49 protein-coding genes and 1 pseudogene (2 of these 50 only partly in view) are annotated in these 57,671 nt (G+C 64.2%); 20 read left to right on the forward strand and 30 right to left on the reverse strand.

All coding sequences use genetic code 11. The features are described 5' to 3' along the window. Nucleotides 1-135, reverse strand: the 5' portion of a protein-coding gene (locus ELS24_RS18635; RefSeq protein WP_127184998.1) for a metal-dependent hydrolase. The gene continues 906 nt to the left of window position 1, outside the view; the window shows 135 of its 1,041 coding nt (coding positions 1-135); it begins with the start codon at nt 133-135; its stop codon lies beyond the left edge, outside the window. A 119-nt stretch (nt 136-254) separates the two neighbouring features. Between ELS24_RS18635 and ELS24_RS18640 the strand changes: the two genes are divergently transcribed. The 3 genes from ELS24_RS18640 to ELS24_RS18650 all read left to right on the forward strand — a co-directional run bounded on the left by ELS24_RS18640 (nt 255) and on the right by ELS24_RS18650 (nt 2,184). Beyond that, nucleotides 255-905, forward strand: a complete 651-nt coding sequence (locus ELS24_RS18640) for a DedA family protein (RefSeq protein ID WP_050445236.1) — start codon at nt 255-257, stop codon at nt 903-905. 12 nt (nt 906-917) lie between these two features. Beyond that, nucleotides 918-1,439 (forward strand): hypothetical protein, encoded by a 522-nt coding sequence (locus ELS24_RS18645; protein ID WP_127184999.1) that lies wholly within the window; start codon nt 918-920, stop codon nt 1,437-1,439. Nucleotides 1,440-1,533: 94 nt separating this feature from the next. After that, a complete protein-coding gene (locus tag ELS24_RS18650) occupies nt 1,534-2,184 on the forward strand; it encodes a dUTPase (RefSeq protein ID WP_127186390.1) in 651 nt (216 codons plus the stop codon). A gap of 77 nt (nt 2,185-2,261) precedes the next feature. Here ELS24_RS18650 and ELS24_RS18655 read toward each other — a convergent pair whose 3' ends face one another. From ELS24_RS18655 to ELS24_RS18680, 6 genes are all read right to left on the reverse strand, one after another. Then, nucleotides 2,262-3,374, reverse strand: coding sequence for an NADH:flavin oxidoreductase/NADH oxidase (locus tag ELS24_RS18655; protein WP_050445231.1), 1,113 nt, complete (start codon nt 3,372-3,374; stop codon nt 2,262-2,264). 91 nt (nt 3,375-3,465) lie between these two features. Next, nucleotides 3,466-4,236, reverse strand: a complete 771-nt coding sequence (ehuA, locus tag ELS24_RS18660) for an ectoine/hydroxyectoine ABC transporter ATP-binding protein EhuA (RefSeq protein ID WP_127185000.1) — start codon at nt 4,234-4,236, stop codon at nt 3,466-3,468. Then, nucleotides 4,233-4,904 (reverse strand): ectoine/hydroxyectoine ABC transporter permease subunit EhuD, encoded by a 672-nt coding sequence (ehuD, locus tag ELS24_RS18665; protein ID WP_127185001.1) that lies wholly within the window; start codon nt 4,902-4,904, stop codon nt 4,233-4,235. The genes ehuA and ehuD overlap by 4 nt, the downstream gene beginning before the upstream one ends. Continuing rightward, complete coding sequence (ehuC, locus tag ELS24_RS18670; protein WP_127185002.1) at nt 4,901-5,554, reverse strand: ectoine/hydroxyectoine ABC transporter permease subunit EhuC; 654 nt, start codon at nt 5,552-5,554, stop codon at nt 4,901-4,903. The genes ehuD and ehuC overlap by 4 nt, the downstream gene beginning before the upstream one ends. Nucleotides 5,555-5,563: 9 nt before the next feature. Then, nucleotides 5,564-6,478, reverse strand: a complete 915-nt coding sequence (gene ehuB / locus ELS24_RS18675; RefSeq protein WP_127185003.1) for an ectoine/hydroxyectoine ABC transporter substrate-binding protein EhuB — start codon at nt 6,476-6,478, stop codon at nt 5,564-5,566. 177 nt (nt 6,479-6,655) lie between these two features. Then, entirely contained in the window at nt 6,656-7,810 is a 1,155-nt protein-coding gene (locus ELS24_RS18680) for an ABC transporter substrate-binding protein (protein WP_127185004.1), read from the reverse strand. A 260-nt stretch (nt 7,811-8,070) separates the two neighbouring features. Between ELS24_RS18680 and ELS24_RS18685 the strand changes: the two genes are divergently transcribed. Together ELS24_RS18685 and ELS24_RS18690 are read left to right on the forward strand one after the other, a co-directional pair. Further along, the gene (locus ELS24_RS18685; RefSeq protein WP_050445224.1) at nt 8,071-8,496 is read left to right on the forward strand and encodes an OsmC family protein; all 426 of its coding nucleotides are present in this window, start codon (nt 8,071-8,073) and stop codon (nt 8,494-8,496) included. Nucleotides 8,497-8,675: 179 nt separating this feature from the next. Continuing rightward, nucleotides 8,676-9,965 carry an Nramp family divalent metal transporter gene (locus tag ELS24_RS18690; protein WP_127185005.1) on the forward strand — a complete coding sequence of 430 codons (1,290 nt, stop codon included), beginning with the start codon at nt 8,676-8,678 and terminating at the stop codon, nt 9,963-9,965. Between the two features lie 82 nt (nt 9,966-10,047). Here the strand turns inward: ELS24_RS18690 and ELS24_RS18695 are convergent, their stop codons facing one another. Continuing rightward, the gene (locus ELS24_RS18695; protein WP_127185006.1) at nt 10,048-10,269 is read right to left on the reverse strand and encodes an XRE family transcriptional regulator; all 222 of its coding nucleotides are present in this window, start codon (nt 10,267-10,269) and stop codon (nt 10,048-10,050) included. Between ELS24_RS18695 and ELS24_RS30955 the strand changes: the two genes are divergently transcribed. Beyond that, the gene (locus ELS24_RS30955) at nt 10,268-10,420 is read left to right on the forward strand and encodes a hypothetical protein (RefSeq protein ID WP_164741270.1); all 153 of its coding nucleotides are present in this window, start codon (nt 10,268-10,270) and stop codon (nt 10,418-10,420) included. The two genes, ELS24_RS18695 and ELS24_RS30955, sit on opposite strands and share 2 nt — an antisense overlap. 32 nt (nt 10,421-10,452) lie before the next feature. Here ELS24_RS30955 and ELS24_RS18700 read toward each other — a convergent pair whose 3' ends face one another. Beyond that, nucleotides 10,453-11,106, reverse strand: coding sequence for a TetR/AcrR family transcriptional regulator (locus ELS24_RS18700; RefSeq protein WP_428839649.1), 654 nt, complete (start codon nt 11,104-11,106; stop codon nt 10,453-10,455). 116 nt (nt 11,107-11,222) lie between these two features. Between ELS24_RS18700 and ELS24_RS18705 the strand changes: the two genes are divergently transcribed. Beyond that, nucleotides 11,223-12,506, forward strand: coding sequence for an MFS transporter (locus tag ELS24_RS18705; RefSeq protein ID WP_050445220.1), 1,284 nt, complete (start codon nt 11,223-11,225; stop codon nt 12,504-12,506). A 121-nt stretch (nt 12,507-12,627) separates the two neighbouring features. Here ELS24_RS18705 and ELS24_RS18710 read toward each other — a convergent pair whose 3' ends face one another. The 13 genes and pseudogenes from ELS24_RS18710 to clpS form a co-directional block, all read right to left on the reverse strand. Beyond that, a complete protein-coding gene (locus tag ELS24_RS18710; protein WP_127185007.1) occupies nt 12,628-13,368 on the reverse strand; it encodes an ABC transporter ATP-binding protein in 741 nt (246 codons plus the stop codon). Continuing rightward, a complete protein-coding gene (locus ELS24_RS18715; RefSeq protein WP_050445217.1) occupies nt 13,365-14,168 on the reverse strand; it encodes an ABC transporter ATP-binding protein in 804 nt (267 codons plus the stop codon). Before ELS24_RS18715 ends, ELS24_RS18710 begins: the two co-directional genes overlap by 4 nt. Then, nucleotides 14,165-15,253, reverse strand: a complete 1,089-nt coding sequence (locus ELS24_RS18720) for an ABC transporter permease subunit (RefSeq protein WP_127185008.1) — start codon at nt 15,251-15,253, stop codon at nt 14,165-14,167. Before ELS24_RS18720 ends, ELS24_RS18715 begins: the two co-directional genes overlap by 4 nt. Continuing rightward, the gene (locus ELS24_RS18725) at nt 15,250-16,179 is read right to left on the reverse strand and encodes a branched-chain amino acid ABC transporter permease (RefSeq protein WP_050445214.1); all 930 of its coding nucleotides are present in this window, start codon (nt 16,177-16,179) and stop codon (nt 15,250-15,252) included. The genes ELS24_RS18720 and ELS24_RS18725 overlap by 4 nt, the downstream gene beginning before the upstream one ends. Nucleotides 16,180-16,335: 156 nt before the next feature. Continuing rightward, complete coding sequence (locus ELS24_RS18730; RefSeq protein WP_050445212.1) at nt 16,336-17,481, reverse strand: branched-chain amino acid ABC transporter substrate-binding protein; 1,146 nt, start codon at nt 17,479-17,481, stop codon at nt 16,336-16,338. Nucleotides 17,482-17,755: 274 nt separating this feature from the next. Beyond that, on the reverse strand, nt 17,756-21,577 hold the full coding sequence (gene putA / locus ELS24_RS18735; RefSeq protein ID WP_050445210.1) for a trifunctional transcriptional regulator/proline dehydrogenase/L-glutamate gamma-semialdehyde dehydrogenase: 3,822 nt from the start codon (nt 21,575-21,577) through the stop codon (nt 17,756-17,758). 143 nt (nt 21,578-21,720) lie between these two features. Continuing rightward, complete coding sequence (locus ELS24_RS18740; RefSeq protein WP_127185009.1) at nt 21,721-22,368, reverse strand: PqiC family protein; 648 nt, start codon at nt 22,366-22,368, stop codon at nt 21,721-21,723. Between the two features lie 6 nt (nt 22,369-22,374). Further along, nucleotides 22,375-24,039 carry an intermembrane transport protein PqiB gene (locus ELS24_RS18745; RefSeq protein ID WP_050445207.1) on the reverse strand — a complete coding sequence of 555 codons (1,665 nt, stop codon included), beginning with the start codon at nt 24,037-24,039 and terminating at the stop codon, nt 22,375-22,377. Between the two features lie 42 nt (nt 24,040-24,081). Further along, nucleotides 24,082-25,428: a paraquat-inducible protein A gene (locus ELS24_RS18750; RefSeq protein ID WP_127185010.1), complete on the reverse strand. Its 1,347-nt coding sequence runs from the start codon at nt 25,426-25,428 to the stop codon at nt 24,082-24,084. Beyond that, nucleotides 25,428-27,740 (reverse strand): ATP-dependent Clp protease ATP-binding subunit ClpA, encoded by a 2,313-nt coding sequence (clpA, locus tag ELS24_RS18755; protein WP_050445390.1) that lies wholly within the window; start codon nt 27,738-27,740, stop codon nt 25,428-25,430. The genes ELS24_RS18750 and clpA overlap by 1 nt, the downstream gene beginning before the upstream one ends. A 55-nt stretch (nt 27,741-27,795) precedes the next feature. Further along, nucleotides 27,796-29,981 (reverse strand): annotated as a pseudogene (pbpC, locus tag ELS24_RS18760) (penicillin-binding protein 1C). Nucleotides 29,982-30,010: 29 nt separating this feature from the next. Beyond that, entirely contained in the window at nt 30,011-35,245 is a 5,235-nt protein-coding gene (locus ELS24_RS18765) for an MG2 domain-containing protein (protein ID WP_164741271.1), read from the reverse strand. A gap of 145 nt (nt 35,246-35,390) precedes the next feature. Then, complete coding sequence (clpS, locus tag ELS24_RS18770) at nt 35,391-35,705, reverse strand: ATP-dependent Clp protease adapter ClpS (protein ID WP_006220276.1); 315 nt, start codon at nt 35,703-35,705, stop codon at nt 35,391-35,393. Nucleotides 35,706-35,931: 226 nt separating this feature from the next. Between clpS and ELS24_RS18775 the strand changes: the two genes are divergently transcribed. After that, on the forward strand, nt 35,932-36,177 hold the full coding sequence (locus ELS24_RS18775) for a cold-shock protein (RefSeq protein ID WP_006220277.1): 246 nt from the start codon (nt 35,932-35,934) through the stop codon (nt 36,175-36,177). 91 nt (nt 36,178-36,268) lie between these two features. Next, a complete protein-coding gene (locus ELS24_RS18780) occupies nt 36,269-36,781 on the forward strand; it encodes a DUF192 domain-containing protein (RefSeq protein WP_127185011.1) in 513 nt (170 codons plus the stop codon). 111 nt (nt 36,782-36,892) lie between these two features. Here ELS24_RS18780 and pcaF read toward each other — a convergent pair whose 3' ends face one another. The 5 genes from pcaF to xseA form a co-directional block, all read right to left on the reverse strand. Next, a complete protein-coding gene (gene pcaF, locus ELS24_RS18785; RefSeq protein ID WP_127185012.1) occupies nt 36,893-38,098 on the reverse strand; it encodes a 3-oxoadipyl-CoA thiolase in 1,206 nt (401 codons plus the stop codon). Between the two features lie 160 nt (nt 38,099-38,258). Further along, nucleotides 38,259-39,683: a chloride channel protein gene (locus tag ELS24_RS18790; RefSeq protein WP_127185013.1), complete on the reverse strand. Its 1,425-nt coding sequence runs from the start codon at nt 39,681-39,683 to the stop codon at nt 38,259-38,261. A 78-nt stretch (nt 39,684-39,761) separates the two neighbouring features. After that, entirely contained in the window at nt 39,762-41,396 is a 1,635-nt protein-coding gene (locus tag ELS24_RS18795; RefSeq protein ID WP_230695232.1) for a methyl-accepting chemotaxis protein, read from the reverse strand. 286 nt (nt 41,397-41,682) lie between these two features. After that, nucleotides 41,683-42,261, reverse strand: a complete 579-nt coding sequence (gene sodB, locus ELS24_RS18800) for a superoxide dismutase [Fe] (RefSeq protein WP_050445200.1) — start codon at nt 42,259-42,261, stop codon at nt 41,683-41,685. Between the two features lie 109 nt (nt 42,262-42,370). Further along, nucleotides 42,371-43,738 (reverse strand): exodeoxyribonuclease VII large subunit, encoded by a 1,368-nt coding sequence (gene xseA, locus ELS24_RS18805; RefSeq protein ID WP_127185014.1) that lies wholly within the window; start codon nt 43,736-43,738, stop codon nt 42,371-42,373. A 350-nt stretch (nt 43,739-44,088) separates the two neighbouring features. Between xseA and ELS24_RS18810 the strand changes: the two genes are divergently transcribed. From ELS24_RS18810 to lpxK, 3 genes are read left to right on the forward strand one after another with little or no spacing between them, the layout of a single operon-like run. Then, a complete protein-coding gene (locus tag ELS24_RS18810) occupies nt 44,089-44,712 on the forward strand; it encodes a MotA/TolQ/ExbB proton channel family protein (RefSeq protein WP_127185015.1) in 624 nt (207 codons plus the stop codon). After that, nucleotides 44,709-45,122, forward strand: a complete 414-nt coding sequence (locus ELS24_RS18815) for an ExbD/TolR family protein (protein ID WP_127185016.1) — start codon at nt 44,709-44,711, stop codon at nt 45,120-45,122. Before ELS24_RS18810 ends, ELS24_RS18815 begins: the two co-directional genes overlap by 4 nt. Beyond that, nucleotides 45,119-46,162: a tetraacyldisaccharide 4'-kinase gene (gene lpxK / locus ELS24_RS18820; protein ID WP_127185017.1), complete on the forward strand. Its 1,044-nt coding sequence runs from the start codon at nt 45,119-45,121 to the stop codon at nt 46,160-46,162. Before ELS24_RS18815 ends, lpxK begins: the two co-directional genes overlap by 4 nt. Here the strand turns inward: lpxK and ELS24_RS18825 are convergent. Continuing rightward, nucleotides 46,159-48,402 carry an IgaA/UmoB family intracellular growth attenuator gene (locus ELS24_RS18825; RefSeq protein WP_127185018.1) on the reverse strand — a complete coding sequence of 748 codons (2,244 nt, stop codon included), beginning with the start codon at nt 48,400-48,402 and terminating at the stop codon, nt 46,159-46,161. The two genes, lpxK and ELS24_RS18825, sit on opposite strands and share 4 nt — an antisense overlap. A gap of 190 nt (nt 48,403-48,592) precedes the next feature. Here ELS24_RS18825 and ELS24_RS18830 point away from each other — a divergent pair, with 190 nt between their 5' ends. The 7 genes from ELS24_RS18830 (at nt 48,593) to rpsT (ending at nt 54,573) form a co-directional block, all read left to right on the forward strand. Further along, complete coding sequence (locus ELS24_RS18830; RefSeq protein WP_050445385.1) at nt 48,593-48,772, forward strand: Trm112 family protein; 180 nt, start codon at nt 48,593-48,595, stop codon at nt 48,770-48,772. Between the two features lie 10 nt (nt 48,773-48,782). Continuing rightward, nucleotides 48,783-49,547: a 3-deoxy-manno-octulosonate cytidylyltransferase gene (gene kdsB / locus ELS24_RS18835; RefSeq protein ID WP_050445195.1), complete on the forward strand. Its 765-nt coding sequence runs from the start codon at nt 48,783-48,785 to the stop codon at nt 49,545-49,547. A 90-nt stretch (nt 49,548-49,637) separates the two neighbouring features. Continuing rightward, the gene (gene adk / locus ELS24_RS18840; protein ID WP_050445194.1) at nt 49,638-50,294 is read left to right on the forward strand and encodes an adenylate kinase; all 657 of its coding nucleotides are present in this window, start codon (nt 49,638-49,640) and stop codon (nt 50,292-50,294) included. Between the two features lie 135 nt (nt 50,295-50,429). Further along, nucleotides 50,430-51,188, forward strand: a complete 759-nt coding sequence (locus ELS24_RS18845; protein WP_050445193.1) for a 3-hydroxyacyl-CoA dehydrogenase — start codon at nt 50,430-50,432, stop codon at nt 51,186-51,188. 109 nt (nt 51,189-51,297) lie between these two features. Next, nucleotides 51,298-52,857 (forward strand): murein biosynthesis integral membrane protein MurJ, encoded by a 1,560-nt coding sequence (gene murJ, locus ELS24_RS18850; protein ID WP_050445191.1) that lies wholly within the window; start codon nt 51,298-51,300, stop codon nt 52,855-52,857. Between the two features lie 191 nt (nt 52,858-53,048). Then, complete coding sequence (locus ELS24_RS18855; RefSeq protein WP_050445190.1) at nt 53,049-54,020, forward strand: FecR family protein; 972 nt, start codon at nt 53,049-53,051, stop codon at nt 54,018-54,020. A gap of 289 nt (nt 54,021-54,309) precedes the next feature. Then, nucleotides 54,310-54,573 (forward strand): 30S ribosomal protein S20, encoded by a 264-nt coding sequence (gene rpsT / locus ELS24_RS18860; protein WP_025135824.1) that lies wholly within the window; start codon nt 54,310-54,312, stop codon nt 54,571-54,573. A 103-nt stretch (nt 54,574-54,676) separates the two neighbouring features. Here the strand turns inward: rpsT and ELS24_RS18865 are convergent, their stop codons facing one another. Further along, nucleotides 54,677-55,600: a LysR family transcriptional regulator gene (locus ELS24_RS18865; RefSeq protein ID WP_050445188.1), complete on the reverse strand. Its 924-nt coding sequence runs from the start codon at nt 55,598-55,600 to the stop codon at nt 54,677-54,679. Nucleotides 55,601-55,714: 114 nt separating this feature from the next. On the opposite strand from ELS24_RS18865, the gene lysA reads away from it, so the two are divergent. Further along, nucleotides 55,715-56,947: a diaminopimelate decarboxylase gene (lysA, locus tag ELS24_RS18870; RefSeq protein ID WP_127185019.1), complete on the forward strand. Its 1,233-nt coding sequence runs from the start codon at nt 55,715-55,717 to the stop codon at nt 56,945-56,947. Between the two features lie 79 nt (nt 56,948-57,026). Here the strand turns inward: lysA and garL are convergent, their stop codons facing one another. Then, on the reverse strand, nt 57,027-57,671 hold the 3' portion of the coding sequence (gene garL / locus ELS24_RS18875) for a 2-dehydro-3-deoxyglucarate aldolase (RefSeq protein WP_127185020.1). It continues 123 nt past the right edge of the window; only the last 645 of its 768 coding nucleotides appear in the window; its start codon lies beyond the right edge, outside the window; it ends in the stop codon at nt 57,027-57,029.

A 57,671-nucleotide genomic window follows, 5' to 3' on the forward strand; every position in this document is an offset into this window, starting at 1 on the left:
GTACCGCACCAATACGTCCAGATCGGGCAGCGTCCCCAGCACCGCGCCGTAAATCAGCGCCCGACGCCCTTGGAAGCGTCCCAGCAAGGCGCCTTGTATGCCCGCGCCCAGCACGGCTTGTGTTACCGAATCCATAGTTTCCCAGTCGAACCTTCCATCAACCGCATCAATCAGACAGCCTAGATAACATTTGGCCATCAAGCCAGGCGTTAAGATACCCGATTGCTTTCAGCTAATTTTCAGACTTCGCCTTCATGGATCAATATATCGACAAGATCGGCCTCTTCATCGAGGCCAACCAGGTGTGGGCAGGCCCCATCACGTTCCTGCTTACCATGGGGGAATCGATGGTGCTGTTGGGCCTGTTCATTCCCGCGACGGCGCTGATGCTGCTGACGGGTGGCTTGATCGGCGCGGGCACGCTGGACCCCTGGGGCGTGGTCGCCTGGGGTATTGCCGGCGCCATTGTGGGCGACGCGCTGTCGTACTGGCTGGGCCGCTGGGCCGGCCCCGGCGTGTTGCGCCGCTGGCCGCTCAAGCAACAACGCACCGGCGTGGCGCGCGCGCGGCTGTTCTTTTACCGCTATGGCTTTGCCTCGGTGCTGATCGGCCGCTTCCTGGGGCCGATCCGCTCAACCATTCCCACCGTCGCCGGCGTGATGGGCATGGCGCACCACCGCTTCCAACTGGCCAATGTCATGTCGGCGCTGCTGTGGATGCCCTTGATGTTGGCGCCGGGCTACATCACGGCGCGCAGCCTGGGAACGGCGGAAAACGCGCAGCAAATCGCCATGATGATCGGCGCGGGCCTCTCAGTGCTGCTAGGATGCGGGCTTCTGCTGGCCATGGTGCGCAAGCGCCGTCAACCTGCTCGGCAACGGGCGGGGCAAAGCCGCGGCAACTGATCGGAGAATGGCATGGCGATTGACCTGGAGCCAAAAGACGGCGATTTCGCGCGCTACATCGAAAACCTGTCGCGCGCGGGCGGCATCACGCCCGGCAAGGTGCCCGAAAAGGGCCGTGCGTCGCGCCAGGCCAGCGTCGCCGTGCCGGTGCCCGTACCCGCCCCCGCGTCGGGTGACTCCTTGTCCACCGCTCCTTGGGGCAACACGGCTCCGCCCTCGCGCAGCACCGGCTCCCCCGGCTCCACTGCCCCCTCCGACGCGGCCGAAATCTCAATGGCCCAGCGCGCGCGCCAGCGCAAATTCGGCGTCATCCTGACCGTGGGCGGCGTGCTGGCGGGCTGGGCGGCCGCCAATATTGCATTCCGCGTGCTGCGCACTCCCCATTTTGAACTGGACGAGTTGATGCCCGCGGTATTCCTGGGGTTCTTTGCGGTCATGCTGCTGAAGGCCGCCGGCAACGCGCGCAAGGCGCGCGGCACGCCGCTGGGCAAACTGCCGCCACTGAAAACGTCGTCCTACCGCAAAGACAACTGACGCCGCTGGGCCTCTCGGCATTGGTGCTAACATTTCCGCCGCCGTCGCAAAGACCCTCAAGAATTACGGAGTAAAAGTGAATAACGTTGTCGGATTGAACCAGGCCCAAGCGGCCACGATGCTGAAGCTGCAAGACCACTTGAACAGCATGATCAATCCCGACTGGGTCAATGGCGGATCGCGTTTCCTGCGCGCCGCTTTTGTTGAGTCCGCCGAAGCGCTTGAGCACTACGGCTGGAAATGGTGGAAGAAGCAAACCATCGACCTGCCACAGGTGCAGATGGAACTGGTGGACATCCTGCACTTCTACCTGTCGCACACCATCGTCCAAGCCAGCGGCCAACAAGCCGATGCCGCGCGCGCGCTGATGGCCGACCTGGCCACCCCCGCCTCGGTCACACTGGACGGCAAGACCTATTCGCTGGGCGCCCTGCCCGTGCCCGAGCTGCTGGAACTGATCGGCGGCCTGGCCGTCTGCGGCCGCGCCAGCTACAAGGTGCTGGAACAGACCATGACGGCGTGCGAGATGAGCTGGAACGACGCCTACACGCAGTACGTATCGAAGAACGTGCTGAACATCTTCCGCCAGCAGCACGGCTACAAGGAAGGCACCTACATCAAGATCTGGAACGGCGAAGAAGACAACGTCGTGCTGGCTCGCCTGCTGACACAGCTGGACCCCGCCAGCGCGGATTTCGCCGACGCGATGGCGCGCGAACTGGAACAGGCCTACGCCCGCCTGTAAGACCACGGCAAACCCGTCCGTCTAAAAAAATCGCCGCTTCAAGCGGCGATTTTCATTGCAGGCCCTGCTGTTCAGATTCAACGCTGACCGAAGCGCGTCTCGCCAAACAGTTCCTTCAGTTCGCGCGGTTGCGAGCGCCAGTATTGGTGGGGCGCAGCCACTTGCCCGCCCAATTGCGCCGCCGCGTGCCAGGGCCAGCGCGGGTCGTACAGCATGCCGCGCGCCAGCGCGACCATATCCGCCTGGCCTTCGGCCAGGATGTCCTCGGCCTGCTGCGCCTCGGTGATCAGGCCCACCGTGATGGTCGGCATGCCCACCTGGCGCTTGATTTCGGCCGCGAACGGCACCTGGTAGTTCGGCCCCACCGGAATTTTCTGCTGCGATGAAACGCCGCCGCTGGACACGTCAATGAACTCGCAGCCGCGATCCTTCAACTGCTGCGCGAAGACCAGCGTCTGCTCAAGATCCCAGCCGCCCTCCACCCAATCCGTGGCCGACACGCGCACACCCAGCGCAACCGAAGCCGGCGTGGCTTCACGCAGCGCCTGGAACACTTCAAGCGGAAAGCGCATGCGGTTCTCAAGCGAGCCGCCATAGGCATCCGTGCGCTGGTTCGCCACGGGCGACAAGAACTGATGCAGCAGGTAGCCGTGCGCGGCATGCAGCTCGATGGCGTCAAAGCCCAAGCGGATGGCGCGGCGCGCGCTGTCCACGAAGGCATCGCGCACGCGCGCCAGGCCGGCTTCATCCAGCGCCAGCGGCGGCGGTTCGGAGGCTTTGTGCGCAATGGGCGACGGCGCCCAGCCTTGCCAGCCGCCCTCGGACGGCGGCACCAGTTGGCCACCGTTCCAGGGCGCGTCGCTGGACGCCTTGCGCCCGGCATGGCCCAACTGGATACCCAGCTTGATGGGCGAATAGCGCCGCACCGCGGCCACCACGCGGCCCAACGCCGCTTCGGTTTCGTCGGACCACAGCCCCAGGTCTCCCGGCGAAATCCGGCCATCGGGCTCCACCGAGGTCGCTTCGGTAAAGAGCAGCGCCGCGCCGGACAAAGCCAGATGGCCCAGATGGATCATGTGCCAATCGGTGGCACAGCCGTTTTCGGCCGAGTATTCGCACATGGGTGCGATGACGATGCGGTTGGCCAGCGGGACGTTGCCGACCGACGTGGGACTGAACAGGTGACTCATGGGCGCCTCCGGGCATGGGATGCGAAAGCATAGCGCCCGCGCTTGACGCCAAGCGCAATCCCATCGCCCCCGTCAGGGTTAAACGCCCCGGTTATTGGCCTTCAATCACCGAATCCAGAAACTGCCGCGTGCGCGCTTCTTTCGGCTGGCTGAACAGCACGGAAGATTCCGCGTCCTCGACGATATTGCCCTGATCGAAGAACAGCGTGCGGTCAGAGCTGCGTTCGGCGAATTTCATCTGGTGGGTCACGATGATCATCGTCATGCTGCGGCGGGCCGACAGCTTGCGCAGAATTTCCAGAATGCCGCCGACCAACTCCGGGTCAAGCGCCGACGTCACTTCATCGAACAGCATGATTTCCGGGCACATGGCCAGCGCGCGCGCAATGCCCACGCGCTGCTTCTGGCCGCCGGACAACTGCGCCGGGTAGACATCCAGCTTGTCGCCCAGCCCGACCATGTCCAGGTATTCCACGGCGCGCTCGCGCGCCTGGTCCTTGGACATGCCCAGCACGTGCACCGGCGCCTCCATCGTGTTGCCCAGCGCGGTCATGTGCGGGAACAGATTGAAGTGCTGGAACACCATGCCGATCTTGCCGCGCACCCGGCGCAGGTATTCGGAATTGACGCCCACCGGTCGACCCTGCTCGTCCGTCCACATCGGTTGACCATCGATTTCAATGTCGCCACTGGTAGGCTGGTCCAGCGTCATCAGCACACGCAGCAAGGTGGACTTGCCCGAACCGGACGGGCCGATCACGGCCACCGTCTGGCCCGCCGGAATTTCCAGGTTGATGCCGCGCAGCACCTCCAGCTCTCCGTAACGCTTGTGCAGATTCTTGATGGTCAAGCTGGCGCTCATCGCTTTCCTCCATATCGTTGCAGGCGGGCCTCCAGGCCGCGCACACCCCACGCCGCCACCAGGCTCAAGGCCAGGAACAGCACGCCCACGAGCGTCAGGGGTTCGGTGTACCGGAACGTTGCGGATCCGATCATCTTGCTTTGCTGCAGCAGTTCAACCACCGTAATGGCCGACAGCAGCGGCGTGTCCTTGAACATCGCCACCAGATAGTTGCCCAGCGCGGGCACCACCGGCGGAATCGCCTGCGGCAGCACCACACCCACCGCCGTGCGCCAGCGCGACATGTTCAACGCCGTGGCGGCTTCCCACTGCCCGCGCGGCACTGCTTCAATGCCGGCGCGATAGACCTCGGCGCAATACGTGGCGTAATGCACGCCCAGCGCGACGATGCCGGTCGCCAACGGCGACATCTGTACGCCCGTCAGAGGCAGCACGTAGAACAGGAAATACATCTGCACCAGAAGCGGCGTGCTGCGGATGAACTCGATCACGAACGCCGTGGGCAGCGACACAATATGCAAGCGCGAGCGCCGCAGCATGGCAAGGACCAGGCCCAGCGTAATAGCCACCAGCATGCCCAGCACCGTCGCCTGAATCGTGATGACCAGCGCCGAGCCCAGCGTGGGCAAGATTTCCAGCGCGAAAGACCAATCGAATATCGGTGTCATCGGACGCGGACCCTCCGCTCAAGCAGGCGTACGCAGGCAGTAATGACCAAGGCCACCGCGAAGTACATCAACAGCATCAAAGTGAAAATCTCGGTGGTGCGCAAGGTTTCGCTGCGCAGCAGTTGGCCACGGAAGGTCAGGTCGGTGATGGTGATCAGCGACACCAGCGCCGTGTTCTTCATCAGTTCGATAAGCAGGTTGCCGGCGGGCGGCAGCATGGCCGGTATCGCTTGGGGCACCACGATTCGCCGCATGATCTGCGTACGCGTCAGGTTCAGGGCGATACCCGCCTCGCGCTGGCCGGGCGGCACGGCCCGGATCGCGCCGCGCACCACTTCGGCGCCGTAAGCGCCGGCATTCAGGGCCAGCACCACGATACCCACCAGCATGGCCGGCAACTGGACGCCGAACAACGGCAGCACGAAGTAGAACCAAAACAGTTGCACCAGGGCCGACGTACCCCGGAAGACTTCGACGTAGACCGATGACAGCCAACGCACTGGCCGCAAAGGCGACAGGCGGCCGATACCCGAGGCCAGCGCCAGCGGCACCGCCAGAACGACGGATCCCGCCATGATCTGGAGAGTGACGCCCAAGCCCTCAAGCAGGGGCGGCACGAGCGCCGCGATATGTTCCGAGATAAGTTGCATCGGCGCTCCTTACTGGGCGGCGCAGAGCTTGGCGGCTGTCATACCCTGGGGCAGTTCGTCGTCCGTGAAGCCAAAGGGCGCCACCAGCTTCTTGTGCTCGTCCGTACCGACGAACTTCGTCAGTTCGGCGTTGAACGCGTCGGCGAAGTCCTTGTCTTCCGTGCGGAAGGCATAGGCGCCGTAACCGCGCACATCCTTGCCATCAATCACGGGGTCGGTAAACGGGTCCGCCTTTTCAAGATCGCTGCCCGCCTGTGTCTTGCCCATCAGGTCGTTGACCGTCAAGCCCGTGGCGGCGTAGGCGTCGGCACGGCCCGCCTGCACGCCCGACAAGGCGCTGACGGCGTCCGGGAATACCACGACCTGGTCCGACGGGATTTTCACTTTTTCGGCGTACTCGCCCTCGATGGCGCCCACCACCACGCCCAGCTTGGCGTCGGGGTTCTTTGCCACGTTTTCATAGCTGTGCAGGTTCTTGGGGTTGCCCTGCTTCACCAGGAATGCCTGGCCCACGCCATAGGTCGGGTCCGAGAACGCCACCTGCTTGCAGCGTTCGGGCGTGACATACATGCCGGCGGCGATGATGTCGAAGCGCTTGGCGGCCAAGCCCGGAATCAGCGAGCCGAATTCCGTCAGCACCCCTTCCACTTCGTTGATGCCCATGCGCTTGAGCACTACGCGGGCAATTTCCACGGATTCGCCCGTGACCTTGGCTTCCTTGCTGTCCATGTACGCGAACGGCGCCTCGTTGGCGTAGCCGATGCGGATTTTGCCCGCCGCCTTGGCGGCTTCCAGCGTACTGGTAGCGGAAGTGGACGCCCCCTCGCCGGCGGCCTGGGGCTTGTCGCCGCCCGAGTCGGAACACGCGGCCAACACGCCCAGGCCCAGGGCCAACAGCACGCGTTTGGATTGAAGCAAGGTCATGGATTCTTTCTCCTAAATTTATTTCTAGGTACATGGCTTCGCTAAAAATAATACGCTATTAAATGATTTCTACACTAATCATGTAGACGTAAAAAAGCAGGCCTAAGCCTGCTTTTGGATGCCGATGCCCTATGGAGCGTCAGCAAATGTTACAAAACGTAGAAAAACATGGCCACGCTATTGCGCGTACGAAAAGCGGCCGTTTTTGACCACGCCCATCACCCGAGCACGCTCGTCAAACCCTTGATGGTTGTCCTTCGAAATATTCAGCACGCCGTTGGGGACGATCAGGTCGCGCGTGCTTTCCAAGGCATCGCGCAGCGCGCTGCGAAACTCGGGAGTACCGGGTTTGGCGCCTGTTTTCAGCGCCCGCCCTACCGCTGAATCCAGCAGCATCCAGGCGCCATAGGCGTCACCCGCAAACTGCGTCAGCGTATTGGCGCCGTATTGGCCTTCGTACTTATCGGCAAACGCCACGGCCACCTTCTTCACCGGGTTGCTGTCAGGCAGCTCGCGCGCCACCACGCCCGGGCCGGTCGGGAACAGCGTGCCTTCCACATCCCGGCCGCCGACCTGCAGGAATTCCAGGGTGCCGATGCCGTGGGTTTGATAGATGGCGCCGGTGTAGCCGCGTTCCAGCAAGGTCTTTTGCGGCAGGGCCGAGGGCGTGCCCGCACCGGCAATAAGCACGGCGTCCGGCTTGGCCGAGATCACCTTCAGCACCTGGCCCACCACCGACGCATCGGTACGCTGGAAGCGTTCCTGCGCCAAGATCTTCAGGTCGTTGCCGGCCGCGGCGGTGAACTCCTTCCACCAACTGTCGCCATAGGAATCCGCGAACCCGATGAAGGCCACGTTCTTCAGGCCCTTCTTCTTCATGTCCTCGACCAGCACGGCGGCCATCAGCGAATCGTTCTGCGGCATCTTGAACGCCCAGGCCCGCTTGGGGTCGGACAGAGGTTCCACAATGACGCTGGAGGCCGCCAGCGCAATCATGGGCGTCTTGGTTTCGGCCAGCACGTCCAGCGCGGCCAGGGCGGCCGCCGTGGTGTTGGGGCCGACAATGGCGTCGACCTTGTCTTCGGACGTCAGCTTGCGCAGGTTCTTCACCGCGCGGCTGACGTCGGTGCCATCGTCCAGCACCACATAGCGCGCCGGCTCGCCGCCCAGCGTGTCGGGCCACAGGCGGATCGCGTTGTTGGTCTGGATGCCAATGGAGGCGGCGGGGCCGGTGGTGGACACGTCCACACCGATCACGATTTCGGCTTGGGACGTCAAGGTGGGCAGCACCAGCGCGACGGCGCAGGCATAGCGAAGAAAATTGCGAGGCATGACAGCAGCTCTTGGGGTGGTTTGAACAGATGCCGCTATTTTGCCTGATGGGCCGCGTCGTACCGTGGACGATCGGCCCAAGATAGTCGATGCCGTTACATCGGCTTGCCGTTGCGCACCGGTGGATTCCGCGCCCGCCCCCCGGCCTCGTCTTATCATCGTTCATGCCTTGCACGGCAAGGCACGCCGCCTTGCCGGCGGTCGTCTTTTTGCACCGGGCGCGCCCGCGACGCACGCGCCCATCCCTTAAAGGAGTCACTATGAAGAAAACCGCATCCGCCGCCTGGTCGGGCGATCTCAAGACTGGCAAGGGCACGATCTCCACCCAAAGCGGCGCGCTCAAGGCCCAACCATATGGGTTCAACACGCGCTTTGGCGACACCCCGGGCACGAACCCCGAGGAATTGTTGGGCGCCGCGCACGCCGGCTGCTTCACGATGGCGCTATCGAACATCCTGTCCGAATCCGGCATGGTCGCCACCAGCCTGGATACCAAGGCCGAAGTCACGCTCGACAAGGTGGACGATGGCTTTTCCATTACCGCCGTCCACTTGAGCGTGGAAGCCGTCATTCCGGGCGCCACCGCCCAGGCCTTCGAAGAGGCCGCGCGCAAGGCCGAAACCGGCTGCCCGGTTTCCAAGGTGCTGAACGCCAAGATCACCATGGAAGCAAAGCTCAAGTCCTAAGCACGAGACCGGCTGATGGGGCTGGCCCAGGCCGGCGCCATTGGCCTCTGCGATGGGCTCCCCAATAGCCCCCCGCAGATTGCCACCCGATTGGCCCGCCCTATCCCAAGCTTTTCCAAAATCAATTTGACGGCGGATAGGCGCTTCTAGAAAATGAGAACCATTCTCAGGAGCGCCGCATGACCGGTTTCATCTACGCGATTTCAGGGGGCAAAGCCGCCCTGGCCCAAGACGCCCAGGTTTCAGCGAACCTGCGTCGCATGGTGGGCTCCGGCATTCTGGTGGCCGTGGGCTACATCGACCCGGGCAACTGGGCGACCGACATCGCGGGCGGCAGCGGCTTCGGCTACGGCCTGTTGATGGTCGTCATCACCTCAGCCTTCCTGGCGCTGGGTTTCCAGATATTGGTGTCGCGCCTGGCGCTGGCTACCGGACAAGACCTGGCCACGCTGACTGCCCGCCATCTGCCCGCGCGCTGGTCCAAGGCCGCCTGGCTGGCGGGTGAAGCCGCCATTCTGGCCACGGCCCTGGCTGAACTGATCGGTGGCGCCATCGCGTTGCGGCTGTTGTTCGACCTGCCCCTGATCGCGGGCGTGGCCGTTACCGGGGTGGGCACGTTTGCCGTGCTGGCCTTGACGCGCGGCAACGCCGACCGCCATGAACGGGTCATTGCCGTGCTGCTGGGCGTGGTGGCCGCGTCGTTCGTGTTCCTGCTGTTCAAAGCGAATCCCGCCTGGACGGCCGTGGCGCATGGCGTGACGGAAACGGGCCAGGCCTTGCGCAATCCCCAGGGTTTTCTGATCGCGCTGGGCATCCTGGGCGCCACCTTGATGCCGCACAACCTGTACCTGCATTCCGGTTCGCTGGCCGAGCGCGCGCAGGCGCTGCCCTCGTCCGCGCGCGGGATGGCGATGCGGGTGGCCCGCAACGACACCATCGTGTCGCTGGGCGTGGCCATGCTGATCAACTCGGCAATCATGATCGTGGCGGCGGCATCGCTGTCGGGCTCGGGCCTGATCGTGTCCAGCCTGGATGACGCGCACGCCGTCATCGGCCACAACCTGGGAGTCGGCGCCGCGGTCGTCTTCGCGGTGGCGCTGTATGCCGCCGGACAAAGCTCCACGATCACGGGCGTGCTGGCCGGACGCATCCTGTCCAAGGGGTTTCAGATCCGCAGCAACTGGTCGGATCGGCGCCGCGCGCTGGCCACCCGCTTGATTGCGGGCGCTGCGGCTGTCGGCCTGCTGATCTTCACGGGCGGCAAGGATCCCGACGAATTGCTCGTCCTGAGCCAGGTCATCCTGAGCCTGGCCCTGCCCTTCGCGCTGGGCCCGCTGGTGGTGTTGGCCTGCCGCAAGGGGGTGATGGGCCAGTACGCGCTGCGTGGCGCCTGGGCCTGGGCTGCGGTCAGCGCCACCGTGGGCATCGTGATTCTGGACGGCTACCTGCTGGTGGACATGGTGGTCTAGGCCAAAAAAAACGTCAGCGCGTGCTGACGTTTTTTTGGCTTGCCGGTTATGCCCGCGCCCAAGACGGCGGCGCGCTGGCGCCTTAGTGGTAGGCGGAGACGACCGGATGCTGCTTGCGGCCCACGTCCATGTCGTGCAGGACTTCGCCCACCGCGCCGCCAAACGAGGACACGCGCAGCTTCAGGCGCAACCACATGCCACGGTTGAAGGGACTGGACAGGGTTTCCGCTTTGACGGCCTCGCGGATCAAGGACCGCTCCAGCGCATCCGACATACGGGCATTTTTCAACGCGGTATCGCTCATGATTCTCTCCTTGAGAAAGCGCGATGTGGAACAACACGACTTCATGTTAGATCCGCGTTTGTTGCGCCGCAATAAAAACTTCAAGCATTTTTTTAACCGTTGCGCAATGGGGACAAACACCACCAAAGCGGTGCAGGCGGCACCACGTTAAGCACTAGTCTTGTGCAGCGCCGCCCCCCCCGTTCAGCCCGGGCGATGCGACTGAAGATGCGCCTGAATCAGCTTATCGGCCATGTCCGCCACGCGTCCGGCCGGGCCACCCTCGCCAAATAGCTGACTGGACACAAAGGCGCCTTCAATCAACAGCAGCAAGCCGTCGGCCAGAGCCTCGGGGTCGTGCGCGCCCATGCCCGCCGCCATCTCGTTCAAGCGGCGCCGCAGCTCCAGCTTGTGCTCTACGGCAACCGCACGGGCCGGATGCTGAGGCTCAGGGTATTCGACCGCGGCGTTGGTCAGCCCGCAACCGCGATAGCCGTTCACCACCGCGCGCTTGCCCAGGCCCGACAGGTAATCAAGCAATTGCGCACGCGGGTCGCCTGGATGCGCGTCGCAGGCGGCGTTGAAGCGCGCCCAGAATTCGGCGTCATAGTCGCGCAGATAGGCCGCCGCCAATTCGTCCTTGGACGAAAAACTGCGGTAAAGGCTGGGCTTGGTCACGCCGGCCTGGTTGACGATGGCGTCCACGCCCACGGCGCGGATGCCGTCGCGGTAGAACATTTCGCGCGCCGTCTTGCGTATGCGGTCGGCCGCAAGCAGCGGCTTGGAAGCGGGTTGCGCCGCGGTATCGGGCGCGATGTCGGGCGCGATGTCGAACCCCGGATTGGGCTTGGTGGCCATGCTGGACTCCTGAAAACTGCGCGAAAAACACATGCGTCAAAAAGCGCTTGACGATGTTACTGACCGGTACGTACCATTCAAAAACTTGCAAATTCAGATACGTACCGGTAAGTAACATGAGTATAGCCCGCCCCCCAATCCCCTTCCGCCACATCGGGCAAAACTACGCTTTTGTCGTGGTGGCGGTGATATTCCTGGCCTTGCTCGTGTCTGCCGGCCTGCGCTCCACGCCCAGCGTACTGCTGGTACCGCTGGAAGATGCCTTCGGCTGGAGCCGCAGTTCGATTTCATTCGCCGCCGCCGCGGGCATCTTCCTTTATGGGCTGGTCGGCCCCTTCGCCGCCGCCGCGATGGAACGCTTTGGCTTGCGCCGCGTGCTGATCACCGCGCTGGTCCTGATGTCCGCCTCCAGCGCCGTCAGCGCCTACATGACGGAGCCCTGGCACCTGCTGATGAGTTGGGGCGTGTTCTCCGGCTTGAGCTCCGGCGCCGTCGCGTCCGTGCTGGGCGCCACGATCGTTAACCGCTGGTTCACCAAGCATCGCGGCCTGATGATGGGCCTGCTGACCGCCAGCACCGCCAGCGGCACCCTGGTCTTCCTGCCCATTCTTGCCACCTTGGCGTCTTCCGGGGACTGGACGCGCGTGGTCTGGACGGTGGCGGCGGCCGCCGCCGCGATGGTGCCGCTGGCTTGGTGGCTGGTGCCCGACCGCCCGGCCAACGTCGGGCTGGTGCCGTTCGGCAGCGACCCACACGCCCCGCCCGCCCCCGTCGCGCCGCGCACCGGCATGTTGGCCGCCACCTTCGGCGCCCTGGCACGCGCGTCCAAGACCCCCACCTTCTGGTTCCTGTTCGCCACGTTCTTCATTTGCGGCTTCACCACCAATGGCCTGGTCGGCACGCACCTGATCGCGCTGTGTGGCGACCACGGCATGCTGGAAGTGCAAGCCGCGGGGCTGCTGGCGTTGATGGGTATTTTTGACCTGGTCGGCACCACGGCATCCGGCTGGCTGACCGACCGCTACGACCCGCGCAAGCTGCTCTTCGTCTACTACGCCTTGCGCGGCCTGTCGCTGATCTACCTGCCCTACTCCGATTTCTCGTTCTACAGCCTGTCGATCTTCGCCATCTTCTTCGGGCTGGACTGGATCGCCACCGTGCCGCCCACCCTGCGCCTGACCACCGAAGCCTTTGGCGAACGCGACGCCGGCATCGTGTTCGGCTGGATCGTCGCGGGCCACCAGTTGGGCGCCGCCAGCGCCGCCTGGATGGCGGGCGCCATCCGCGAAGCGCAAGGCAGCTACCTGATGGCTTTTGTGATCTCCGGCGTCACGGGGCTGATCGCCGCGTTCATCGCCTTGCGGATCGGCAAAAAGCGCGTGGTGCCGCAGCCCGCTTGAACGCTATCCTTGCGCGCATGAAAATGCCCGGCATCTGATCTGGATGCCGGGCATTTTCAACTGCTAGCTTTTCAGGCGCACATTGTCAGACGCACGCCCATTTCTCGCGCAGACAAGGTGACTACGCCGAGGCTTCCTCGACTTCGCCCAGATACGCCGCCCGAACCTTCGGGTCATGCAGCATCTGCTTGGCGGGGCCGGACAGAATGATCTCGCCCGACTCCATCACGTAGCCCCGATGGCTGTTTTCCAGCGCCAGGCGCGCGTTCTGTTCGATCAGCAAAATCGTCACGCCCTCGCTGGCAATAGTGCGCACCACCTCGAACACCTTTTCGACCATCAGCGGCGCCAAGCCCATCGAGGGCTCATCAAGCAAGAGCAGCTTGGGGCGCGCGATCATGGCTCGGCCCATCGCCACCATCTGCTGCTCGCCGCCCGACAAGGTGCCGGCCGCCTGTTTGCGGCGTTCGGCAAGCCGGGGAAACAGCGTGAATACCCGGTCGGTATCCTGCCGAATCTGCGCCGCGTCTCGGCGGATGTACGCACCCATCGCCAGGTTCTCTTCGATGGTCAGTTGGCCAAAAATGCCCCGGCCTTCAGGCACCATGACCAGGCCACGGCGAACCAGTTCATGCGATTTCGTGCCACCGATCGACTGCCCGCCGTAGACGATTTCACCGCCCGCCAGCGGCACCAGGCCGCAAATGGCGCGTAGCGTCGTGCTCTTGCCCGCGCCGTTGGCGCCGATCAGGCACACGAGTTCACCCGAGTCCACGCGCAGGTCGATGCCGCGCACGGCACGGATGCCGCCATACGCCACTTGCAGGCCGCGCAATTCCAATAAGGGTTGGGATGCCGTCATGATGCCGGGCTCTCCTTGTGAATCAGCGGGTCTTGCGCCGCGCCGGCGCCCAGATACGCTTCGATAACCTTCGGGTCGCGCTGCACCTGGGCGGGCTTGCCCATGGCCAGCACCTTGCCGTATTCCAGCACCAGCACCCGGTCGCACAGGCCCATCACCAGCTTCATGTCGTGCTCGATCAGCAGCACCGTGACGCCATCGTCGCGGATCTTTTCGACCAGCTTGCGCAGCACCACCGTTTCTGATGCATTCATGCCGGCGGCGGGCTCGTCCAAGGCCAGCAGCTTCGGGTCCGTGGCCAGGGCGCGTGCAATTTCCAGGCGGCGCTGATCACCGTAAGGCAAGGAGCGCGCCACGTCATTGGCGCGATGGCCGATGCCCACGTAGTCCAGCAGTTCCTGCGCCCGCGCCTCGATGGCCGCTTCTTCCGCCCGCGTGGCGCGCGTGCGCAGCACCGCGCCCAAGACGCCAGCCTTGGTGCGCAGATGGCGCCCGATCATCACGTTTTCGATGGCGGACAAATTGGCGAACAGGCGAATGTTCTGGAACGTGCGCGCCAACCCCGCGTAGGCGACCTCATGCGGCTTCTTGCCGGACAGGGATGCACCGTTGAACGTGCAACTGCCGTCTTCCGGGATGTACAAGCCGGTCAGCACGTTGAACAGCGTGGTCTTGCCCGCGCCGTTGGGGCCGATCAGGCCATAGATTTCGCCCTGTTCAATATCGAAACTGACATCCGACAAGGCTTGCAGGCCGCCAAAGCGTTTGCCCAGGCCCTGCGCTTGCAGCAGTTTGCTCATGCCGCACCTCCTTGCGCCTTCGACGACAGCTCGCGCTTGCGCACGGCCGATGGCCACAAGCCCGCCGGGCGGAAAAGCATGACGCACACCATGGCCAGGCCAAACAGCAGCATGCGGATGCCTTCGGGGTCCAGCACCACGGCGCCAAACACCATGTGCTGGAAGGGTTCCACCACCGCGCGCAGGAACTCCGGCAAGGCCGCCAGGATCAGCGCGCCCAGGATCACTCCGGGGATATGCCCCATGCCGCCCAGCACCACCATGCACAGAATGGAAATCGACTCCATCAGCGAGAAGCTCTCGGGGCTGACAAAGCCCTGCATTGATGCAAACAGCGCGCCCGCCACGCCGCCGAAAGACGCGCCCATGGCGAACGCCAGCAGCTTGATGTTGCGGGTGTTGATGCCCATGGCCTTGGCGGCGATCTCGTCTTCGCGGATGGCCTCCCAGGCACGCCCGATGCGAGAATTCTGCAGGCGCACGCACACCACGATGATGATCAGCGTGATGGCCAGCAGCAGGTAGTAATACTTTTCAGGCCCGGTGAAGCGCATGCCCAGCAGGCTTTCCGTGCGCCCGAACGAGAACTCGCCCACCTTGAAGGTATCGATGCGGTTGATGCCCTGCGGCCCGTTGGTAATGTTGATCGGGGCATTCAGGTTGTTCAGGAAGATGCGAATGATCTCCCCGAAACCCAAGGTCACGATGGCCAGGTAATCGCCCCGCAATTTCAACGTTGGCGCCCCCAGCAGCACGCCAAACAGGCAGGCCACGGCCAGCGCAATCGGCAGGATCGCCCAGAACGGCAGGTGCAGCCCGAAATGCGGCGACGCCAAAAGCGCCCAGGTGTACGCGCCCACGGCGTAGAACGCGATGTAGCCCAGATCCAGCAGGCCGGCAAAGCCCACCACGATGTTCAGGCCCAGCGACAGCATCACGTACAGCAGGGCAAAGTTCAGGATGCGCACCCAGCTCTGCCCGGCCATGCCGATCACAAAGGGCAGCACCGCCAGCACGATGCCGATCAGCGCAATGCCGATCAAGTTGCGGGTCGACAGCCCGCTGTTTTTCAGGGATACGTTCATGCCCGGTCTCCCACACGTTCGCCCAAGAGGCCGGAGGGGCGGAAGATCAGCACCAGCACCAGCACGAAGAACGCAAACACGTCCTGATAATGGCTGCCCAGAAAGCCGCCCGTGATGTCGCCGATATAACCCGCGCCCAGCGCTTCGATCACGCCCAGCAGCAGCCCGCCCACCATGGCGCCCACCATGCTGCCGATGCCGCCCAGCACCGCGGCGGTAAAGGCCTTCAGGCCCAGCATGAAGCCCATGGTGTATTGCGACACGCCGTAATACGTGGCGACCATCATGCCCGCCACGGCGGCAAGCGCCGAGCCGATCAGGAATGCCGCCGAAATCACCGTGTTGATGTTCACGCCCATCAGCCCCGCCACTTCCCGGTTCTGCGCGGTGGCGCGCATGGCCGTGCCCAGACGGGTCTTGTGCACGATGGCCAGCAGGCCGCCCATGATCAGCGCCGCAATCACCACGATGGCGATCTGCAGCGTGCTCATGCGGGCGCCGGCAAACTCGAACACGCGCGGCGACAGCACTTGCGGAAAGTTCAGGTAGTTGCGGCCCCAGGCCATCATGGCCACGTTCTGCAGGATGATGGACACGCCGATGGCGGTGATCAGCGCGGCCAGTCGCGGTGCACGGCGCAGCGGCCGGTAGGCCACGCGCTCGGCCGTCCAGCCCACCGCCATGCACAGCGGCACAGACACCAGCAGGCCCACGCCTATCACCACGAAGGCAGACACGCCGGGGTCGCCGCCCACCAGCGAAATGGCGACCGTCGTGGCCGCCATGGCGCCGATCATGACGACATCGCCATGCGCGAAGTTGATCAGCCCGATGATGCCGTACACCATGGTGTAGCCAAGGGCGACCAGGGCGTACACGCTGCCTAGCGTGACGCCGTTAATCAGTTGTTGAATGAAGATATCCATAGGGGCCGCGGAAATAAGCCTGGAAAAAGTCGCGCAACGCAGCGGCCCTGGTCTTGACGGACGGGACGCTGCGGGCACGGCGCCACGCCGAGCGGCGCAAGCGCAAAGAGTGGGCGGACACCGGCGCAGCCGGCCCCGCCCGGGGTTCAGCCCGCCTTAGTTGGCTTGGCTGACCATCGTTTCAACCATCTCCCACTTGCCGTTCTTGACTTCGTAGATGGTGACCGAAATTTCCTTGAGATCGCCATTCGCGTCATAGGAAATGTGCTCGCTGGTGGCGCCCTTGCGGTTCAGCTTGGCCAGCGCCGGCAGGTACTTCTCGGGGTCGGACGACCCGGCTTTTTCAATGGCCGTGATCATGTTCCAGGCGCCGTCATAGGCGTACGGCGCATAGACGCCGGGGGCCTTCTTGAAACGCGCCTCGTAGCGCTGGGCAAAGTCCTTGCCCGCCGTCATCTTGTCCAGCGGCACGCCGGCCAGGGACGCGAACGTGCCGTCGGCGGCATCGCCCGCCAGCTTGATGAACGTGTCGCTGCGCGTCATTTCGCCCGACACCAGCGGGGCCTTCAGGCCCAGCGTGGCCAACTGGCGCTTCATGGGACCGGACTGCGCGTCCAGGCCACCGTAGAAAATCGCGTCGGGCGCGGCGCCCTTGATGTTGGTCAGGATGGCGGTGAAGTCGTTGGCCTTGTCGGTGGTGTATTCGCGGCGAACAATCTCGCCGCCCGCGGCCTTCACGGCCTTTTCCACTTCGTCGGCCAGACCTTGGCCATAGGCCGTGCGGTCGTCGATGATGGCAACCTTCTTGGCCTTCAGGTTCTGCACCATGAACTTGCCGACCGCCGCACCCTGCTGGGTGTCGCTGGTCATCATGCGGAACGTGGTTTCGTAGCCCTGCTTGGTGTATTCCGGCGACGTGGCCATGGCGATCTGGGGCAGACCGGCTTCATGGTAGACACGCGACGCGGGGATGGTGGTGCCCGAATTGAAGTGGCCCAGAATGCCCACGACTTCCTGGTCAACCAATTGCTGCGCCACCTGCACGCCCACGCGCGGATCGGCCTGGTCATCGCGCGACACCAGCACGAACTTGGCGGGTTCGCCGTCGACCTTGATGCCCTTCTTATTGGCTTCTTCCAAAGCCAGGTTCAGCCCGTTCTGCATGTCTTCACCGTAGTGCGACTGCGGGCCGGTCAGCGGGGCGGCAAAGCCAAGTTTGATGTCGGCGGCCGACGCGGCGGCCGTCATGCCCACCGCGGCGATGCTGGCGGCGAGTAGCTTCAAAGTCGTGCGGAACTTCATGGGGAATCCTCCGGGGTCTCGGATGGCCGTGTACTGATAGCGGTACTTAAGGCCTTGTTATACCTGAGCTTTTAGCCAGGCTTTTGGTTTTTCTACTACCACGGGCCCGGCGGTGGCCGGGTCCCGCGACTGCATGTTCTGCAAGGCCTGGATGCCGGGTTGCGACATCCAGACTTGAGGTGCGACCGGATTTTCGTTCCAGTGCAACCTTGCCCGATATTGGAGATAACCCTCAGTCATCGAGGGTGACTTTGTGGTCACCCTCGCCGTTCGGTCAACCGATAGTCATAAGGCTGGCGTTGCCGCCGGCGGCGGCCGTATTGACGCTGATGGATCGTTCGGTCAGCAGGCGTTCCGGCACATAGGAGGCTCCTGCCGCCAACGCGTCGGACGTCAGCCCATGCACCGACAGGATGGCCCCCGGACGCTGCGCGATACGCTGGTTTAGCGCTTGCAGCGCGTCGCCATCGCCTTCGAACAGCACGGCCTGGTAGTCAGCCTGGTCGACCTCATCGTCGGCCAGAATGCCCGCCTGGCCTTGCTGCTCGGCGTCCAGCGTGGCCAACAGCGCCTGCGCGGCTGGCGTGTCCGCGAACCAGGCATGGTTGCCCGTCAAGCGTGCCACCGACCACTGCGCCCGCGCACCGGCTTCGGTAGCCGCCACGCAATACACGGCGCCGCGCGGTTCGACCATATAGGTGTTGGTTTCGCCCGTGGGGCCGGGCAACGCAATGCGTTGCGGCAGCGGCGCGGCGGCGTCCAGCGCTGGCGGCAGGCCGGCCGGGCGCGTGCCCAACAAGCGGTACATGTACAACGGACCGCCCGCCTTCGGACCCGTGCCCGACAGGCATTCGCCACCGAACGGCTGCACGCCCACCACCGCGCCCACAATGTTGCGATTGACGTAGACGTTGCCGGCATGCACCTGCCCGGTCACGTGCGCAATGGTTTCGTCGATGCGGGTATGCACGCCGAAGGTCAGGCCGTAGCCCGTGCCATTGATGGCATCCAGCAGCGCATCCAGCTCGTCGCGCTTGTAGCGCACCACGTGCAGCACCGGGCCGAACACTTCGCGCGTCAGTTCGCTGATGTGATCGATTTCGATGATGGTGGGCGCCACGAAGGTGCCGTGACGGCATTCGCCGTTCAGTTCAACCTGATCGACGCGGTGGCCCGCCGTGCGCAGCGTTTCGATGTGGCGCTGGATGCCGTTGCGGGCTTCCGTATCGATGACAGGGCCCACATCCACCGAGAGGCGGTCGGGGTTGCCCACGGCCAATTCGCGCATGGCGCCGCGCAACATCGTCAGCACGTGGTCGGCGTTGTCTTCCTGCACGCACAGCACGCGCAGCGCCGAACAGCGCTGGCCGGCCGAGTCAAAGGCCGAGCTCAACACGTCGAACACCACTTGTTCGGACAGCGCGGACGAATCCACCACCATCGCGTTCTGGCCGCCCGTTTCGGCGATCAGCGGAATGGTGTGGCCGTCGTCATCCAGGCGGTCGGCCAGCGTGCGTGCGATGATGCGCGCCACATCGGTGGAGCCGGTGAACATCACGCCGCGCACGGCGGGGCTGGCCACCAGTTGGGCGCCGACGGTTTCGCCACGGCCGGGCAGCAGTTGCACGGCGCCGGCAGGCACGCCGGCCGCGCGCAGGATGGCCACGGCTTGCGCCGCGATCAAGGGCGTTTGTTCAGCAGGCTTGGCCACCACGGTATTACCGGCAGCCAGCGCGGCCGCGACCTGACCGGTGAAGATGGCCAGCGGGAAGTTCCAGGGGCTGATGCACAGCACCGTACCCAAGGGGCGATGCGTGTCGTTGCTGAACTCCTGTTCAGCCTGGTCTGCGTAGTAGCGCAGGAAGTCCACGGCTTCACGCACTTCGGCAATGGCGTTGGGCAGCGACTTGCCGGCTTCTCGCACGATCAGGCCCAACAGGGTCTGCATCTGCTCTTCCAGCAATTGCGCCGCGCGGCGCAGGCATTGCGCCCGCTCCGCCACCGGCGTCGACTGCCAGATGGGTGCGGTATTGGCGGCGGCGCGCAAGGCGATGTCGGCTTCTTCCGACTGCGCCTCGATCACGTGGCCCACCACATCGCGCAGGTTGGCGGGGTTGCGCACTTCAATGGCGCGCGCCGCATCCCAGGCTTGCTCGCCCTCGCCCAACATCGGGCCAGCGCGCCATGGCGTGCCGGCGCTGGCCAACAGCGCGGCCGACAACGAGCCCAGGCGGTGTTCGTTAGTCAGGTCCAGCCCAGCCGAGTTAGCGCGGGCGCCCTGTTGCAGATTGCCGTACAGCTCGCGCGGCAGCGGGATCTTTTCGTGCGGCGCGCCCAGCGGCACAATGCGCGAGGCCGCTTCCACCGGATCGGCCACCAGCGATTCAACCGGAATGGTGTCGTCGCCGATCAAGTTCACGAACGAGGTATTGGCGCCGTTTTCCAGCAGGCGTCGCACCAGATACGCCAGCAGCGTTTCGTGCGTGCCGACCGGCGCGTAGATGCGGCACGGGCGGTTCAGCTTGCCCTGGGCCAGCGGGCCGACCACTTCGTCGTACAAGGGTTCGCCCATGCCGTGCAAGCACTGGAATTCATATTGGCCGGGGTAGTAGTTCTGACCCGCCAATTGATAGATCGCGGCCAGCGTATAGGCGTTGTGCGTGGCGAACTGCGGATACACGGCCTCGGGCGCGTTCAGCAGCTTGCGCGCGCACGCCAGGTAGGCCACGTCGGTGTACAGCTTGCGGGTGTAGACGGGATAGCCTTCCAGGCCATCAACCTGGGCACGCTTGATCTCGGTATCCCAGTACGCGCCCTTGACCAGGCGCACCATCACGCGGTGACGGCTGCGGCGGGCCAGGTCGATGACGTAGTCAATGACGAACGGCGCGCGCTTTTGATAGGCCTGGATGACAAAGCCAATGCCATTCCAGCCTTCCAGTTCCGGCGCGAAGCAAAGCGCTTCCAGCAGGTCCAGCGAAATTTCCAGGCGGTCGGCTTCTTCGGCGTCGATATTCAGGCCGATGTCGTAGCTGCGTGCCAAGGCCGTCAGCGCCTTCACGCGCGGCAGCAGTTCGGCAATGACCCGTTCGCGCTGGCTGCGCGAATAGCGCGGATGCAACGCCGACAGCTTGATCGAGATGCCCGGGCCTTCGTAGATGCCACGGCCGGCCGCGGCCTTGCCGATGGCGTGAATGGCCTGCTCATACGACGCGTAATAGCGCTCGGCGTCTTCGGCCGTGGTGGCGGCCTCGCCCAGCATGTCGTAGGAATAGCGGAAGCCGCGCGCTTCCATCTTGCGGTTGTTGGCCAACGCTTCGGAGATGGTCTGGCCGGACACGAACTGTTCGCCCATCATGCGCATGGCCATGTTCACGCCCTTGCGCACCAGGGGCTCGCCACCCTTGCCGATCAGGCGCGTCAGCGCCTTGGACAAGGACTGTTCGCTGCTGACGGCAACCAGCTTGCCGGTGATCATCAGGCCCCAGGTAGCGGCGTTGACGAACAGCGATTGCGAACCGCCCATGTGCGACTTCCAGTCGCCACGGGCCACCTTGTCGCGGATCAGCGCGTCGCGGGTGGCGCGGTCGGGAATGCGCAGCAGCGCTTCGGCCAGGCACATCAGCGCCACGCCTTCCTGGCTGGACAAGGAAAATTCCTGGATCAGCCCTTCGACGCCGCCGCCGCTGCGCTTGCCACGCAGCTTCTTGACGAGGTCGGACGCCATGGCGTGGACCTTTTCCAGGTTGGGCACACGGGCCTGACCCAGCAACAGCGGCACGCATTCAGGTTCGGGGCGGCGATACGCGGCGGTAATCGCGGCGCGCAGCACGGACTGCGGCTGCACGTCCTGGCCAAATTCGTAGAAAGGTGGGGTGGGCGCGGCGGGCGCATCGCCCGACTCGTCGTCGGCCCCGGCGTCCATGCCCAGATGCGACATCTCGGCGGGCAGGTGGCCCCGCTCGATTTTGTCCAGATAAGAAAGAATGGCCTGCTTATGCAGCCAGTGAGGCGTGCAGTTGAGCTTGTTCGCGGCGGCCTTGAGGCGGTCGCGCAGTGCGTCATCAACTTTGACGCCGAGGGTCGTGCTGGCCATAAGAGATTGCTTCCTGTCGCATGGCAAAGGTGTTACTGAGTCCGAACGAAACCCAGTATGGGTAGGACCGTATGCTAGACAGGTTGCAACCTTGTTTGTATTAAGGTTAACCCTAGGTTAACCGGTTGAGTTGATGCAGGTTCTCATTCTTTCAGCGGCGAGCAGCCCAGCATCTGCACCGAGCCGGTTCCGGCAGGGGTTTGCCCACGTATGGCGGACGCCATCACGCCCGCCAAACCCACCACCGCCCGTTGCTGCGCGGCGATCAGCGCAGGAATACCGGTTTCCGACACGGTTTCCGTCACCACGCTGCGGCACAACAGGCCCGTGCCCTTGGCATTGACGGGCCGCACGCGCCAGGTGGCGTCCAACTGCGCCATGCTGCCGGACATCATTTCAAAACGCTGCACGTCCGTCTGTACGCGCCACACCGGGGCCGCCGGCCCTGGCTTGACCATCTGCACGTCCAGGGCGCCCAGCTCGCGCTTGAGGGCGTCCGACAAGGCGCCCCGCAACTCGTCACCCAAAGGCGAGCTCCAGCGTTCGGAATACAGCGCCGCCACGCTGCCGTCGCCCGTGCGCACCATCAGTTGCGGCTGGTCGGCCTGTGTCGACAAGCTGACGGCTTGCACCTCAATAAGGAAGTCCGCCGACCCGGCGGGCGCGGCCGTAGACGGCGCCGCCGGACTTTGAAGCGTGTAGTAATGCACGGGCGGCGACGAGCCGCAGCCCGCCAAGGCGGCGCTCAGCGCCAACAGGGACAAGACGGGACGGATCGAGAATAGAGTCATGGTTGTTTAGTTCCTGACAGGGCCAGAGCCGGGAATCGGGTCATCGCCACGGCCCCGCAACAAGGCTTCGGGATTCGCTTGCAGGAAGTCGGCCAGCGCACGCAACGAGCGGGCCGCGCGACTCAGTTCCTGCATCGCCTTTTCGGTATTGACGGGCAGCGAGGCGTCCGAGGCCAGCAGCGAATTGATATTCGCCATCGATTGGCGCGCCTGCTTCAACATGCTTTGGGCCTCGGGCGCCACCTGCTTGTCCAGCCGATTCATCAGTTTTGACGTGCTGGCCAGCGTGGTGCGCAGATCTTCGCCGATCTTGTCGAACGGAATCTTCTCGATCTTGGCGACGATATTGCTGACCTGCTGCTGCAACTGATCCAGGTTGCCCGGCACGGTCGGAATGATCGCCGGGTCGGTCGCCTTGAACTCCACCGGCTTGGCGTTCGGGAAGTTGTCCAGCACCACATACAGCTGACCGGTCAGCAGGTTGGACGTGCGCAGTTGGGCGCGCAGGCCGTACTTGATCATCACGCCCAGCAGCCGCGTGCCGGCCTCGTCGCCATCCTTGAGCGCACGCTCGCGCACCTCTTCATAGACGCGGCCCAGGCGTTCCGGATACAGCGTGGCGTCCACCAGCGAGAAGAAACGCTTGGTGGCCGGATCGAAGTCCAGCGTGATCTGCGTGACGTTACCCAGCGTGATGCCGTTGAAATCGATGGGTGCGCCCACGGCCAGGCCACGGATGGACTGGTCATAGCGCATGCGAATCGGGAAGGCTTCGCCGTCGGGGTTGGCCTTGGCGGCGGCTTCGGTCGCGTACAGGTCAAAGCTGGCATCGGCCGGCGCCGGGTTGCTGCCGTCGCGCGCGCTTTGCACGGATTCAAACGCCACGCCGCCCACCGCCATGGACACCAGCGACTGCGTGCGAACCTTCAAGCCGTCGGCATTGACGCTGAAGTCCACGCCGCTGGCGTTCCAGAAGCGCGTGCCGTTGGTGACGAACTTGTCGTTGGGCGCATCCACGAACACTTCAACGTTCACGGCCGTGCCGGTTTTGTCGAGTTCATAACCAATGACGCGACCCACATTGATGCGGCGGAAGTAGACGGGCGAGCCAATGTCCAGGGACCCCAGGTCCGACGCCTTGAGCTTGAAGCGCTTGCCGGCGCGGTCATGCGTGACCGCGGGCGGAATCTCCAGGCCTTCGAAGCTGAGCTTGGTGGCCTTGGCGGAACCGTTCTTGCCCTCGGCCGCGTCCACGCCAATGTAGGCGCCCGACAGCAAGGTGCCCAGGCCCGATACGCCACTGACGTCCAGGCGCGGCCGCACCACCCAGAAATTGGTGCCTTCGCGGGCCAGGTCCGACACTTCTTTCGCCAGCTCGGCCTTCACCACGACTTTGCTGCGGTCACTGTTGAAGCCAATGGACTTCACCGTGCCGATGTTCACATCCTTGTAGCGCAGCTGCGTCTTGCCCACCTCCAGCCCTTCGGCTGTATTGAACGAGATGGAGATATCCGGGCCGGCCTGCATCCAGGTGCGGATGACAAGCGACATACCCATCAGCGCGGCCACGATGGGCACCAGCCAGATCCATGAAATCCGGCTCTTCTGCTTGCGCGAGATGGTCGGTGACTTGTACTTCTCTTCACCGGCATCGGGTGCTTGGTCGGACATCTACTTTCCTTTTTTCTTCTTCCGCGGGACCCGCTGTTGTTGCTAACCCACTTCCCTGCTGGTCTGAGCCGGTGGCTGCTGCGCCGCCTGGGCCGGGTGACCCGGGTGAGCCCGGCCTTCGATCTCGGGGGTGTCGATTTCGCTCTCGCCTTCCAGATCCCAGCTACGGCGCAAATCGAAGCTCATGGCCGCCAGCATGGTCAAGATCACCACCACACCGAAGGCCGCCGCCCCGGCACCCGCGCTGATCTCCATCAAGCCTTGGAAATCGGCCAGCGCCGCCAGCAATATAACGACAAACACATCCAGCATCGACCATTGGCCAATGAACTCGACCATCTGATACAAGCGGGTGCGCGGCCGCAGATTGGTCGTGCTGCGCCACTGTTCGGTCAGCAACAGCAAGATCAGTGCCAGCAGCTTGGTCAGGGGTACGGCCACGCTGGCGATGAACACGATCAACGCAATATCCCATGAGCCCATCTGCCACAGTTCGACCACGCCGCCCAGAATGGTGTGGGCGCTGTCGCCCAAAACGGAACTCACCTGCATGACGGGCAGCACGTTGGCCGGGATATAGAACACGACCGCCGCGAGCAGCAGCGCCCAGGTGCGCGCCACGTGGTCCGGCTTGCGGTAATGCACCACGGCATGGCAGCGCACGCAGTGGTGCTCTTCTTCGGGATCGGCGTCGCGCGGCAAGGCCTGCACCTGGCCGCACACATGGCAGCCGGCCAACACGTTGTCGGGACTGCTTTCCGGAATATGCACGGGCGCCACGCCCGCCGTCTCGGCATACCGCCACAGCACATGCGGTGACAGGCGGCCCAGCATCGTCAGGAAGATGGTCAACAGACCAAAGGCACCCAGCCCGATACCGGGTTGCACCGCGGCCATGCCGGCCAGCTTCACCACCGCCACCAGCACGCCCAACAGAAACACGGGCACCATGCACCAGGGACGCAGCACGCCCAGCAAACGCATGGCGCCACGGAAGCCCACGGGTTCACGGCCTTGCGACAACGGGCCCAGCACCCACAACAGCACGGTCAACTGCAGCAGTGGCAAGACGAAGCCGGCCAGCCCCGTCATGACGGCAACGACCCAATGACCTTGGCGCCACGTAATGGAAATCGAGTCCAGCAAGGAGGCCTGCTGCACCATGCCCTGCACGGACATGGAAGCGACCGGGTAAGCGTTGGCCACCCCGAAAATGATCAGGGCGCTAATGGCAAGCGCCAGCCAATTGGACAAAGTAAGCCCGCTGTAGCGCCACAGTGTGGCCCCGCAGCGGGCGCAATTGGCGGTCTCGCCAGGTTCAAGCTGATGTCGGCGATAAACGCTTGCGCAGTGTTCGCATTCGATCAGCGGCTGGCTGTCCGCGGTCATCAATCGATCAGTTCGACTTCCTGCTTATCCGGCGCATCCGAGGACGGTGGTTTCCCGTTGTCGTCGAAGTCCAGCGTCACCTTGCCCGACTCGTCCAGGTCCACCGTGACCGAGCCGCCGTCGACCAGCTTGCCAAACAGCAGCTCGTCGGCCAGCGCGCGGCGGATGGTGTCCTGGATAAGACGTTGCATGGGACGCGCGCCCATCAGCGGGTCGAACCCCTCCTTGGCAAGGTGTTCGCGCAGTTTCGTGGTGAATACGGCTTCCACGCGGCGCTCGTGCAACTGGTCTTCAAGCTGCATGAGGAACTTGTCCACCACGCGCAGGATGACCTCGCGGTCCAACGCGGCAAACGGAATGATTGCGTCAAGGCGGTTGCGGAATTCAGGCGTGAACATGCGACGGATTTCCGCCATTTCGTCGCCCAGCATCCGCGAATTGGCAAAGCCGATCGAGGGACGGTTCAAGGTTTCGGCGCCCGCGTTCGTCGTCATGATGAGGATGACGTTACGGAAGTCCGCCTTGCGGCCGTTGTTGTCGGTCAGCGTGCCGTGGTCCATGACCTGCAGCAGGATGTTGAACACATCCGGGTGGGCCTTTTCGATTTCGTCCAGCAGCAGCACGCAGTGCGGCTGCTTGGTGATGGCTTCGGTCAAGAGGCCGCCCTGGTCGAAACCGACATACCCCGGCGGCGCGCCGATCAGGCGCGACACCGCGTGGCGTTCCATGTATTCCGACATATCGAAACGCAGCAGCTCGACACCCAGCGTGAACGCCAGTTGCCGCGCCACTTCGGTCTTGCCCACACCGGTGGGGCCGGACAACAGGAAAGCGCCGATGGGCTTTTCCGGTTTGCCCAGGCCCGAGCGCGCCATCTTGATGGCGGCGGCCAGGGCATCGATCGCGCCGTCCTGGCCGAACACCACGGTTTTCAAATCGCGGTCCAGCGTGGCCAGCTTGCTGCGGTCGTCGTTGGAGACCGACTGCGGCGGAATACGGGCGATCTTGGACACGATGTTTTCGATGTCCACCTTGCCTATCACTTTCTTCTGGCGCGAGCGCGGCAGCAGGCGCTGGGCTGCGCCGGCCTCGTCGATGACGTCGATGGCCTTGTCGGGCAGATGACGATCATTGATGAAACGTGCCGACAGTTCAGCGGCAGCCGACAGCGCAGCCGCCGAGTAGCGGACGCTGTGGTGTTCTTCAAAGCGGCTCTTCAGCCCACGCAGAATCTGCACGGTCTGTTCGACGCTGGGTTCCGGCACGTCGATCTTCTGGAAGCGACGCGACAGCGCGTGGTCTTTTTCAAAGACGCCGCGATATTCGGTGTAGGTGGTGGCGCCAATGCACTTCAACTGGCCCGAGGACAAGGCCGGCTTCAGCAGGTTGGACGCATCCAGCGTGCCGCCCGAGGCCGAACCGGCGCCAATCAGCGTGTGGATTTCATCGATGAACAGAATGGCGTCGGGGTTGCCGCGAATTTGCTTCAGCACGCCCTTCAGACGCTGTTCGAAATCACCGCGGTACTTGGTGCCGGCCAGCAACGCGCCCATGTCCAACGAGAACACTTGCGCGGCTTGCAGGATTTCGGGCACTTCGCCGCGCGTGATGCGCCAGGCCAGGCCTTCCGCGATAGCGGTCTTGCCCACGCCGGCCTCGCCCACCAGCAGCGGATTGTTCTTGCGGCGGCGGCACAACACCTGGATCACGCGCTCGACTTCGTGCTCGCGTCCGATCAGGGGATCAATGCGGCCCGCCAGCGCGGCGGCGTTCAGGTCGGTGGCGTATTGGTCAAGCGGCGACTGACGCGATTCGCCCTGCTCTTCACCGTTGGTCTGCTGCTCTTTCTGCACGGCGGCGGACTCCACCTGGGGCTGTTTGGTAATGCCATGCGACAGGAAATTGACGACATCCAGGCGCGTGACGCCCTGCTGTTGCAGGTAGTACACGGCGTGCGAGTCCTTTTCGCCGAAGATGGCCACCAGCACGTTCGCGCCGGTCACCGGCTTCTTGCCGGTGCCGCCCGCGGATACGTGCATGATTGCGCGTTGAATCACGCGCTGAAAGCCCAGCGTCGGCTGCGTGTCGACCTCGGCGCCGCTTGGAATCACCGGGGTGTTTTCCGAAACGAACTGGCGGAGGTTGCGGCGCAAGTCGTCAAGGTTGGCCGCGCAGGCGCGCAGAACCTCGACTGCCGAAGCGTTGTCAAGCAACGACAACAGCAGATGCTCGACGGTAATAAATTCATGCCGGGCCGAACGGGCCTCGACGAAAGCCATATGCAGGCTGACTTCAAGCTCTTGAGAAATCACGCTTCCTCCGTATTGCATCGAAGCGGTCAAATACACGATTCATATTCTATGCCGATCATGGCGTAACGCCAGCGATTTCAAAAACCACACTATCGTGGCGGCCTTGTGCGTCCATGACGGTAAGCGTATACCGGCCGTCTTGCGCCAGCACTAATTTAAACGGATGACTCGACGCGCCCTGACTCACCACGCGCCCGTCCAGCATCCACCATACTTCTCCTTCGGCGCCCTGCACATCCACATCAAGCGCCACTTCCCGGCTGCCGGGTACGGGCCGAAGCACCGAACCAGTGGCCACGCCACCCACGCGCAAAGGCCCTGCGTGGCGTCGGCATAGCCGGCAAATGACGGCGGCGCCGTGTCGTTCAGCAGCCACGCGGCGCGCTGTTCGGGGCATTCCCCGGACGGCACGCTGCCCAGCCGATAACCCAGTGGCCAACAGGTGACCGCCGCCTGCACCGTTTCGGGCCGGCTACGGACCTGCTGCGCCCCTTCCGGTAACGCAGCCACAATATCTTGCAGTAACGGCGCCGCCACATTTGCCCCGAAAAAACCGGGGTTGGGCGTACCGTCCGGACGACCGACCCAGACGCCTAACGTCCATCTATCGGTCACCCCGATCGCCCAGGCGTCCCGGAATCCGAAACTGGTTCCGGTTTTCCAGGCCAGCCGCCGGGCCGGACTGCCCGACTGGTAGAAAGGCCGGTCGGGATGCCCGCCACCTTCGAGGATATCGCGAACGATCCAGGCGGCTCCAGGGCTCATCATACGGGACTCGATCCTGGGTTGCTCCGTTCGAAGACGGGGCCGTCCCGAGATGCCATCGCGGGCCAAAGCCCGGTAAGCGCCGACCAGTTCTTCCAATGTGGTGCCACCCCCGCCCAAAATCAAGCTTAAATTTGGAACGGCACCCGCCGGCAAACGTAAGCGCACACCGCCGGTCAGCATAACCGACGCGAAACTGACCGGCCCGACGCGGTCCAGCAGGTCCACCGCCGGCACATTCAACGACCGTTGCAAGGCTTGCGCGACGCTGACAGGCCCAGAAAACGCCGCTTGGAAATTACCCGGTGCGTAGCCGCCAAACGACAGCGGCGCGTCAATCAGCAGGCTTTCGGAATGAATCAACCCCTCGTCCAGCGCCTGCGCATAAAGAAACGGTTTCAGAGTAGAACCCGGCGAGCGCACGCCACGCACCATATCCACATGAGCGTAACGGGTATCGTCCGAAAAATCAGCAGAACCCGCGTAGGCCTTGACCTCCAGCGTATCGTTATCCATCACCAGCACCGCCATGGACACCTTGGGCGGCAGGCTGTCCACGCGGTCCAGCAACATTTGTTCCACCGACGCCTGCATGTCGGCATCCAGCGTCGATCCAACCAACGGCGGCCGTTGACCCGCGCGGCGCGCGGCGGGCGTGGCGCCCGCTTCCTGCAACAGACGTTGCGCGGCCAACGGCGCCAGCCAGCGCGCGCGCAACGGCGGCGCGATCACGTTTTCAATCTTGGCGTCGGCCACTTCGGCCGGCGTCCAGCGGCCCAGTTCGGCCATGCGATCCAGCACCTTGTCTCGCGCGGCCTGAGCCGCCTCGGGATGGCGGTCGGGGCGCAGGCGCGATGGGGCTTGCGGCAAAGCGGTCAGCATGGCCGATTCGGCCGGGCCCAGGTCGCGGGCAGACTTGCCCAGCCATAGCCGCGCCCCCATTTCCACGCCCTCCACAATGCCTCCCATCGGCGCATGGGTCAGGTACATGGAAAGAATCTCGTCCTTGCTGTAGTGCATCTCCAACTGCACCGCGCGCCAGGCCTGTCGTAATTTGGCCGACATGGAACGCGACGGCTTGCCGGCCAGTTGCGGGTCGATCAGGCGCGCCACCTGCATGGTCAGCGTGGAACCGCCCGACACAATGCGACGGTTCGTGGCCCACTGCCAGCCCGCGCGCGCCATCGCCACGGGATTGACACCGGGATGCCAGTAGAACCAGCGGTCTTCATATGTGAGCAAGGTGTCCAGATAGCGCGGCGAGACCTGGTCCGGCGTCACCGGATAGCGCCAGATGCCGTCGCGGCTGGGGTAGTTGCGCAGCGGTGTGCCGTCGGCGGCAACGATCACGGCGGCGCCGCCCGAGTCGATGGCGGGCAATGGGAACAGGCGGTCAAGCACGAATAACAACGCGGCCAGCGCAAACAACACGCTGGCCGCGATGATGCCGCGCCGCCGCCAGCGGCGGGCACGCATGGCGCCCGCCGTGGAGGAGGCGGCGGCGGTCAAGGACGCTTGGCGCCGCGATCGCGGATGTCGACCGTGCTCCACTGCTCACCCACACCCCGGATTTCCGGGCGGTACATATCTTCGGCCACCGTCGACGGCACCGCATAGCGGCCCGGCGTGACGACGCGCACCAGATAGAACACGTCGACCTTGCCGCGGCCCAGGGACACGGCGGCCACGTAACGGTCATCGCGGAATTCACGATGCTTGATGTTGGAGTCGGCCATGGCTTCGGCCACTCGGCGTCCGCCAATCGTCCATTCCTGCATCTCGGGGCTTTGCGACAGGTTCAGGTTTTCCACTTCAAAACCGGCCGGCACGCGGTCCTCGATCAGCGCATCGGGAATGCTTTGGTTGGCGCTGGCCTGCACCCACACCACCAACATGTCGCCGCTTTGCAGCGTGCCACCATCCCACGGTTTGCCGTCCGGACGATACCAGCCACGCTTGAGCTGGATCACGTCGTTGCGCGGCTTGGGCGCAACCATCGGGCTGCCCTGGATGTCGTATTCCAGAAACAATGATTGCGACCCCGTGTTGACGATTTGCGTGTTGGCCAGGTCAGCCGCCGACAAGCCCACCGTCTGGTCGCTCTTGCCGCCATCCAGCGGCTTGCGCGCGCCGTTGACCGTCAGCGCGGCTTGCCAGGGCGTGCCCTTGTCGCCGCCGATGGCGCGCGCCGCCATCAACAGCGCCATGCGTTCCTGCGTGGACAGGTACGAACGGTTGCCCAGACGAGCTGTCAATTGCGTCAGCAGGTTTTCCAGGCGCTCATGCTTCAGGCCGTACTGATTGGCCAGCGCGTACGACAAGGCGTAGTCGCGCACGCTGCTGCCGTAGTCGCCCAGCCATTCATCGTAATAGGCGTTGTAGTTGCGACGGGGGAAACCGTATTCGCGTGACATGGCGGCGTCCAGCGCGGACTGCATGCGCCCTTCGTCGCCCATCAGCTTGAATGCGGCCGCCAACTGGATCAGGGGCAACGGCGAACGCGCACGTTCTTGATAGTTGTCGAACAGTTGGCGCACCGTCGACAACGGCGCCTTCTTGTCGCGCGCCAAGGCCAGCACGGCGGTCGACAAGCCGGCAAAACGGCGGTGGTCTTCGCGCAGGACGTTGGCATCGCTGCCGTCGATACGGCCGGCTTCAACGTTGCGGCGCAGGTTCACCGACCACGTGCCGAAGGTGTTGGACGTCTGCTGCACTTGCTCCAGCAGCCATTGGCGCGAACGGTCGAGCGTGGCTTCGGGCACTTCAAAGCCTTGGTCGCGCGCGTCTTGCAGGAAGCCGACGGCATAGGCCGTCAGCCACACATCGCGCGAGCTGGAACCGCTCCAGAGGTTGTAAGAACCCACCGCGTTGCGCATGCCGGACAGGCGGCCGATGGCGCCGGACACCTGCGCGGCGCGTTCCACCTGCGAGTGCGGCTTCAGGCCGAACTGCTTGGCGACGGCGTCGTCGATCAACACCCACGGCAAGGCGCGGCTGATGGTCTGCTCGGCGCATCCGTAGGGATACGCCAGCAGGCCTTCAACCAGCTTGTTCACGTTGAACGGCGGACGGTTCGACACCGTCAGGCTGACCAAAGCCGAATCCGGGTAGTACGAAGACACCCACGCCGCTTGCGCCACATTGGTTTCGCCCGGATTCAGACGCAGACGGCGCACCTGGCGTTCGCCCGCATAGGCCGGCTGCACTTGCAGCACCGATTCGCGCACGATGTGCACGGGCTTGGCGCCGCCCTGCCCGTCGATGGTCAGGCGCATCAGGCCCAGACCGTAGGAACCCGTCGTCGTTGCGTTGAAGCGCAAAGTCGTGCGCTGCTTGTCTTTCAGCGTCACCGTGCGCACGCCGTCCGGAATGGCCAGCGGGTCCAGGGCTTCCAGCTTGATGCTGATCTTTTGCTCGGCGCCGCTCAGGTTGGTCAGGTCCAGCGCGATGGCGGCCTGGTCGCCCGGCGTGATGAAGCGCGGCGTATTCATTTCCGCGACAATCGGCGCGGCCACCACCATTTCAGTGTCGGTGCTGCCGTAGTTGTCGGCCGTGAACGCCACGGCCATCAGGCGCAGCGTGCCGTTGAAATCGGGCAGGTCCAACGGAATGTCGGCTTCGCCCTGCGCGTTCAAGGTGACCGGACCCGAGAACAGGTCGACCAGCTTGACCTTCTTGGGCAGGCTCTTGCTGTCGCCGCGCATGGCGGCGTCACCACCCCACTTCAGCTTGCCCTTGGTGCCGTCCATTTTCTCGATCAGCTTGCCGTACATGTCCAGCAGTTCGGGCGCGTAGCGGTGCTTGCCGAAGAAATAGTCCAGCGGGTCGGGCGTGGCGTACTGGTTGATGTTGAGAATGCCGACGTCCACGGCGGACAAGGTCACCGTGGCTTGCTTGCCTTGAGCGCCGTCGACCTTGACGCGCACTGTCGTCTTGGTTTCGGGCTCGGTCTTGGCCGCGGCGGTCAGCTTCACATCCAGCTTGCGGTCGGCGCTGGCAATTGGCAGGAACGCCAGGCCCAGCGCACGGGCCGGCGTCACGCGGTCGCCTTCGCTACCCGGGCGGAACACGGCGGCGGCCACATACAGGTCGTGGCGCTTCCAGTCCTTGTTGATCGGAATCTCAACTTCGGTGCCCGTTGCTTTCACGGCCACCCAGGTGGACCACAGCATGCGGTCGCCTTCCACCGTGACCAGTGCCTGGCCGTCGTGCGGCGGCGTCAGCGTGACCTTGACGGTATCGCCCGGCTTGGCCGGCACGCCTTCCAGCTTCATCTGCACGCGGTCGGGGCGGTTGCCCATCGCGTCGGCGTCCTGCGCGTTCCAGCCCGCATAGAAGCGGTAGCGCATCGTTTCACCGGTTTCCGGGTCGGCGATTTCAAGGCGGTAACGGCCCCACTTGACCGGCACGGTCAGTTGCGCGCGGTCGTTCAAGGCGATTTCGCGCGAATCGACCAGTTCTTCGGTTTCGGTATAGCCGCTGTTCCAGCCGCGCTGGTCGTCAAAGCGCCAGTAGTATTGGCGTTCTTCGCGGAACAAGCGCATCTGGGCCTGGGCCAGCGGAACGATCTCGCCTTGCGCGTTGGCCCGGATGACTTCAAACACGGCGGGTGCGCGCTCGCGCGCCACATCGCTGTCAAACTGCGGACGCACGGCAATCAGCTTGTCGGCGGGCCAGACGCTGCGCTCGATGGAGCGCACCACCGGGCGGCCGCCCGATTCAAGCAGGCTGGCCGACACGCGCACCTTCATGGGCGAGTGCGTACCCGCCACGCTGGGATTCACGCTGATCCGGGCTGCGCCCTTGTCGTCCAGCGCTTCCTCGGGCAGTTCACTGAACGTGCGACGCGTGTCATCGGCAACATCACCGAAAATAAAGCCCGGCCATTTCTGCGCCAAGGCGAAACGGTCGCGCTTGACCTGGAAGCTGGACAGCAGGCGATTGCCGGCTGCGGGCGCGCCGTAGAGGTAATCGCCCTGCACATTGACGATCAGTTCCTCGTCCGGCGACAGCACCTCTTGATCAGAGGTCAGCGCCATCTTCATGCGTTCAGGCAGGAATTCCTCGACCTGGAACTTCCACGACGCATCCGGCGTGCGCGAAGCGGGGTCCACGCGCAGTTCAAGCAGCCACGAACCCGTCTGGGCGTCCAGCGGCAATTCGATGGCGCGCTCAACATAACCGACCAGATCTTTCTTGGGTTGCCACAGGGTGGTCTGCACCACGCGGCCATCGGGGCGCTTGATCGTCGCCGTCAGCGGCGCGGGCGTCAGCATGCGGCCGTCCAGGTCGCGTGGCAGCACCGACACGTTGAAGGTCTCGCCCGGACGGTACAAATTGCGGCCGGCGTAGACGAACAGATTATTGGGGCGCGACACATGGCCGCCCGTATCGAACTCAGACAGGTCCAGCGCCGGTTCGCCCAGGGCCAGCACGGTCATTTCCTTGTCGCGCGAGGCGCGGATGACGCGCGCATTGGTGAAGCTGCCGTCAAAACGCACATGGCCCTGCGCATCGGCAGCGGCCTTGGCCAGCGTCTTGCCCGCGCCGTCCACCAGTTCAAACACGGCGCCCGGAATGGCCTGGCCAGACTTCAGCGACACGGAATAGGCTTCCACGCGGTCGCTGTAACGACGCGCGTGCAGGCCGATATCGCTGACGTAGAAATACGTGACCTGGTATTCATAGCGGAACCGGCCCGGTTGGCTCATGACCGCGATGTAGATGCCGGGCTCTTGCAATTCCTTCACGCCTTCAACCGGCAGGAAGGTGACGTGGCGGCGGTTCGGCTTGTCGTCGGTGATGAAACGGCCCTGATAGACGCTGGTCGTCAGCGAATTCAGGCGGTCCAGATCCCAGTTGCTGACCGAGCCTTTCAGGCTGCGGTTGTCGGAATAGCGCCAGTTGTCATCGTCGTAGTCAGCTTCGTCTTCGTCAGATGCCGAGGTGGTGTTGCGGCCGATGCCCAGCACCGTTTCGAACAGTTCCGGCACACGGTCCGGCGCCACGCGCAGGAACTGCACGTCAACCTCGGGCACGTTTACGGTCGCCACGGGCAGGCCGCCGTTCTGGCCGGCCGGCAGCACCACGCCGCGGCTGGCGAAATAGAACGAGGGCGGCATGGCCTGCGTGTTCACTTCGCAATTCGAGGTTTCAGCCAACACGACCTTGTCGCCCACGCCGGGCAAACCCGAACGTACCGTGATGGCGTATTTGCGCTGCGGCTGGATGTAGGGGAAATACACCATGCGCGGGTTCTCGCCCACGATCCAGCTGCCTTTCAGGATCTTGCCTTTGGGCGCGGAATCGCCCGGCTTGACCGAGGCCGGCTGGTCACCCGCATTGGCGGCGGTTTCGTTGTCTTCGTCGGCCTTGCCGGACGAGGCGCCCAGGTCGGTGACCTGAAGGAAATCATCCAGCTTGGCCTTGGCGTCCACCGGCTGGGTGAACGTGACCGAGAGCGACAATGCCTCGTTGAACTGGCGCGGCTGGCAGGTCAGCGCCGCAAAGGGGTCGGGTGCGCCCACCGTCGCGCTGGCGCCCAATGCGGGCTTGCCGTCACCAGGCGCAGCGGCCGGGGCCGCCGCAGGGGTTTGCGTCGCGGTGGAAGCCGCCGGCGCCTGGACCGGGGCCGCGCCCTGCTTGTCCTTACCGCCCATCCACCAGCCTACGCCGATGGCGCCGGCCAACACCACTACGCCGGCAACCGCCAGCCAGGTCTTACTAACCTTTCCACTCACGGCAAACCCCTCCGCCTACTCGTACACAAGCTCCTTCGCGGCGGAGCTGCCGACCCACTGCTCCGCGCGCTTCCCCAAACGCGGAACCTGCCGTGTTTTGCACGGCACAACGCCGCCTACTTGGGCGGCATCTTCATTTTTGGTGTTAAACGGGTTCCATCACACATTGCAGCGGGTGCTGGCGCGCCCGCGCATACTGCCCTACCTGGGCAATGCGAGTCGCCGCGAGATCTCGGGGATACACCCCGCATACTCCGCGACCTTCGTGATGCACCTGCAACATGATCCGCGTGGCCTCTTCATGGTTTTTATTGAAGAATTTCTGCAGAACTTTCACGACGAATTCCATCGGCGTGTAGTCGTCATTAAGCAGCAAAACCTGATACATCGGAGGCGGCGCGGCGCGCGCCGGTGCCTTCTCGACGGCCAAATCATGCTGGGTATCCAAGGTAGAACTCATAGGGCGGGTATTCTATTTAAACTGGGGACGGCTAACGCGCAACTTACTCAAAATTACACGCAGAAATACGTAGTTTCCATACTTGACGACACGAAGAAAAGCGGCGCATTATCAGCGCATTCTGGGGTTTTCAACTCATCGAAAATCTGACAGGAATTCGGAGGGGGGACAGAGGTCTAGACCGCGATGCCCTTCTGTCAACATACGATTCAATGAGGCAGTCCGCATGTCTGATACGACCGCAACCGCCGTCCAAGGGGACAATCCCAAATCGACGGGTACCGTCAAGTGGTTCAACGATGCAAAGGGGTTTGGCTTCATTACGCCCGACGACGGCGGTGAAGATCTGTTCGCCCACTTTTCGTCCATACAGATGAATGGTTTTAAAACCCTGAAGGAAGGCCAGAAAGTGGCTTTCGAAATCATTCAGGGGCCTAAAGGCAAACAGGCGCTTAATATCACGGCGGCCTGAGTATCCCTTAAAGTGCAGCGGTAAGGCTGCACCATTATCCAGGCGGGGCTTTCGGGCCCCGCCTTGTTATTTTCTTTTTACTGCGCCAGTCATGCTGAAGAATGTGAAGTTATTGCCTGTCAACCCTACGTTGTTCAAGACAGCGTTCTTTAAACCAGCATTTCTGAAAGCACTGTCGGCGGCACTGGCCGCCACGGCGCTTGCGCTGACCGCGGGCGCCCAAGCGCAAACCGGTCCGCAACCGCCCTTGCCCACCACGCAACTTTCGGCCGGCATCCATATTATCCGAGCGGAAGTTGCCGACACCGACGCCACCCGCCAAAGCGGCCTGATGTTCCGCACGGAACTCCAGGGCAACGACGGCATGCTGTTCGTGTTCGAGCGGCCGGACGTGCAGTGCTTCTGGATGCGCAACACGCTCTTGCCGCTCTCGATAGCCTTTATCGCCGACGACGGCACGATCGTCAATATCGACGACATGGCGCCGCAGACCGAAGACCCGCACTGCGCAAGAAAGCCGGTGCGCTATGCCCTGGAAATGGCCCAAGGCTGGTTCGACGAGCACGGCATCAAGGCCGGCCGGAAAGTCGACGGGCTGCCCTGAACGGCCGCCACAGGGCGTAAGCGCCCCCTTCAGATACAACAAGGGAGCCCCGCAGGGCTCCCTTTTCATTTCCGCCACCGGCCTCGCGGCGGAAAAAACAACACTTCAGGCTTAGACGCGCTCGATGATCAGCGCGATGCCCTGGCCCACGCCGATGCACATCGTGCACAACGCGTAACGGCCGCCCGTGCGGTGCAGCTGGTTGATGGCCGTGGTGGCCAGACGCGCACCGGAGGCACCCAAGGGGTGACCCAGGGCGATCGCGCCGCCGTTGGGGTTCACGCGCGGGTCGTTATCGGCAATGCCCAGTTGGCGCAGCACGGCCAAGCCTTGGGCAGCAAACGCTTCGTTCAGTTCGATGACGTCCATCTGGTCCAGCGTCAGGCCGGTTTGCGCCAGCACTTTCAGCGTGGCGGGCGCGGGGCCGATACCCATGATGCGCGGCGCGACGCCGGCAGTGGCCATGCCGACCACGCGAGCGCGCGGAGTCAGGCCGTGGCGGGCTGCTGCCTTTTCATCGGCCAGCAGCAATGCGGCGGAGCCGTCGTTCACGCCCGACGCGTTGCCGGCCGTGACGGTGCCGCCTTCGCGGACCACACCCTTCAGCTTGGCCAGCGATTCCAGGCTGGTTTCACGCGGGTGTTCGTCTTTGGAGACGACGATGGGGTCACCCTTTTTCTGGGCGATCGACACCGGCACGATTTCGGCGTCAAACACGCCTTCTTGCTGCGCGCGAGCCGTCTTTTGTTGGCTGGCCAGCGCGAACAGGTCTTGGTCTTCGCGGCTGATCTTGAAATCGTCAGCGACGTTTTCGGCCGTTTCCGGCATGGAGTCCACGCCGTACTGGGCCTTCATCAGCTTGTTGACGAAGCGCCAGCCGATCGTCGTGTCGAAAATGGCGGCATTGCGCGAGAACGCGCTGTCGGCCTTGCCCATGACGAAGGGCGCGCGGCTCATGCTTTCAACGCCGCCGGCCAGCATCAAACCGGCTTCGCCGGCGCGGATGGCGCGGGCGGCGGTGCCGATGGCGTCCAGGCCCGAACCGCACAGGCGGTTGACCGTGGCGCCGGGCACTTCGATGGGCAGGCCAGCCAGCAGCGTGGCCATGCGGGCCACGTTGCGGTTGTCTTCACCCGCCTGGTTCGCGCAACCCATGATGGCGTCGTCCAGTTCTTCCCAGCGCACGCCGGGGTTGCGCGCAATCAGCGCCTTGATGGCAACGGCGGCGAGGTCGTCGGGGCGCACGCTGGCCAGTGCACCGCCGTAGCGGCCGAAGGGGGTGCGGATCGCATCACAAATAAAGGCATTCACGGTCATGGGAAGCTCGAAGTGAAGTGAAAAATTCGGGATCGGTCGATCTTAGCGCACCACATTTAGCGCCAAGTTGGTGCAGCGGCGACCTGTCCGCCACACGGACGGTGTCCGGTAGGTGTTCACCCTGATCGCGCCGGGCGCAGTCAAGAAAACCCGGTGGCGATCAGGACGAAGCGGCCTTGCCCGGCGCGCCGCCCGCCTCGGCTTGTTGCGCGGCGCGGCGCGTATCGACGATGGCCTGACGGCGAAAACGCCCGGCCGCCAAATGGTAGAACGGCTGCGGGCAGAACTGGCGCGACACGCCAGAAGCCAGCAAAGAACCCACCAATAACCAGAACAACATCGGCTGGCTGCCCGTCATTTCCATGACCACCACGCTGGCCGTCAACGGCGCCTGCGTGGCCGCCGCCAGGAATGCCGCCATCGACACGAGCACCAACACGCGCTGGTCCACGCCCTCGCCCGCCAGCTCCCAGATGTGCTGGCCGATGCCGGCGCCGGTAGTCAGCGCGGGCGTGAAGATGCCGCCCGGGATGCCCGCCCAATACGAGGCGACGGTAGCCGCAAGCTTGGCCAGGCCGAAGCCGGCCGGCGCGCTGTCTTGGCCCGACAGCAGGTCGGCCGCAACGCCGTAGCCCGTGCCGTAGACACTGCCGGCCGTGCACAGGCCGATCACGGCCAGCACCAGACCCATGATGAACGCCGTCCAGATGGGATGCGCGCGGATCCAGGCGCGCCACGCAGCCGGCGCGGCACCCGATGCGCCCTTGCCAAGCAGCCGCGCGAAGATGCCGCCCAGCGCGCCGTTGATGGCGCCGCAAATGACGATCCACATCACCATGCCATGCGCCAGCGGCGCCCCGCCGAACACGCCGAAATAGGGGTTGTTGCCCTGCACCGCCACCACCAGGAAGCCCGCGGCCAGCACGCCGATCAATACCAGGCGCTGCCACCGCAATACGGTGCCGCGGCCCAGCTCTTCGATGGCGAAGATGACGCCGGCAAGCGGCGCATTGAAGGCGGCTGCAAGCCCGCCCGCGGCGCCGGCGGCGATCAGTTCATTGGAATGGAAGCCGCGCAACTGCACGCCACGACGCTTCCAGAAATCGCCCCAGGCCAACATGAGCGCGGCGCCCACCTGCACCGACGGGCCTTCACGCCCGATCGACGCGCCCGCCAGCATGCCGAAGAACGACAGCGGAATCTTCCATAGCGTTTGTGCCAGCGACACCAGGCTGCTTTGGCTGGCGCCGGGCGGCAGGGACAGCGCGCCGATGACTTGAGGAATGCCGCTGCCCGCCGCGTTCGGGGCAAAGCGCAACGTCAACCAACGCAGGGCGGCCAGACTGAAGGGCAGCACCAGCAAGGCAAGCCAGCCGTTGTGCCCCACCCATTCGCGGTTCCAGTCAAGCGCCTTGTCGGCCAGATACGCAAACCCCAGCGACATCATCGCGACCAGGCCCGCGCCGCCAAGCAATAGCGCCATTTGCAGGCTCTTGCGTGACAGGCGGTTGATCTGGCGCACCTTGCGCCGCATCAGGCGGCGTGCGGCGGTGGTGGTTCGGCGGAAAGGTTCGGTCAGGCTCATGGGCTGCTGGCGTGCGGCGCAAAGTCAGTAACCTTACCACTCTCACCTGACCCGCAGCCCACAAACTTCAGCAGAAAATCACGCTGCCGGCAGCAGTCGAGCCGACGAATGGCGTGCCGAACCCACGCCCGCGTCGAGAGCCGTGCCAACACTGCCGTTGACCTTGAAGCGGCGTACCTCCTGCGCCAAGCGCCCGGCCTGCTCCTGCATGCTGGCGGCCGCTGCCGCCGCCTCTTCGACCAACGCGGCGTTCTGCTGCGTCACGGCGTCCATCTGCGACACGGCCTGATTGACCTGGCCGATGCCTGCCGATTGCTCTTCCGACGCGCTGGCGATGTCGCGCACCAGCACCGCCACCTGACGCACACTGTCGACCAATTCGCGCATGGTGCGGCCGGCTTCATCGACCTGGCGCGTGCCGCCTTCGACGCGCGCGGCCGACTCATCGATCAGGGCCTTGATTTCCTTGGCGGCCACCGCTGAACGCTGCGCCAAGGTGCGCACTTCACCCGCCACCACGGCAAAGCCACGGCCCTGCTCGCCCGCGCGCGCCGCTTCCACGGCGGCGTTGAGCGCCAGGATGTTGGTCTGGAACGCAATACCGTCGATCACACCCGTGATATCGGCGATGCGGCGCGAACTGTCGGAAATGGCGCTCATGGTCTGCACCACGCCATCCACCACTTCACCGCCGCGCACCGCCACGGTGGACGCCTGCGTCACCAGGCGGTCGGCCTCGCTGGCGTTGTTGGCGTTTTGTTGCACGGTGCTGGTCAGCTCTTCCATGGACGCCGCGGTTTCTTCCAGCGACGAGGCCTGTTCTTCGGTGCGTTGCGACAGGTCGGAGTTGCCTTGCGCAATTTGCGACGACGCCGATGCGATGCTTTCACAGCCATCGCGCACGTCCGCCACAATGCGGCCCAGGCTGTCGTTCATGGCCTTGAGCGCCGCCATCAGTTCACCGGTTTCATCGCGCGTGGCGACCTGGATGTTCGTGGTGAGATCGCCCGCGGCAACCTGGCGCGCGGCCTTCACGGCCTGCTCCAGCGGACGCACGATGCCACGCGTGACCAGCCAGCCCAGCAACATGCCGATCACCACGCCGGCCACGGCCAGGATGATCATCACCGCACGCACGTTGCGGTACAGGTCCGTGGCGACGTCAACGGATTGCGCGGTGGATTTCTCCTTGCCCACCGCCAGGTCGGTCATCAGGTCATCAAGCTTTTGCGACGAGGCGATGACACGCTTTTCGATCTCGGCAACGCGCGGATCCGTTTGCGTCAGCGATTGCGATTTCGCGGCCGCGAAGAACGCTTCCGACTCCCGCTTCCAGATCTGTTCGGTTTCAACGAACTGCGCCAGCAGGCGTTTGCCTTCTTCTTCGTGGAAATTTTTCGCGGCCTTGTCGCGCAGCACGTCCAGGTTCTTGACCGCCTCGTCGAACCGCTTCTTCAACGCTTCACGATCCTGATCGGTGCTGGCGGCCAGATAGCCGCTGAGGGCGCGGCCCGCGTAGATCAGGTGCAGATTGGATTCTTTCAGATCCGAGATGCCACGCAGCTCAGTGTCGTACAAGCGGTCGTTCAATTCATTGATGCGAGACAGCCCCCACACGCCAAAGGCCCCAATCGCACCACCAATAACCGCCACAAGCAAAAATGCACCCGACAGGCGCGCCCCGATGCGCAAGCCCGAAAATAAGCGAAACATGCTTCCCTTCCCTGTAGTTACCCCGGTTGTAAGCGGGCATGCCGCAATCCGTTGGCCCCGTGGTTCAGCCCCCCGACCGTTCGCAACAATAGTGGCAGGAAACCCTAGGGATAACCCTAGATAAAAGCGTGTTTCATCGTCATTTCCCAGGAATGAAATCGGCAATCGACAGGTTTATGTAAGCTGAATTTTTCCTGAACGGGCAATAAAAAACCCCTTGGCGGTGCGCAAAGGGGTTTGGGGTGCAAGCCAGCGGCGTGAAAGCCGAGGCTTGTTTCTTTACCGATCAGGCAAAGTTCTTGGCGGCGAACTCCCAGTTCACCAGGGCCCAGAAGTTTTCCAGATACTTGGGACGCGCGTTGCGGTAGTCGATGTAGTACGCGTGTTCCCAGACATCACAGGTGAGCAGCGGCGTGTCGGCCGTGGTCAGCGGGGTGGCCGCGTTGCTGGTGTTGACGATGTCAACCGAGCCGTCGGCCTTCTTGACCAGCCAGGTCCAGCCCGAACCGAAGTTGCCGGCTGCCGACTTGTTGAACGCTTCCTTGAAAGCGTCAAAGCTGCCCCACTTGGCGTTGATGGCGTCAGCCAGCTTGCCCGAGGGTGCGCCGCCGGCCTTGGGGGCCAGGCTGTTCCAGTAGAAAGTGTGGTTCCAGATCTGGGCGGCGTTGTTGAAAATGCCACCCGAGGACTTCTTCACGATGTCTTCCAGCGACAGCGTTTCGAATTCCGTACCCGGGATCAGGTTGTTCAGGTTCGTGACGTAAGTCTGGTGATGCTTGCCGTAGTGGAACTCCAGCGTTTCCTTGGAAATGTGCGGAGCCAGAGCGTCGAGTTCGTAAGGCAGGGGGGGAAGAGTATGTGCCATGTGTGGGTTCCTTCTGTTGAGTGCACGATCAAGCCGGTCAATTGTATCGGCAACTAATGAGGATACCGCGTTAACCCCGGGCCTGCGCGGGGTTAACGCGACGCCTGCTTCAGCCGGCGTCGCGCGTCTTGCGGGTCTGGCGCACATCGACCTGCGCGCCGCCTTGCGCAAAGCTCAGGTCCAGCGTCTGACCCGCTTCCAGCCCGGCGGCGTCGCGCACGATGCGGCCGTCGGCATCGCGCGCAATGGCGTAACCGCGCGAAAGGGTGTTGCCGGGATCCAGCGCGCGCAATTGCGCCGTGGCCGAGGCCAGGCGGTTGCGGCCCTGCACCAGCAAGCGGGCATGCGCCTGACCTAATTGGCGCGCCGCGCTGGCCAGGCGGTCAGCCGCGCGGCGGGTGTCGGGTACCCGATGCGTCAAACGCTGCGCCAGCAGATTGACCCGCGCGGTACGGCGGTCTTGCGGGCCGGACCAGGCGGACGCCAGGCGAAAGCGCAGGCTGTTCAGGCGTTCACGCTGATGCTCCAGCCGTTGCGAGGGCGACACCAGTTGGCCGGCGGCACGATCCAGCCGCTGCGCGGCGCGCTCCAGGCGGCGCTGCTGGCCGCGCGCCATGGCCTGGGCAGCTTGCATGACCTGGCCCAGCAATTCAGAGCGAGGTACGCAGGCCAGTTCCGCTGCGGCCGTGGGCGTCGGGGCACGCACATCAGCCACGAAGTCCACGATGGTGAAGTCGGTTTCGTGGCCCACGCCGCTGATCACGGGAATTTCACTGACCGCCACCTGGCGGGCCAGGTCCTCGTCATTGAAGCTCCAGAGGTCTTCGATGCTGCCCCCGCCACGCGCCAGCAGCAGCGTGTCGACTTCGGCGCGCGCGTTGGCAAGGCGAACCTGGGCCGCCAGGCGGCTGGCGGCGTCCGCCCCCTGAACCGGGGCCGGATAGATGATGACCGGCACCTGCGGCGCCCGGCGAGCCAACGCGGACAGCACATCCCGCAACGCCGCCGCATGCAGCGACGTGATGACGCCGATTGCGCGCGGCAGCCGGACGGGCTCGCGCTTGCGGGCTGGGTCAAACAGGCCTTCGGAGGCCAGTTGCTCTTTCAGCCGCAGAAACGCTTCATACAGGTTGCCCAGCCCCGCGCGGCGCATGGCGTCGGCCTGCAATTGGTAATCGCCCCGGGGCTCGTAAAGGGAAACCCGGGCGCGGATTTCGACCTGATCGCCCGCGCGCGGCACGAAACCCACTGCATTGGCGCGGCTTCGGAACATGACGGCGCGCACCGAGGCCCGGCTGTCCTTGAGCGTGAAGTACCAATGCCCGGATGCCGCCTGCGTGAAGTTGGAAATCTCTCCACGAACCCACAACGCCGGAATGCTGCGCTCCAGCAATTGCCCCACTGCTTGGTTTAGCTGGGCAACTGTCAGGATATCCCGCGTGAATGCGTTGTTTGTGACTGCAAATTCAATTGTCATGAGGCTTTCCGATGCGTATCTGTCCACAGGCCATACGGAGCGGGCCGCAATGATACCTTTTCCAGCGAATTTTGCAGCGACCGCCCCGAAAGCCAATAAAAATTACGCAAGCAATTGATTTATATGGGTTTTTTAATTAAATCCCGCTGCGCGATTTTGAAGCAAACAAGCGCAAGCCCTGTGCCCACAAGCGTTCCGGGGAAGTTTTGCACAGAATTATCCACAACTTCTGTGGATAATTCCGGGGCTTCCCCGCCTTGCCACAAAGCCCTGGCCCCGTTACAGTTTCGGCTTGATCTGATTCCACGGCGCGAGCGCTTCGCTGCCCTGGCCCCCGGGAGTTGAACGCTTTGCTTTCCATTTTGCGCGAGGCCGGCTGGCCTATCTGGCCTCTGCTGGCGACATCCGTGCTGGGACTGGCGCTGATCTTCGAGCGCTTTTTCTCCCTGCGCCGCAACCTGATTCTGCCCCGAGGGCTGAACGATCAGGTGGTGGACATGCTGCGCAACCGCCAAGACACCCCTGAAGCCATCAATCGCCTGGAACGCAATTCCCCCCTTGGCCGCGTGCTGGCCGAGGTGATGCGGCATCGCCATCTGCCCCGCGAAGAGCTGCGCAGTGTGGTTGAAGACACCGGACGCGCTGTCGCGCACGACCTCAGCCGCTACATCCCCGCCATTGGCACCATCGCCGTCGTGGCGCCGCTGATGGGTCTATTCGGTACCGTGGTCGGCATGATCGAGATTTTCGGCTCATATACGCCCGGCGGCGGCGACCCCGCCCAACTGGCGCGCGGCATCTCCATTGCGCTGTACAACACCGGCTTCGGCATCCTGATCGCCATTCCCGCCATGATCGCGCATCGCTACCTGCGCAGCCGGGTGGACAACTACCTCAGCCTTATGGAGCAATCGGCCTCGCGGCTTGCCCGCACCTTGTCGCCGATACCCGCCGTGCGCGAGGGGCGTTCATGAATTTCCGTGGTGCCCGGGGGGACCGCGACGAGCTGGACATCAACCTGATTCCGCTCATTGATGTGTTGCTGGTCATCCTGATTTTCCTGGCCGCCACCACGTCGTTCACGCGATTCACGCAGTTGCAGGTGACGCTGCCCGAGGCCTCGTCGGAACAAGACACGCCTCCCGCACTGGAAGTGGCTGTCAGCCAGGATGGGCGCTACGCGTTGAACGGCACGCTGATCGACGTTTCCACGCCGCCCGAAATCGCCGACGCGCTGCGCCAGGCCGCGGCCGGCAAACCCGATGCGCTTGTCATCATCAACGCCGACGCCCAAGCCACCCATCAATCCGTGATCAACGTCATGGAAGCCGCCCGGATGGCCGGCATCGGCCGCGTCAACTTCGCCGCCCAGACTTCACGGTGAGCACCCCGCGTTCGTCCCCTTCGCTGCTGGCGCGCCAGTGGCAGCACGGCGGCTGGCTATCGGCCCTGCTGCTGCCTTTGTCCGCGTTGACGGCGTGGGCGGTGACCAGAAAGCGCGCCGCCTATCAGAGTGGCGTCAAACGCAGCTACCGCGCGCCGGTACCGGTGGTGGTGGTGGGCAACATCTATGTCGGCGGTACGGGCAAGACGCCCGTGGTGATTGCCACGGTGCAAGGGCTGCGCGCACGCGGATTCACACCCGGCGTGGTCAGCCGGGGCTACGGCGTGAAGATTGGCGCACGCGCCAGGGTGGGCGTCGGCGCGCTGGAACCCGCCCGCTTTGGCGACGAACCCGCATTGATCGCGCGCGCCACGGACGCCCCGGTGTCCGTGCACCCCAAGCGCGCGCTGGCGGCCCAGGCCTTGCTGCAAGCCCACCCCGAGGTGGACGTGATTGTCTCGGACGACGGCCTGCAACATCTGGCGCTGGCCCGCGATGTCGAAATCGTGGTGCAGGACGAACGCGGCGTGGGCAACGGCCGGCTGCTGCCCGCCGGCCCCTTGCGCGAACCCGCCAGCCGCTTGCGCGAGGTGGATGTGGTGGTCACCAACATCGGCACGCCCAACGGATGCCCGGTCGACACGGGCAATGCCCACCCGCGCCCGGTGCGCATGTGGCTGGAGCCTGGCGACACCCGCAACATCGAAAGCGGTGCGATGCGCCCGCTGTCGGCGTACGGGGGGCAAGCGCGCATCGCGGCGGCGGCCGGCATTGGCAACCCGGAACGCTTCTTCACCACACTGCGCGCGGCCGGCATCACGCTGGACGCGACGCTGCCCTTGCCGGATCACCACGACTACGCCGATTCCCCTTTCCGGGCGATGACGGCGGACACCATCCTGGTCACCTCCAAGGACGCGATCAAGTGCGCCGCGCTGCACGACGCGCGCCTGTGGGAGGTGCCGGTGCAGGCAGCGTTTTCGGATCCCCAGCTGTTCGATTGGCTGGCGCAGGCATTGCGCCAGCCCGCCCAGGCTTAAAAGAACGCGGGCTTGGCCGCGCCACGGCGCTGTGCGTACTCCCGCAGCGCCTTGTCGCGCGATGCGGCGGCGCGTTGGCGGATCACGGCAAGCGGCGCATGCACCAGGACCAGCAGCGCGGCCAGCAGCAGCCATGCCATCCGGGCGGCGGACGGCCAGGGGTCATCCAGGCTGCGCGTGGCATCCACGATGATCCGCGGCGCGTCAGACGCCTCTGCGCCCACGTCCAGCACCATGCCGTCGACCTTGAACGCCATGGCGCCCTCGGGCAGGAACATACGCACTTGCTGGCGCCACTCGGCCAGGGCGTCCGCCACACGGGTCCGCTTGAGCTCGGGCAATGAGGCATACGGGCCCGGCAACACATCCAGCACCACCCCGCCCTTCTGCGTGCCCATCGCAAGGTCCGACGCGCGGTTCAGCGCAGCCCGGACGGCGGGTTCGGCGCTGGCACGGGCCAGCCGCCGAGCCTCGTCAACGGAACGGGACAACATCAAGCCTTCGTCGCCGCGGCCTTTCTCCGTCAAGGCGCCCGCTTCCACCAGCTTGAGCAATTCCAGCCATTCGCGCGGCTCTTCCCTGGCCAACATAACGCTATCGACAAACGCGCGCTTAAGCCGATCGCAAGCGGCGATCGCCTCGCCCGACACGGCCTCGCAGGCCGTCTCGATACCGAGCACCGTCTTGCTCAGCCCGACCACGCTCACCACCGACACCGACCGCGAGTTGTACATCCCCATCGGGTTATTGCGCATCTGGCCCAGGACCTGGCCCCGGACCAGCATATCCATCATCGGGTTCGGCTTGGTCTTGAGAAAATCACCGGAATACAAATGCAATAGCGGCTCGTCAACCTCTAGCGACGCAGCTTGGGGCTGGTCTCCGCCCCAGCGCAGCCGGCTGCAATCGAACCCCGCCCCGCCATCGACGGCGACGCCATCGGTTCGAACCAGCTCGCAACGTGCGCGGCCCTGCAACGACACCAACGTACCGAAGCCGGGTAGATCTTTCGCCAGGTCGGCGGCAGAGCCGTAAGAGCGCGGCTGGGCGCCGCTGAGCCACGCCTGGGTCAACGCCGCATCCGCTTTCAGGTTGTCGGCCATGAACCACACCGCCGCGCCGGCCAGCAGCCCCACCAACGTCAACGTTACATGCCGCCCCCAATGGGCACGCGGGAACAGGCGCTGCTCTTCGTCCAGCGAGTGACTGCCGCCCAGGCGCACGACGGAGTAGTCCTGCACCCGCATGTCCACGTCGACGCGGCCGTCGTCCGGCAGCACCAGGTTGCTGCGCCAGTGTTCCGGCAGTTTGATTGGCAGCTTGTCGCCCAGGAAAAGCTGGGTGGACACGGCCTGCGTGTTGTCCGGGTTGGTCAGCACGATGGCGTTCAGTTCACCGCGCGCACGGTTGACCTTCTGCGGTTCACCCGGCGCGCGGCGGCGCCATGTCAGCCACAAGGCCAGCACCGCCAGCACGCTTGCCGCGCCGGCAAATCCCACGCCGCCACCGGCCCCAGTCACGGCCAGGCAGATGAAGGCCAGCAACCACACCACCGACACCCAGAAGGCAATGCCGGGGTGCTGACGCTCGGCGATTTCCGCAGGCGTTTCGTCGCGCTGGCTCAGAATTTCCACCCGTACCGCGTCAGCCAGACTGGGGTCACCCGGTCCGCCGGGCGGTTCAGACTGCTGGCCAGACAAAACGGCGTCGGACTCTGGCGGCACCACGTCCTGCAATGCCCCAAGCTTGCCGCTGGACCATTGTTGGTCTTGTTTTTGGCGGCGCTGATCGCGTTCGCGGCCGCTGGCGATGTCGAACTCCCCGTTCAAGGCCACGACGACGGCGAATTTTTCGGTCATGACGACTTCGGCAACGTTGTCCTCGCGCAGATAATTGCGGGCGTCGTACGGCAACACCACGTCAACGCCGCCCAGCGTGTCATGCATGGTCGAGCCGCCCTGGCCGGTTTCAAGGCCGTGTCGTACGAACGCGCCTTTTAGCGGGAACACGCGGTCATTGACCAGCGTGGCCGTCTTCTTGGGGTTCGCGGGGTACACCAGGAAGGGCTGCACCAAGGCGGCCTCTTCGGCCGTCATGGCCCGTAGCGCCTGCCCCTCGTGCTTGAGCTCGCGCAGCGCGCCTTTGTTATCGCTGCGCCGCATCATGTACGTAATCCAGCTGATCAACGACCAAACCAGAATGATCAGCATCAAACCCAGCTTGAGGGTATTGGAATCCATCTCGCGACCTTCCTCCGCATAGAACGCGGCGGATGATAGCGCTGATGCGTCCCATATTTTGAAACGCATGATTCAATTCATGACATTAATTAACAAAGCGCATGTGTGCGCGTTTCCGGCATCGAGAAAATCGGAGTTCTCCCAGGGCAAGCAAGTCTGGGGCCACCCAAACTGTTTTAGAATCGCGGTCATGGAATCCCGCCTTCTCGACATCCTCGTCTGCCCCTTGTGCAAGGGCCGCCTTGAACACGACCGCCAGCAAGCTGAACTGGTTTGCCGTGCCGACCGCCTGGCTTTCCCGATTCGTGACGGCATTCCCGTCATGCTGGAATCGGATGCCCGCGTGCTGGACGAGACCGTCTCATCCTGACCGCCGCACCGTGAGTTTCATCGCCCTGATTCCGGCGCGCGCCGCCTCGACCCGCCTGCCCGACAAGCCGCTTGCCGACATCGCCGGCAAGCCGATGGTTGTGCGTACCGCCGACCGCGCCGCCCTCTCGGGCGCGTCGCAATTGTTCATTGCCACCGACGACGTCCGCGTTCAGGCGGCCGCCCAGGCGCATGGCCTGAAGGCCCTGATGACACGCGGCGACCACCCCACCGGCACCGACCGGCTGGCTGAAGCCGTGGAACAGCTGGGCCTGCCCGATGACGCCATCGTGGTGAACGTGCAGGGCGACGAACCGCTGATCGAACCCGAACTCATTGACGCCGTCGCGGCCAAGCTGCTGGCGAACCCCCAGGCCGATATCGCCACCTGCGCCTGCCCGCTGGCCGACGCCGACGCGCTGTTCAACCCGAATGTGGTGAAGCTGGTGTGCGCCGCGGATGACCGCGCCATGTATTTCTCGCGCGCCCCCATTCCGTGGGCGCGCGACGCGCTCGCCTCGGGCGAACGGGTGCTGGCCGACGGCCTGCCCGCCTGGCATCACATTGGTCTTTACGCCTACCGCGTGTCGTTCCTGCGCCGTTTCCCGATGCTGCCGCAAGGCATGCTGGAACGATTCGAGTCCTTGGAACAACTGCGCGCCATGGAACATGGCCATCAAATCGTCGTACACCGCACGTTCAACCCTCCTGCTGCTGGCGTAGATACCCCGGCTGATCTGGAACGCGTGCGGCAGTTCTACAGCAAACAGATGTAAGGGTTATTCCCATGGCGCAGCCCCGCATTGGCTGCTGCGTTGCGGCATAATTCCCCGGATCACAAAAAATAAACCCCATCAGGAGCACTCATGCGTCTCATCTTGCTCGGACCCCCCGGCGCCGGCAAAGGCACCCAGGCCGCGTTTCTCACCCAACACTTCGGCATTCCTCAAATCTCCACCGGCGACATGCTGCGAGCCGCGGTGAAGGCAGGCACGCCCTTGGGTATTGAAGCCAAGAAGGTCATGGATGCCGGCGGTCTGGTTTCCGACGAGATCATCATCGGCCTGGTCCAAGACCGCCTGAAGCAGCCCGACTGCGCCGGCGGCTACCTGTTCGACGGTTTCCCCCGCACCATTCCGCAGGCCGACGCGCTGAAGAGCGCCGGCGTCAAGCTGGACTACGTGGTGGAAATTGAAGTGCCCGAAGAAGACATCATCGAACGCATGAGCGGGCGCCGCGTGCACCAGCCCAGCGGCCGCAGCTACCACGTGCGTTTCAACCCGCCCAAGGTCGAAGGCCGTGACGACGTCACTGGCGAAGAACTGATCCAGCGCGACGATGATCGCGAGGAAACGGTGCGCCACCGCCTGTCCGTATATCGCGAACAGACCCGCCCGCTGGTCGATTACTACTCGACCTGGGCGCAGCAAAGCGCCGCCGAGGCGCCGAAGTACCGCAAGATCTCGGGCGTGGGCGCCGTCGACGAAATCAAGTCGCGCCTGTTCGAAGCCGTCAAGAGCTGATTGGCGCTTGGTTGGCCCAAAGGCCTTCGGCGCCGGCTGGACGCAATGCGCTCCGGCATCGGCCCGAAGGCCTTGTCGCATTCGGCGCCTGCCGCGCCGCTTTCATCCCCTTTGAATTGAACTGGTGGTAGAGACATGGAAATCGCGAACAAGGTATTCATCGTTACGGGTGGCGCTTCCGGATTGGGTGCGGGCACCGTGCGCATGCTGGTGGAAAACGGCGCCAAGGTCGTCATTGCCGACGTGCAGGACGAACCCGGCCAGGCCCTGGCCAAGGAATTGGGCCAGCGCTACGTGCATTGCGACGTCACCCAGGAAGCCGACGGCAAGAGCGCCGTGGCCGCCGCGCAAGAGCTGGGCGCCCTGTTTGGCCTGGTGAACTGCGCGGGCGTGGCGCCCGCCGCGAAAATCGTGGGCAAGAACGGCGCGCATCCGCTGGACTTGTTCCAGAAGGTCGTGTCGATCAACCTGATCGGCAGCTTCAACATGATGCGCCTGGCGGCCGAAGCCATGAGCGCCAACACGCCCGAGCCCACCGGCGAGCGCGGCGTCATGATCAACACCGCCTCGGTTGCGGCATTCGACGGCCAGATCGGCCAGGCGGCCTACGCCGCGTCGAAGGCCGGCGTGGCCGGCATGACCCTGCCGATCGCCCGCGACCTGGCCAAGACCGGCATCCGCTGCATGACCATCGCCCCGGGCATTTTCGGCACGCCGATGATCTTCGGCATGCCGCAGGAAGTGCAGGATTCCCTGGCCGCCAGCATCCCCTTCCCCGCCCGCCTGGGCCGCCCGGAAGACTATGCCAAGCTGGTCTACAGCATCGTCACCAACGATATGCTGAACGGCGAAACGATCCGCCTGGACGGCGCCATCCGCATGCCGCCGAAGTGATGTAGTACAAAGGCCGGCCCACAAAGTGGGCCGCCTTTTTATCTGACAGACTTCACGTTTCACGCAGTCGTTTCGGGCCGGCCCGCACTTTTTTACGTAGTACCCATCCATGAGCCTGTTTCGTTCGGCGGCCACCGTCAGCAGCTTTACCCTGCTGTCCCGCATTTCCGGCCTGATCCGCGACATCCTTGTCGCCCGCGCGTTTGGCGCCGGCCCCATCACTGACGCCTTTTGGGTCGCATTCCGCATCCCCAACCTGCTGCGGCGCCTGTTCGCCGAAGGCGCGTTCGCCCAGGCGTTCGTGCCCATCCTGGGCGCCGCGCGCAATCAGCGGTCGGAAGAAGAGGTTCGTGTCCTGCTGGATCGCGTGGCGCTGCTGCTGACCGCCGCCTTGATGCTGATTACCTTGATCGGTATCGTGGCCGCGCCCTGGGTGGTATCGGCCATGGCCAGCGGCCTGCGCGGGGCGGCCCGCGATACCGAATTCGGCGCTGCCGTCTGGATGACGCGGATGATGTTTCCCTACATCTTCTGCATGTCCCTGATCGCCTTCGCCTCGGGTGTGCTCAACACCTGGCGCCGTTTCGCCGTGCCGGCCTTTACCCCGGTGCTGCTCAACCTGTCGATGATCGCCGCCTGCATCTGGCTGGCCCCACGCATGGACGTCCCTGTCTATGCGCTGGCTATCGGCGTGATGATCGGCGGCGTGGCGCAACTGGCCGTACAGTGGACCGCCTTGGCGCGACTGGGCCTGACGCCGCGCTTTTCGCTGCGCTTTCGCCAAGCCTGGGGTGACGCCACGGTGCAGCGCATCCTCAAGCAGATGGCGCCCGCCACGCTGGGCGTATCGGTGGCGCAGATTTCCTTGCTGATCAATACCAACATCGCCACGTGGCTGACGCCGGGCAGCGTGACCTGGCTGTCTTTCGCCGACCGGCTGATGGAATTTCCCACCGCCCTGCTGGGCGTCGCGCTGGGCACTGTGCTGTTGCCCAGCCTGTCGGCCGCCCACGCCCGCGACGACCAGGGCGGCTACAGCGCTCTGCTGGACTGGGGCCTGCGCCTGGTGCTGTTGCTGGGCCTGCCTGCCGCGGTGGGCATGGCGCTGCTGTCGGATGGCTTGGTCGCCACCCTGTTCCATTACGGCGCGTTCGGCGCGCAAGACGTGCTGCAAACCCGGCTGGCCGTGATTTCCTACTCGGCCGGCTTGATCGGTCTGCTGGCGGTGAAGATTCTGGCCCCTGGCTTCTACGCCAAGCAAGACATCCGCACCCCGGTCAAAATCGCCATCGGCGTGCTGATTTTGACGCAGTTGATGAACTTGATGCTGGTGCCGGTCATGGCCCATGCTGGCTTGGCGCTGGCGATTGGGCTGGGCGCCTGCCTGAATGCGCTGGCCTTGCTGATCGGCCTGCGCCGCCGCGGCGTCTATCACCCCGGCCCCGGCTGGACGGTCTTTGCCCTGCGCCTGCTGCCGGCCTTGGCGGCGCTGGCTGCCCTGCTCTGGTATGCCGATGGCAAGATCGACTGGATTGGCTTGCAGGCCAATCCAGGCTTGCGTGCCGCCTGGTTGGGCGGGGTGCTGGCCGCAAGCGGCGCGGTCTACTTCGGAATGTTGTTACTCTTTGGGTTCCGGCTTAAAGACTTCGGACGTCGTCCAAAAGCCTGATTTCAACCGTGCGGGCGACATTCCCACCAAAAAGCCGGCTTTCCGCCGGCTTTTTGCATTAGATTCATCAAGAATTGACAAGTCGCCGGTAATCTTTGGTAAAAAACCTTTATTATTTACAAATTGCCATCGAAAGGATTCCCGCGATTTGCGGGCGGGAAGATGAAGTGAAGTACGCCCAAGGACAACCCATGGCGGACCAGGTGATCAATTGGTTGCTCTTGCTGCGCTCAGGCAAGGCAACCGCGCAGGACTACAACGACTTCCTGGCGTGGCGCGCGGCTGACCCCCTCCACGAGAATGCCTGGCAGCAACTGACCGGCACGCTCGCAGGGTCCACGTTCGGACGCCTTGGTGACGCGTACCCGGCAGCGGGTTACACCACCGGAGCCGCGCCCACCGCGCCGTCGCTGATCCCTCCGCCCCCGGCCATCGCGCCGCCCCGCCGCCGTTTTCTGACCGGCGCGTTGGCGCTCGCCAGTACCGGCGCCTGCGCGGCCTACGTTGGCAATGCCTTCTACCCGCTCAACAACATAACCGCGGATGCAGCCACGGCCACTGGCGAACGCCGCCGCTATCTGCTGTCGGACGGCAGCCAACTGCTGCTGGACGCCCGCAGCCGGGTCGACCTGGACTTCACCCCCGCTTACCGCCAAGTCCGGTTGCTGGACGGCGCCGTGACCGTGGCCGTCGCCCCGGACGCGCGCCGCCCCTTCCTGGTGCAGACCGCCGAAGGCACCGTTCGTGCGCTGGGCACCCGCTACATGGTGCGCCAGCAGGCTCAGCGTACGGTGGTGGTGGTGCATGAACACGAGGTCGAGGTCGAAACCATGGCCGGCGCCCATGGCACCGTCCGTGCCGGCACCGGCGCCCGATTCGATGTGTCCCGAATGGACACCCCGCGCGCCGAACTGATGGCCGAAGCGGCCTGGGAATCCGGCTGGGTCGATGCCCGTGGCCGCCCGCTGGCGGAAGTGATCGCCGCGTTGCGCCCGTACCGCACGGGCACGCTGCGCGTGTCCATGGCGGCCGGTGGCCTGCCGGTATCGGGGCATTTTCCGCTGGACGACACCAATGCCGCCCTCGACGCGCTCCAACAGATGATGCCCATTCACGTGCGGCGTTTAACCCCCTGGTTCGTATCCATCAACGTCGCGACCTGACAACGCTGCGCTGCGCATCTGTGCCTGGCGCTCGCTTCGTTGTATACTCGGTACCGTATTTTTATCCAGTAGGCGCCGCGGGTTTTCCTCAAGGCTGTGGTTCAGGCTTAGCAGGGAATTATCCGAAAGGGTTCTCCAGCTAGGACTCTTTAGCCCAGGGACTTTTCTGCCCCAGCGCCCCCCGCCCGGTTGACGGGCGCTCCATCGACAGATCTGACATTAAAAGCTTGCAATCCCACGGGGACTTGCTAAAATGTTGGACTTTGCCGAATTCAACTTATATAGCAACATGGCCAATACCGCCCAAGCCCGCAAGCGCGCTCGCCAATCCGTTGAGCGCAACAAGCACAATTCCAGCCTGCGCTCGATGCTGCGCACCGCCATCAAGCGCGTTCGCCAATCTATCGCCGCTGGCGACAAAGCTGCGGCTGGCGACGTGTTCCAGAAGGCCTCGAGCGTGATCGATCGCGTGGCTGACAAGAACATCATCCACAAGAACAAGGCTGCTCGCCACAAGAGCCGCCTGGCTGCCGCCATCAAGGCGCTGGCCTAAGATTCTGCCGCCCCGCTTTTTGGGGCGTCATGAATACGGCAAATGAAGAAGGATGCCCTTGGGCATCCTTTTTTGTTTTGCCTGATTTTTGCCTGATTTTTGCCTAGCGCGAACCGGCATGCATATCCGCCAGTCTGGCCTTGATGGCGCAAGCGGCATCCGATAAGGACGCCATGAACCCATCCACCAGTGGATTGGCAGGCCGATGCTCCGGAAAGACCGCATTGACGCGAAAGGGCAATGATCGGCGCAACGGTCGAATGTGCAAGCCGCGGCCCACGAAATCCAATGCCGTCAGCGGGTTCACGATCGCCAGGCCCAGCCCTAGCCGCACGAACGAGCAGACCGACACCGCGGTCGGCGTTTCCACGATGGACCGCCGCAATACCCCCGCTTCCGCAAAAGCTTCGTCGATCTGTATCCGATACGGGTCGCTGGCCGACAGGCTGACAAAAGCGTGCCCCTCGAAATCAGCCAGATCTATTTCCGAGCGCGCCATCAGCGGATGCCCGTCCGGCAGCACACACACCTCATCCACCTGCAGCAGTAGCCGCACCCGCGTGCCCGCCGGAGCGGCCTCGCGCTCGGTCAAGCCCAGATCGTAGCGTTGGGCAGTCAGCCACTCTTCCAGAAACGGTGATTCCTGCGTCTCCACCGACAGGCTTACCCCTGGATGCTCGCCATGAAAGCGCCGAAATGCGTCGGGCAGGATGGAATGCGAAAAAGCGGGCAAGGCGATCACCGACAACTGCCCGCCCCGGAACTCGCGCAGGCGCGCGGCGGCCGACGCCACGCGTTCAAGACCCGCATAGGACTGTCGGATCTCGTCATAGAGCGCCAGGGCAGGCATGGTGGGCCGCAGCCGGCCATGCACGCGCTCGAACAGCGCAAACCCGATGCCCTGCTCCATGCGCGCCAGTTCACGGCTGACCGTGGGTTGCGAGGTACTGAGCAGCTCAGCGGCCCGCGTGACGCCGCCGGCAATCATCACCGCCCGGAACACTTCAATTTGCCGATGCGTCAGCATGCGCACCTCATATCAAGAATGAATGGATGTTCAACATATAAGCATTTTACTGGATGCCGTGAAACCGGCATCATGCTGCCTGGTTTCAACTCATCCATTCAAGGTCCGCCCGTCATGGCATTCGATCCGCGCCAACTCACCCAACTCGCCACGCAGCACGGCACGCCTTTGTGGGTGTACGACGCCGCCGTCATCCGCGAACGCATCGCGCAACTGCGCCGCTTCGACACCATCCGCTATGCGCAGAAGGCGTGCTCGAATCTGCACATCCTGCGTCTGATGCGCGAGGAAGGCGCGGTGGTCGACGCCGTATCGTTGGGGGAAATCGAACGCAGCCTGGCCGCCGGCTTCGACCCCAAGGGCGAGCCTGAAGGCATGGTCTTCACGGCCGACCTGATCGACCACGCCACCTTGGCCACCGTGCTCAAGCATGGCATCACCGTGAACGCCGGTTCGCTGGACATGCTGGACCGCGTGGGCCAGGCCTCGCCCGGCCATCGCGTGTGGTTGCGCATCAACCCCGGCTTTGGCCATGGCCACAGCAACAAGACCAACACCGGTGGCCCCCAAAGCAAGCATGGCATCTGGATCGACGACGTGGCGCAAGCCGTGGCCATCGTGCGCCGCCACGGGCTGAAGCTGGTCGGCATCCACATGCACATCGGCTCGGGCGTGGACTACGGCCACCTCTCCAGCGTCTGCGACGCCATGGTGGACGTAGTGCGTTCGCTGGACCATGACATCGACGCCATCTCGGCTGGCGGCGGCCTGTCGATTCCTTATCGCGATGGCGAACCCCGTATCGACTGCGACCACTACTTTGAACAGTGGGATTCGGCCCGCAAGCGCATTGAACAGTTCCTGGGGCACGACGTCCGGCTGGAGATCGAACCGGGCCGCTTCCTGGTGGCCGAAGCTGGCGTGCTGGTCACCGAAGTGCATGCCATCAACCACCGCCCCGAGCGCGACTTTGCGCTGGTGGACGCGGGCTTCAACGATTTGATGCGCCCGGCCATGTACGGCAGCTTTCATCGCATCTCGGTACACGCGCGCGACGGGTCGGATCCGCAGGGAGTGGCGCAAACGCGCATCGCCGTTGCCGGACCGCTGTGCGAATCGGGCGACGTGTTCACGCAGGAGGAAGGCGGCGTGATGACCGATCAGTTGTTGCCGCAGCCGCGCATTGGCGACTTCATGGTCATGCACAACGCGGGCGCGTATGGTTCGTCGATGTCATCGAACTACAACAGCCGGCCGCTGGCGCCCGAGGTCTTGCTGGATAACGGCGAAGCGCGCCTGATCCGCCGCCGCCAGACCGTCAGCGAATTGCTGGCGCTGGAAGACTAAGCAGATCAGTCTGAACGAAAAAGCCTGAACCACACGCCCCGCCTTAATCGCGGGGCGTGTTGCATCAGACGCGACGCAATCAAGTCGGAAAAGCGTCGCGCAAGGCGAACGTGGCCTGCTTGAACACGCCCAGGTCCGTACCCACGGCAACAAAGTGCATGCCCATGTCCAGATAGCGGCGCGCATCCGCATGCACGGGCGCAAGAATCCCTACGGCCTTGCCCTGGGCCGTCACGCGCTGATGCAGATGGCGGATGGTTTCTTGCACTTCCGGGTGGCCGGGGTTGCCGATATGGCCCAGCGCGGCCGCCAGGTCCGACGGGCCGATGAAGACGCCATCCACCCCTTCCACGGAGGCAATCTCGTCCACGGCTTCGATGCCCGCGCGGCTTTCGATTTGCAGCAACACGCAGATGTTGTCGTTGATGGTTTGCAGGTAGTCCGGCACCGTGCCATAGCGGTTGCTGCGCTGTGCGCCCGCCACGCCGCGTATGCCCTGCGGCGGATAGCGGGTGGCGGCCACGGCCAGGCGCGCGTCCGCTTCGGACTCGATGAACGGAATCAGCAAGTTGTAGAAGCCGATATCCAGCAGACGCTTGATCTGCACCGGATCATTCCACGATGGCCGCCCCACAGCCGCACTGGCGCTGCCCTGCAAGGCCTGCAACTGCTGCAGGAACATGGGCACTTCATTGGGCGAATGCTCGCCGTCCAGAAGCAGCCA

The organism is Achromobacter spanius (assembly GCF_003994415.1).
GTDB lineage: Bacteria > Pseudomonadota > Gammaproteobacteria > Burkholderiales > Burkholderiaceae_B > Achromobacter > Achromobacter spanius_C.

Coding starts and splice junctions, on each gene's coding strand:
- ELS24_RS18640 (WP_050445236.1), top strand. CDS start 255: ATGGATCAATATATCGACAAGATCGGCCTCTTCATCGAGGCCAACCAG.
- ELS24_RS18645 (WP_127184999.1), top strand. CDS start 918: ATGGCGATTGACCTGGAGCCAAAAGACGGCGATTTCGCGCGCTACATC.
- ELS24_RS18655 (WP_050445231.1), bottom strand. CDS start 3,374: ATGAGTCACCTGTTCAGTCCCACGTCGGTCGGCAACGTCCCGCTGGCC.
- ehuA (WP_127185000.1), bottom strand. CDS start 4,236: ATGAGCGCCAGCTTGACCATCAAGAATCTGCACAAGCGTTACGGAGAG.
- ehuD (WP_127185001.1), bottom strand. CDS start 4,904: ATGACACCGATATTCGATTGGTCTTTCGCGCTGGAAATCTTGCCCACG.
- ehuC (WP_127185002.1), bottom strand. CDS start 5,554: ATGCAACTTATCTCGGAACATATCGCGGCGCTCGTGCCGCCCCTGCTT.
- ehuB (WP_127185003.1), bottom strand. CDS start 6,478: ATGACCTTGCTTCAATCCAAACGCGTGCTGTTGGCCCTGGGCCTGGGC.
- ELS24_RS18680 (WP_127185004.1), bottom strand. CDS start 7,810: ATGCCTCGCAATTTTCTTCGCTATGCCTGCGCCGTCGCGCTGGTGCTG.
- ELS24_RS18685 (WP_050445224.1), top strand. CDS start 8,071: ATGAAGAAAACCGCATCCGCCGCCTGGTCGGGCGATCTCAAGACTGGC.
- ELS24_RS18690 (WP_127185005.1), top strand. CDS start 8,676: ATGACCGGTTTCATCTACGCGATTTCAGGGGGCAAAGCCGCCCTGGCC.
- ELS24_RS30955 (WP_164741270.1), top strand. CDS start 10,268: ATGATTCTCTCCTTGAGAAAGCGCGATGTGGAACAACACGACTTCATG.
- ELS24_RS18695 (WP_127185006.1), bottom strand. CDS start 10,269: ATGAGCGATACCGCGTTGAAAAATGCCCGTATGTCGGATGCGCTGGAG.
- ELS24_RS18700 (WP_428839649.1), bottom strand. CDS start 11,106: ATGGCCACCAAGCCCAATCCGGGGTTCGACATCGCGCCCGACATCGCG.
- ELS24_RS18705 (WP_050445220.1), top strand. CDS start 11,223: ATGAGTATAGCCCGCCCCCCAATCCCCTTCCGCCACATCGGGCAAAAC.
- ELS24_RS18710 (WP_127185007.1), bottom strand. CDS start 13,368: ATGACGGCATCCCAACCCTTATTGGAATTGCGCGGCCTGCAAGTGGCG.
- ELS24_RS18715 (WP_050445217.1), bottom strand. CDS start 14,168: ATGAGCAAACTGCTGCAAGCGCAGGGCCTGGGCAAACGCTTTGGCGGC.
- ELS24_RS18720 (WP_127185008.1), bottom strand. CDS start 15,253: ATGAACGTATCCCTGAAAAACAGCGGGCTGTCGACCCGCAACTTGATC.
- ELS24_RS18725 (WP_050445214.1), bottom strand. CDS start 16,179: ATGGATATCTTCATTCAACAACTGATTAACGGCGTCACGCTAGGCAGC.
- ELS24_RS18730 (WP_050445212.1), bottom strand. CDS start 17,481: ATGAAGTTCCGCACGACTTTGAAGCTACTCGCCGCCAGCATCGCCGCG.
- putA (WP_050445210.1), bottom strand. CDS start 21,577: ATGGCCAGCACGACCCTCGGCGTCAAAGTTGATGACGCACTGCGCGAC.
- ELS24_RS18740 (WP_127185009.1), bottom strand. CDS start 22,368: ATGACTCTATTCTCGATCCGTCCCGTCTTGTCCCTGTTGGCGCTGAGC.
- ELS24_RS18745 (WP_050445207.1), bottom strand. CDS start 24,039: ATGTCCGACCAAGCACCCGATGCCGGTGAAGAGAAGTACAAGTCACCG.
- ELS24_RS18750 (WP_127185010.1), bottom strand. CDS start 25,428: ATGACCGCGGACAGCCAGCCGCTGATCGAATGCGAACACTGCGCAAGC.
- clpS (WP_006220276.1), bottom strand. CDS start 35,705: ATGAGTTCTACCTTGGATACCCAGCATGATTTGGCCGTCGAGAAGGCA.
- ELS24_RS18775 (WP_006220277.1), top strand. CDS start 35,932: ATGTCTGATACGACCGCAACCGCCGTCCAAGGGGACAATCCCAAATCG.
- ELS24_RS18780 (WP_127185011.1), top strand. CDS start 36,269: ATGCTGAAGAATGTGAAGTTATTGCCTGTCAACCCTACGTTGTTCAAG.
- pcaF (WP_127185012.1), bottom strand. CDS start 38,098: ATGACCGTGAATGCCTTTATTTGTGATGCGATCCGCACCCCCTTCGGC.
- ELS24_RS18790 (WP_127185013.1), bottom strand. CDS start 39,683: ATGAGCCTGACCGAACCTTTCCGCCGAACCACCACCGCCGCACGCCGC.
- ELS24_RS18795 (WP_230695232.1), bottom strand. CDS start 41,396: ATGTTTCGCTTATTTTCGGGCTTGCGCATCGGGGCGCGCCTGTCGGGT.
- sodB (WP_050445200.1), bottom strand. CDS start 42,261: ATGGCACATACTCTTCCCCCCCTGCCTTACGAACTCGACGCTCTGGCT.
- xseA (WP_127185014.1), bottom strand. CDS start 43,738: ATGACAATTGAATTTGCAGTCACAAACAACGCATTCACGCGGGATATC.
- ELS24_RS18815 (WP_127185016.1), top strand. CDS start 44,709: ATGAATTTCCGTGGTGCCCGGGGGGACCGCGACGAGCTGGACATCAAC.
- ELS24_RS18825 (WP_127185018.1), bottom strand. CDS start 48,402: ATGGATTCCAATACCCTCAAGCTGGGTTTGATGCTGATCATTCTGGTT.
- ELS24_RS18830 (WP_050445385.1), top strand. CDS start 48,593: ATGGAATCCCGCCTTCTCGACATCCTCGTCTGCCCCTTGTGCAAGGGC.
- adk (WP_050445194.1), top strand. CDS start 49,638: ATGCGTCTCATCTTGCTCGGACCCCCCGGCGCCGGCAAAGGCACCCAG.
- ELS24_RS18845 (WP_050445193.1), top strand. CDS start 50,430: ATGGAAATCGCGAACAAGGTATTCATCGTTACGGGTGGCGCTTCCGGA.
- murJ (WP_050445191.1), top strand. CDS start 51,298: ATGAGCCTGTTTCGTTCGGCGGCCACCGTCAGCAGCTTTACCCTGCTG.
- ELS24_RS18855 (WP_050445190.1), top strand. CDS start 53,049: ATGGCGGACCAGGTGATCAATTGGTTGCTCTTGCTGCGCTCAGGCAAG.
- rpsT (WP_025135824.1), top strand. CDS start 54,310: ATGGCCAATACCGCCCAAGCCCGCAAGCGCGCTCGCCAATCCGTTGAG.
- ELS24_RS18865 (WP_050445188.1), bottom strand. CDS start 55,600: ATGCTGACGCATCGGCAAATTGAAGTGTTCCGGGCGGTGATGATTGCC.
- lysA (WP_127185019.1), top strand. CDS start 55,715: ATGGCATTCGATCCGCGCCAACTCACCCAACTCGCCACGCAGCACGGC.